This window comes from Micromonospora sp. NPDC023869 (assembly GCF_055559695.1).
On sequence record NZ_JBVHKD010000009.1, the window covers coordinates 241,637 to 291,306 of the forward strand.

The 49,670-nt window shown below is 71.4% G+C and carries 47 protein-coding genes, 3 tRNA genes and 1 pseudogene; 32 read left to right on the forward strand and 19 right to left on the reverse strand.

Translation table 11 applies throughout. The annotated features are described in order from the left end of the window. Positions 1-14 precede the first annotated feature (14 nt). The 9 genes from clpS to rdgB all read left to right on the forward strand — a co-directional run bounded on the left by clpS (position 15) and on the right by rdgB (position 5,992). Positions 15-305, forward strand: a complete 291-nt coding sequence (gene clpS, locus ACZ31C_RS24030) for an ATP-dependent Clp protease adapter ClpS (protein ID WP_131052082.1) — start codon at positions 15-17, stop codon at positions 303-305. A gap of 2 nt (positions 306-307) precedes the next feature. Continuing rightward, entirely contained in the window at positions 308-808 is a 501-nt protein-coding gene (locus ACZ31C_RS24035) for a DUF2017 domain-containing protein (RefSeq protein ID WP_396741438.1), read from the forward strand. A gap of 54 nt (positions 809-862) precedes the next feature. Continuing rightward, complete coding sequence (locus ACZ31C_RS24040) at positions 863-1,351, forward strand: M67 family metallopeptidase (RefSeq protein ID WP_093401918.1); 489 nt, start codon at positions 863-865, stop codon at positions 1,349-1,351. 63 nt (positions 1,352-1,414) lie between these two features. Continuing rightward, on the forward strand, positions 1,415-1,768 hold the full coding sequence (locus ACZ31C_RS24045) for a MoaD family protein (RefSeq protein ID WP_465797174.1): 354 nt from the start codon (positions 1,415-1,417) through the stop codon (positions 1,766-1,768). Between the two features lie 10 nt (positions 1,769-1,778). Then, positions 1,779-2,744: a PLP-dependent cysteine synthase family protein gene (locus ACZ31C_RS24050; protein WP_350693373.1), complete on the forward strand. Its 966-nt coding sequence runs from the start codon at positions 1,779-1,781 to the stop codon at positions 2,742-2,744. A 260-nt stretch (positions 2,745-3,004) separates the two neighbouring features. Beyond that, positions 3,005-3,751, forward strand: a complete 747-nt coding sequence (locus tag ACZ31C_RS24055; protein WP_350693374.1) for an MBL fold metallo-hydrolase — start codon at positions 3,005-3,007, stop codon at positions 3,749-3,751. Positions 3,752-4,024: 273 nt separating this feature from the next. Beyond that, complete coding sequence (locus ACZ31C_RS24060) at positions 4,025-4,474, forward strand: hypothetical protein (RefSeq protein ID WP_465797175.1); 450 nt, start codon at positions 4,025-4,027, stop codon at positions 4,472-4,474. A 56-nt stretch (positions 4,475-4,530) separates the two neighbouring features. Then, positions 4,531-5,256: a ribonuclease PH gene (gene rph, locus ACZ31C_RS24065; RefSeq protein WP_449947514.1), complete on the forward strand. Its 726-nt coding sequence runs from the start codon at positions 4,531-4,533 to the stop codon at positions 5,254-5,256. A 118-nt stretch (positions 5,257-5,374) separates the two neighbouring features. After that, the gene (gene rdgB, locus ACZ31C_RS24070) at positions 5,375-5,992 is read left to right on the forward strand and encodes an RdgB/HAM1 family non-canonical purine NTP pyrophosphatase (RefSeq protein WP_396740180.1); all 618 of its coding nucleotides are present in this window, start codon (positions 5,375-5,377) and stop codon (positions 5,990-5,992) included. A gap of 83 nt (positions 5,993-6,075) precedes the next feature. On the opposite strand, the gene hutH is transcribed toward rdgB, so the two are convergent. The 6 genes from hutH to ACZ31C_RS24100 are packed head-to-tail and all read right to left on the reverse strand — an operon-like array spanning position 6,076 to position 13,952. Beyond that, entirely contained in the window at positions 6,076-7,611 is a 1,536-nt protein-coding gene (hutH, locus tag ACZ31C_RS24075) for a histidine ammonia-lyase (RefSeq protein ID WP_465797176.1), read from the reverse strand. Continuing rightward, positions 7,608-8,789, reverse strand: coding sequence for an imidazolonepropionase (hutI, locus tag ACZ31C_RS24080; RefSeq protein ID WP_465797217.1), 1,182 nt, complete (start codon positions 8,787-8,789; stop codon positions 7,608-7,610). The genes hutH and hutI overlap by 4 nt, the downstream gene beginning before the upstream one ends. Positions 8,790-8,796: 7 nt before the next feature. Further along, complete coding sequence (locus tag ACZ31C_RS24085; RefSeq protein WP_465797177.1) at positions 8,797-10,161, reverse strand: formimidoylglutamate deiminase; 1,365 nt, start codon at positions 10,159-10,161, stop codon at positions 8,797-8,799. Continuing rightward, entirely contained in the window at positions 10,158-11,405 is a 1,248-nt protein-coding gene (locus tag ACZ31C_RS24090) for an allantoate amidohydrolase (protein ID WP_465797178.1), read from the reverse strand. The genes ACZ31C_RS24085 and ACZ31C_RS24090 overlap by 4 nt, the downstream gene beginning before the upstream one ends. 11 nt (positions 11,406-11,416) lie before the next feature. Further along, a complete protein-coding gene (hutU, locus tag ACZ31C_RS24095) occupies positions 11,417-13,090 on the reverse strand; it encodes a urocanate hydratase (protein ID WP_465797179.1) in 1,674 nt (557 codons plus the stop codon). A gap of 13 nt (positions 13,091-13,103) precedes the next feature. Next, positions 13,104-13,952: a MurR/RpiR family transcriptional regulator gene (locus ACZ31C_RS24100; RefSeq protein ID WP_465797180.1), complete on the reverse strand. Its 849-nt coding sequence runs from the start codon at positions 13,950-13,952 to the stop codon at positions 13,104-13,106. Positions 13,953-14,116: 164 nt separating this feature from the next. Between ACZ31C_RS24100 and ACZ31C_RS24105 the strand changes: the two genes are divergently transcribed. Continuing rightward, positions 14,117-16,060 carry a trypsin-like peptidase domain-containing protein gene (locus ACZ31C_RS24105; RefSeq protein ID WP_465797181.1) on the forward strand — a complete coding sequence of 648 codons (1,944 nt, stop codon included), beginning with the start codon at positions 14,117-14,119 and terminating at the stop codon, positions 16,058-16,060. A 25-nt stretch (positions 16,061-16,085) separates the two neighbouring features. Here the strand turns inward: ACZ31C_RS24105 and ACZ31C_RS24110 are convergent, their stop codons facing one another. After that, on the reverse strand, positions 16,086-16,928 hold the full coding sequence (locus tag ACZ31C_RS24110; protein WP_465797182.1) for a glycosyltransferase family 2 protein: 843 nt from the start codon (positions 16,926-16,928) through the stop codon (positions 16,086-16,088). Between the two features lie 384 nt (positions 16,929-17,312). Here ACZ31C_RS24110 and ACZ31C_RS24115 point away from each other — a divergent pair, with 384 nt between their 5' ends. From ACZ31C_RS24115 to ACZ31C_RS24140, 6 genes are all read left to right on the forward strand, one after another. Beyond that, positions 17,313-18,680: a hypothetical protein gene (locus ACZ31C_RS24115; protein ID WP_465797183.1), complete on the forward strand. Its 1,368-nt coding sequence runs from the start codon at positions 17,313-17,315 to the stop codon at positions 18,678-18,680. A gap of 95 nt (positions 18,681-18,775) precedes the next feature. Further along, positions 18,776-19,573, forward strand: a complete 798-nt coding sequence (locus ACZ31C_RS24120; RefSeq protein WP_396740164.1) for a glycosyltransferase — start codon at positions 18,776-18,778, stop codon at positions 19,571-19,573. Then, the gene (locus ACZ31C_RS24125; protein ID WP_465797184.1) at positions 19,563-20,939 is read left to right on the forward strand and encodes a lipopolysaccharide biosynthesis protein; all 1,377 of its coding nucleotides are present in this window, start codon (positions 19,563-19,565) and stop codon (positions 20,937-20,939) included. The genes ACZ31C_RS24120 and ACZ31C_RS24125 overlap by 11 nt, the downstream gene beginning before the upstream one ends. Continuing rightward, complete coding sequence (locus ACZ31C_RS24130; protein ID WP_465797185.1) at positions 20,929-22,095, forward strand: polysaccharide pyruvyl transferase family protein; 1,167 nt, start codon at positions 20,929-20,931, stop codon at positions 22,093-22,095. Before ACZ31C_RS24125 ends, ACZ31C_RS24130 begins: the two co-directional genes overlap by 11 nt. Next, on the forward strand, positions 22,092-23,300 hold the full coding sequence (locus ACZ31C_RS24135; protein ID WP_465797186.1) for an endo-1,4-beta-xylanase: 1,209 nt from the start codon (positions 22,092-22,094) through the stop codon (positions 23,298-23,300). The genes ACZ31C_RS24130 and ACZ31C_RS24135 overlap by 4 nt, the downstream gene beginning before the upstream one ends. Positions 23,301-23,480: 180 nt before the next feature. Next, positions 23,481-24,938 carry a sugar transferase gene (locus ACZ31C_RS24140; RefSeq protein ID WP_465797218.1) on the forward strand — a complete coding sequence of 486 codons (1,458 nt, stop codon included), beginning with the start codon at positions 23,481-23,483 and terminating at the stop codon, positions 24,936-24,938. 52 nt (positions 24,939-24,990) lie between these two features. Here ACZ31C_RS24140 and ACZ31C_RS24145 read toward each other — a convergent pair whose 3' ends face one another. After that, a complete protein-coding gene (locus tag ACZ31C_RS24145; protein WP_465797187.1) occupies positions 24,991-26,058 on the reverse strand; it encodes an LCP family protein in 1,068 nt (355 codons plus the stop codon). A 114-nt stretch (positions 26,059-26,172) separates the two neighbouring features. Between ACZ31C_RS24145 and ACZ31C_RS24150 the strand changes: the two genes are divergently transcribed. From ACZ31C_RS24150 to ACZ31C_RS24160, 3 genes are all read left to right on the forward strand, one after another. Next, on the forward strand, positions 26,173-27,006 hold the full coding sequence (locus ACZ31C_RS24150; protein ID WP_396740155.1) for an O-methyltransferase: 834 nt from the start codon (positions 26,173-26,175) through the stop codon (positions 27,004-27,006). A 4-nt stretch (positions 27,007-27,010) separates the two neighbouring features. Then, positions 27,011-27,829 carry an MOSC domain-containing protein gene (locus ACZ31C_RS24155; protein WP_465797188.1) on the forward strand — a complete coding sequence of 273 codons (819 nt, stop codon included), beginning with the start codon at positions 27,011-27,013 and terminating at the stop codon, positions 27,827-27,829. Between the two features lie 89 nt (positions 27,830-27,918). Further along, positions 27,919-28,926 (forward strand): expansin EXLX1 family cellulose-binding protein, encoded by a 1,008-nt coding sequence (locus tag ACZ31C_RS24160; protein ID WP_465797189.1) that lies wholly within the window; start codon positions 27,919-27,921, stop codon positions 28,924-28,926. 15 nt (positions 28,927-28,941) lie between these two features. On the opposite strand, the gene ACZ31C_RS24165 is transcribed toward ACZ31C_RS24160, so the two are convergent. The 4 genes from ACZ31C_RS24165 to bcp form a co-directional block, all read right to left on the reverse strand. Continuing rightward, positions 28,942-29,478, reverse strand: a complete 537-nt coding sequence (locus ACZ31C_RS24165) for a GNAT family N-acetyltransferase (protein WP_465797190.1) — start codon at positions 29,476-29,478, stop codon at positions 28,942-28,944. Positions 29,479-29,546: 68 nt separating this feature from the next. Next, positions 29,547-29,629, reverse strand: a tRNA-Leu gene (locus ACZ31C_RS24170). Positions 29,630-29,633: 4 nt separating this feature from the next. Further along, on the reverse strand, positions 29,634-30,509 hold the full coding sequence (locus ACZ31C_RS24175) for a hypothetical protein (protein WP_465797191.1): 876 nt from the start codon (positions 30,507-30,509) through the stop codon (positions 29,634-29,636). A gap of 31 nt (positions 30,510-30,540) precedes the next feature. Then, positions 30,541-31,017 (reverse strand): thioredoxin-dependent thiol peroxidase, encoded by a 477-nt coding sequence (bcp, locus tag ACZ31C_RS24180; RefSeq protein WP_131056084.1) that lies wholly within the window; start codon positions 31,015-31,017, stop codon positions 30,541-30,543. Positions 31,018-31,162: 145 nt separating this feature from the next. Here bcp and ACZ31C_RS24185 point away from each other — a divergent pair, with 145 nt between their 5' ends. Genes ACZ31C_RS24185 through ACZ31C_RS24200 form a run of 4 tightly spaced genes read left to right on the forward strand, consistent with a single transcriptional unit; the run spans position 31,163 to position 33,802 of the window. Beyond that, positions 31,163-31,879 (forward strand): energy-coupling factor ABC transporter permease, encoded by a 717-nt coding sequence (locus tag ACZ31C_RS24185; RefSeq protein WP_465797192.1) that lies wholly within the window; start codon positions 31,163-31,165, stop codon positions 31,877-31,879. Next, positions 31,876-32,262 (forward strand): PDGLE domain-containing protein, encoded by a 387-nt coding sequence (locus ACZ31C_RS24190; protein WP_465797193.1) that lies wholly within the window; start codon positions 31,876-31,878, stop codon positions 32,260-32,262. The genes ACZ31C_RS24185 and ACZ31C_RS24190 overlap by 4 nt, the downstream gene beginning before the upstream one ends. A gap of 8 nt (positions 32,263-32,270) precedes the next feature. Continuing rightward, complete coding sequence (cbiQ, locus tag ACZ31C_RS24195; RefSeq protein WP_465797194.1) at positions 32,271-33,035, forward strand: cobalt ECF transporter T component CbiQ; 765 nt, start codon at positions 32,271-32,273, stop codon at positions 33,033-33,035. Beyond that, positions 33,032-33,802 (forward strand): energy-coupling factor ABC transporter ATP-binding protein, encoded by a 771-nt coding sequence (locus ACZ31C_RS24200; RefSeq protein WP_465797195.1) that lies wholly within the window; start codon positions 33,032-33,034, stop codon positions 33,800-33,802. Before cbiQ ends, ACZ31C_RS24200 begins: the two co-directional genes overlap by 4 nt. Here ACZ31C_RS24200 and ACZ31C_RS24205 read toward each other — a convergent pair. From ACZ31C_RS24205 to ACZ31C_RS24220, 4 genes are read right to left on the reverse strand one after another with little or no spacing between them, the layout of a single operon-like run. Then, the gene (locus tag ACZ31C_RS24205; protein ID WP_465797196.1) at positions 33,792-34,937 is read right to left on the reverse strand and encodes a hypothetical protein; all 1,146 of its coding nucleotides are present in this window, start codon (positions 34,935-34,937) and stop codon (positions 33,792-33,794) included. The two genes, ACZ31C_RS24200 and ACZ31C_RS24205, sit on opposite strands and share 11 nt — an antisense overlap. Continuing rightward, on the reverse strand, positions 34,934-35,650 hold the full coding sequence (locus tag ACZ31C_RS24210) for a DsbA family protein (RefSeq protein ID WP_465797197.1): 717 nt from the start codon (positions 35,648-35,650) through the stop codon (positions 34,934-34,936). Before ACZ31C_RS24210 ends, ACZ31C_RS24205 begins: the two co-directional genes overlap by 4 nt. Then, the gene (locus tag ACZ31C_RS24215) at positions 35,643-36,155 is read right to left on the reverse strand and encodes a MauE/DoxX family redox-associated membrane protein (RefSeq protein WP_465797198.1); all 513 of its coding nucleotides are present in this window, start codon (positions 36,153-36,155) and stop codon (positions 35,643-35,645) included. The genes ACZ31C_RS24210 and ACZ31C_RS24215 overlap by 8 nt, the downstream gene beginning before the upstream one ends. Further along, positions 36,152-36,745 (reverse strand): sigma-70 family RNA polymerase sigma factor, encoded by a 594-nt coding sequence (locus ACZ31C_RS24220; RefSeq protein ID WP_465797199.1) that lies wholly within the window; start codon positions 36,743-36,745, stop codon positions 36,152-36,154. Before ACZ31C_RS24220 ends, ACZ31C_RS24215 begins: the two co-directional genes overlap by 4 nt. 213 nt (positions 36,746-36,958) lie before the next feature. Here ACZ31C_RS24220 and ACZ31C_RS24225 point away from each other — a divergent pair, with 213 nt between their 5' ends. The 3 genes and pseudogenes from ACZ31C_RS24225 to ACZ31C_RS24235 all read left to right on the forward strand — a co-directional run. Further along, on the forward strand, positions 36,959-38,614 hold the full coding sequence (locus ACZ31C_RS24225; RefSeq protein WP_465797200.1) for a copper resistance CopC/CopD family protein: 1,656 nt from the start codon (positions 36,959-36,961) through the stop codon (positions 38,612-38,614). A 15-nt stretch (positions 38,615-38,629) separates the two neighbouring features. Continuing rightward, positions 38,630-39,385, forward strand: a complete 756-nt coding sequence (locus tag ACZ31C_RS24230; protein ID WP_465797201.1) for a YcnI family copper-binding membrane protein — start codon at positions 38,630-38,632, stop codon at positions 39,383-39,385. 668 nt (positions 39,386-40,053) lie between these two features. Next, positions 40,054-40,422 (forward strand): annotated as a pseudogene (locus tag ACZ31C_RS24235) (hypothetical protein); the annotation flags it as partial. A gap of 154 nt (positions 40,423-40,576) precedes the next feature. Here ACZ31C_RS24235 and ACZ31C_RS24240 read toward each other — a convergent pair. After that, on the reverse strand, positions 40,577-41,872 hold the full coding sequence (locus ACZ31C_RS24240; RefSeq protein WP_465797202.1) for a glycosyltransferase family 87 protein: 1,296 nt from the start codon (positions 41,870-41,872) through the stop codon (positions 40,577-40,579). A 67-nt stretch (positions 41,873-41,939) separates the two neighbouring features. Between ACZ31C_RS24240 and orn the strand changes: the two genes are divergently transcribed. From orn to ACZ31C_RS24260, 4 genes are all read left to right on the forward strand, one after another. Next, a complete protein-coding gene (gene orn / locus ACZ31C_RS24245; RefSeq protein ID WP_465797203.1) occupies positions 41,940-42,536 on the forward strand; it encodes an oligoribonuclease in 597 nt (198 codons plus the stop codon). A 93-nt stretch (positions 42,537-42,629) separates the two neighbouring features. After that, positions 42,630-42,705 (forward strand) — tRNA-His (locus ACZ31C_RS24250). Positions 42,706-42,865: 160 nt separating this feature from the next. Continuing rightward, positions 42,866-44,389: an MFS transporter gene (locus ACZ31C_RS24255; RefSeq protein ID WP_465797204.1), complete on the forward strand. Its 1,524-nt coding sequence runs from the start codon at positions 42,866-42,868 to the stop codon at positions 44,387-44,389. Positions 44,390-44,423: 34 nt separating this feature from the next. After that, positions 44,424-44,984 (forward strand): TetR/AcrR family transcriptional regulator, encoded by a 561-nt coding sequence (locus tag ACZ31C_RS24260; RefSeq protein ID WP_465797205.1) that lies wholly within the window; start codon positions 44,424-44,426, stop codon positions 44,982-44,984. 16 nt (positions 44,985-45,000) lie between these two features. Here ACZ31C_RS24260 and ACZ31C_RS24265 read toward each other — a convergent pair whose 3' ends face one another. Next, entirely contained in the window at positions 45,001-46,254 is a 1,254-nt protein-coding gene (locus tag ACZ31C_RS24265; protein WP_465797206.1) for a L,D-transpeptidase, read from the reverse strand. A gap of 125 nt (positions 46,255-46,379) precedes the next feature. Further along, complete coding sequence (locus ACZ31C_RS24270; RefSeq protein ID WP_465797207.1) at positions 46,380-47,624, reverse strand: L,D-transpeptidase; 1,245 nt, start codon at positions 47,622-47,624, stop codon at positions 46,380-46,382. Positions 47,625-47,810: 186 nt separating this feature from the next. On the opposite strand from ACZ31C_RS24270, the gene ACZ31C_RS24275 reads away from it, so the two are divergent. Next, positions 47,811-47,886: transfer RNA gene (locus ACZ31C_RS24275), tRNA-Lys, on the forward strand. A gap of 375 nt (positions 47,887-48,261) precedes the next feature. Then, positions 48,262-49,578, forward strand: coding sequence for a hypothetical protein (locus ACZ31C_RS24280; RefSeq protein WP_465797208.1), 1,317 nt, complete (start codon positions 48,262-48,264; stop codon positions 49,576-49,578). The last annotated feature ends 92 nt before the right edge of the window (positions 49,579-49,670 follow it).

Consider the following 49,670-nt stretch of genomic DNA (forward strand, 5'->3'; position numbering starts at 1 on the left):
GCACGATGGGGGGCATGGCGGCTCCGCAGGTTGCACCGGCGCAGACCCCGGACACCGATGAGGTGCCGGCCTCCGATCGGCCGTGGGTGACGATCGTGTGGGACGACCCGGTCAACCTCATGACGTACGTGACCTGGGTCTTCCAGAAGCTCTTCGGCTACAGCCGGGAGAAGGCCGAGCAGTTGATGCTGGACGTGCACCACAAGGGCAAGGCGGTGGTCTCCAGCGGGGCCCGCGAGCGCATGGAGCACGACGCCTCACAGCTGCACGCCTACGGGCTGTGGGCGACGGTGGACCGCTCGTGAGCATGTTCCGCCGCCGGGGTGACCGGTACGTCGCCACGTTCGCCGTCGACGAGGTACGCGTCCTGCGCAAGGTCGCCTCCGAGGTGGTCGGGCTGCTGACCGACGGGTTCGACCACTCCGACCCGGTCGTGTGCCGGCTCTTCCCCGAGGTCTATCCGGAGGACGCGGCGGGGACGGCGGAGTTCCGCCGCTACACCGAGGGCGACCTGAAGACCGCCAAGATCGATCAGGCCGGGGCGATCCTGGCCGCGCTGCCCGACGACGCCGACGGCGGCGGAGAGGTGCGCCTGGACGCCGAGGCGGCCGAGGCGTGGCTGCGGGCGCTGAACGACGCCCGGTTGGCGATGGGCGTCCGGCTGGAGATTAAGGACGGCACCGATCTGGGGGCGGAACTGGACGATGCGGTCGCCGAGGACCCGTCCTCCAGCCGGGTGTTCCAGCTTTCGGTCTACGCGTATCTCGGTTATCTCCAGGAGTCCCTGCTCAACGCCTTGATCGAGTGACTGTGACCGGCGCGACCTCGCGGTCCTGGGCCGCCGGGCGCTAGTCTTGGCGGCGTGCTGAGCATCGACCGGTCGATCGTCGACGCGATCGTCGCCCACGCTCGTCGGGACCACCCCGACGAGGCCTGCGGCGTGGTCGCCGGCCCGGTCGGCAGTGACACTCCGACCCGGCACATCCCCATGGAGAACGCCGCCCGCTCGATGACGTTCTACGAGTTCGACTCGATGGAGCACCTGCGCGTGTGGCGCGAGATGGACGACCGCGACGAGGAACCGGTCGTGATCTACCACTCGCACACCGCCACCGAGGCGTACCCCTCGCGGACGGACATCTCCTTCGCCGGTGAGCCCGGCGCCCACTATCTGCTCGTCTCCACCCGCGAACCCGACACGGAGGAAATCCGTTCCTTCCGCATCGTGGACGGGGTGGTCACCGAGGAGCCGGTGCGGATCCTCGACGCCGGGGTGGATCCGCACGCCGTGCAGTCGTACATGTTCGGGCAGAGCCCGGCGACGGTCGACTACGAGTGTTCGGGCCGCTGATCCCCGTCAGCACCCGCACACCCTTTCCCGTCACCGAGCACACCCGATCGAGGAGTACGACACATGGCCATCGAGGTTCGCATCCCCACCATCCTGCGCAGCTACACCGGCGGCGCGAAGGTCGTCGAGGGCAGCGGTGACACGCTGGATGACCTGCTCAACGACCTGGACTCCCGGCACGCCGGGCTGCGGGGCCGGCTGGTCACCGAGGCCGGCGCGCTGCACCGCTTCGTCAACGTCTATGTCAACGACGAGGACGTGCGCTTCCTGGGCGCGCTGGACGCCAAGCTGAACGACGGCGACAGCGTCACCATCCTGCCCGCCGTGGCCGGTGGCGCGTTCGGCTTCGCCGCCGCCGCGGCGATCAGCGAGCACCGCGCCGCCGCCGGGCGTCGCGTGCCCGTCGCCGCGAGCTGAGGCGGCCGCGATGACGCGGTACGACAGCCTGCTGGACGCCTGTGGCGGCACGCCCCTGGTGGGGCTGCCCCGACTGTCGCCGACGGTGCCCGACGGGGCGCCGCCGGTGCGGCTGTGGGCCAAGCTTGAGGACCGCAACCCGACCGGCAGCGTCAAGGACCGGGCCGCGCTGTTCATGGTGCGGGCCGCCGAGGAGTCCGGCAAGCTCCGGCCCGGCGACACGATCCTTGAGCCGACCAGCGGCAACACCGGCATCTCGCTGGCCATGGTGGCCAAGCTGCGCGGCTACCGGTTGGTCTGCGTGATGCCGGAGAACGTCTCGACCGAGCGGGTGCAGCTCCTCCGGATGTATGGCGCGGAGATCATCTTCTCGCCGGCGGCGGGCGGCTCCAACCAGGCGGTGGCCACCGCGAAGCAGATCGCCGCCGAGCACCCGGACTGGGTCATGCTGTTCCAGTACGGCAACGAGGCGAACGCCCGGGCGCACTACGAGACGACCGGCCCCGAGCTGCTGCACGACCTGCCCACGATCACCCACTTCGTGGCCGGGCTGGGCACCACCGGCACCTTGATGGGGACCGGACGCTACCTGCGCGAGAAGGTCGAGGGCATCCAGATCGTCGCGGCCGAGCCGCGCTACGGCGAGCTGGTCTACGGCCTGCGCAACATCGACGAGGGGTACGTCCCGGAGCTCTACGACGCGACCGTGCTCAACCGACGGTTCTCCGTCGGCACCCGCGACGCGGTGCTGCGTACCCGGCAGTTGGTGGAGGTGGAAGGTCTGTTCGTCGGCTTCTCCACCGGGGCGGTGCTGCACGCCGCCCTGGCCATGGCACACGAGGCGGTGCGGGACGGCCGCCGTGCCGACGTGGCGTTCGTGGTCAGCGACGGCGGCTGGAAGTACCTCAGCACCGGGGCGTACGGCGGCACACTCGCCGACGCGGAGGACGCCCTGGAGGGGCAGCTCTGGGCCTGAGCCCAGCGACATCGACGAGGGTCATCGGCGTGATGCCGGTGGCCCTCGTCGCGTCGGACGGTCCGGATCGGCCGGTCCGGTAGTCCGGCCTCGATCGGATGGGCGGAACGGGTGTCACGTTGGTGACAACTTCCAGCGGATCATTCTTGCGTTCAGGTGGGCGGGCGTAGGCTGCGCAGCGTGGCGTACGCGTCGGTATTGATCATCTCCGGAGCGGCGACCGGCTCGATCGCTACCTATCGTGACAGCGAGACAACTCGATGCGACTGACCGTCCTGGGCTGCGCGGGCAGCTTCCCCGGACCCGAGTCCCCCTGCTCGGCCTATCTGGTCGAGGCCGAGGACTTCCGGCTTCTGGTGGACTTCGGCCCGGGCTCGTTGTCCACCCTCCAGCGCTACGCCGGGCTGCACGCCCCGGACGCCATCCTCCTGACCCACCTGCACTGCGACCACATCCTCGACGCCGCGTCGTACGTGGTGGTCCGGCGGTACGCCCCGGACGGCCCGTACCCGCCGCTGCCGGTGTACGCCCCGGCCGGTGCGCCGGACCGGCTCGCCGCCGCGTACGGGCAGGAGGACAGCACGGTCGAGGACGTGTACCAGTTCTATGCGTTGCAACCGGGCACCTTCCCGATCGGCCCGTTCACCGTCACCGTCGACCGGGTGCTGCATCCGGTGGAAACGTACGGCGTGCGGTTGGAGCACGGTGGCCGGACGCTCTGCTACTCGTCTGACACCGCCCCCTGTGAGGCGTTGCTGCGGCTGGCCCAGAACGCGGACGCCTTCCTCTGTGAGGCCAGTTACCTGGACGGCGTGGACAATCCGCCCGACCTGCACCTCACCGGCCGCGAGGCGGGCGAGGCGGCGGCCAAGGCCAACGTGGGCCGCCTGCTGCTGACCCACCTGGTGGCTGCCTGGGGCAGCGAGGCGCACACCGTGACGTCGGCGGCGGCGGCGTACAGCGGCCCGCTGGACGTGGTCCGGCCGGGCGCCAGCTACGACATCTGACCCGCCGTCGGGAGCGGACAGCGGCGTTCTCGCCCAGACCCTAGGATCGCGCGGGTGAGCGACCCCTCCGCCGGCCCCGACCCACGCCCTGCCGACCGGCCGGCATCTCCCGCGCCGGGCCGGCCACCGGTCGGGCCGTACCCTCCGACGTTCGCGCCGCATCCGTCAGGAGCCTGGCCACCCCCGCCGGCCCCCGGGCCGTACGGTCCTGCGCCGCGTCCGGGACCGTTCCCGCCGGTACCCGCACCGCGCAGGCGGTCCCACACCGGTCTGGTGGTGGGTCTCCTGGTCGGTGTCGGCGCGTTGCTGCTCCTGCTCTGCTGCTGCGGCGTGTTCACCTACAACGGCTGGTACAAGCCACGCCAACTCCAGGAGCAGCGCGAGGAGATGGTCGAGACGGCCGGCGTTCCCGCCGGGTTCCACCGTGTCGACCTCTCGGCGGGCGACCAGCGGTTCGGCGCGAGCTACCGGCTCGACTGCCGACGCGACAGGTGCCCGGTCGACGTGGCCCAGAGCGTGCAGGCGTTCCTGAGCGACGCCGGCCTGCGCATCACCGTGGACCGGATGCGGGAGTGCCTCGCCGATCCGAACGCCCCCTCCTGCCTGGTGCACACCTGGATCCGGGACGGCTTCGAGATGACCGCGACCATCCTCAACGCGCCGGGCAACCGCTCCGTGGACGGGCACGTGACGGTGACCCTGGTCGTCGGTGGGCACGACTGAGCCGGGTGGACGGCACCCGGGGACGCTCCGATCGGGGCACCGCATAGGGTGCAGGCATGGCGCGACCTGACGGGCGGGAGCCCGACCGACTCCGACCGGTGACCCTGACCCGTGGCTGGAGCAGCCACCCGGAAGGCTCCGTCCTGGTGGAGTTCGGTGCGACCCGGGTGCTCTGCACGGCGAGCGTCACCGAGGGCGTGCCCCGCTGGCGTCGGGGCTCCGGGCTCGGCTGGGTCACCGCCGAGTACGCGATGCTGCCCCGGGCCACCAACACCCGTTCCGACCGGGAGAGCGTCAAGGGGCGGGTCGGTGGGCGTACCCACGAGATCTCCCGGCTGATCGGTCGGAGCCTGCGCGCGGCCATCGACCTCAAGGCCCTCGGCGAGAACTCGATCGTGCTCGACTGCGACGTTCTGCAGGCCGACGGTGGTACCCGGACCGCCGCGATCACCGGCGCGTACGTGGCGCTGCACGACGCGGTGAGCTGGCTCGCCGACCGTAAGGCGCTGGCGGGCAAGCCGGAGAAGGTGATGCACCGGTCGGTGGCGGCGGTCAGCGTCGGCGTGGTGTCCGGCGAGCCGCGCCTGGACCTGTGCTATGACGAGGACGTGGCCGCCGAGGTGGACATGAACGTGGTCTGCACCGGCACCGGGGACTTCGTCGAGGTGCAGGGCACCGGTGAGGCCGGCGTCTTCGCCCGCGAGCAACTGGACGCACTGCTCGACCTGGCCGTCGCCGGCTGTCGGGACCTGGCCGAAGCCCAGCGCGCGGCTCTCCTGTAAGGGCCGTCGCGAACGAGCGTGAGCTTGTGAGCCCCGCAGTCGCGAGGATGAAAGGTGACTCCCGTGAGCGCGAGGAGTGAGCTTGCGAGCCCCGCAGTCGCGAACGAAAGGTGACACCGTGAACAAAGTTCTGCTCGCCACCCGGAACCGCAAGAAGCTCGTCGAGCTACAGCGGATCCTGGACGGTGCACTCGGCGCGCATCGGGTCGCCCTGGTCGGGCTCGACGACGTCGAGGCGTACCCGGAGTTGCCGGAGACCGGGCTGACCTTCGGTGAGAACGCGCTGATCAAGGCGCGGGAAGGCTGTCGGCGTACCGGCCTGCCCACCGTCGCCGACGACTCCGGGCTGGCCGTGGACGCGCTCAACGGCATGCCGGGCGTGTTCAGCGCCCGTTGGGCCGGGCGGCACGGCGAGGACCAGGCGAACCTCCAGCTCGTGCTGGACCAGATCGCCGACGTGCCGGACGAGCATCGGGGCGGTTCCTTCGTCTGCACGATCGCGTTGGTGCTGCCCGGCGGCAAGGAGCACCTCGTGGACGGCCGTCAGGCGGGCCGGGTGCTGCGTGCCCCGCGTGGCGAGGGCGGTTTCGGCTACGACCCGATCTTCCTTGGCGACGGTCAGGACCGCACCAACGCCGAGCTGACCCCGCAGGAGAAGGACGCGGTGAGCCACCGGGGCAAGGCCCTGCGCGAGCTGGCCACCCTGATGGCGAAGGTGCTCCCCGCCGCCGGCTGACCCGCCCCGAGATCGTGATGCGAATCCTTGCTCGGCGCTGACGCACCAAGACCTTGAGGTCGTGGCGCGGGCCAGCCGCGCGGTCAGGGGAGGGGGCCGATCTCGGCCTCGATGGCGGTGCGCAGGTCGGGGCCGGACACCACGGACCGGGCCGCCTCCATCAGCGGGGCGAGGAAGACGTCCGGGCCGGGCGGGCCGACGACTCCGCCGAGGGCGGCGATCGCCGCCCGTCCGGCCGGGGACGGCGTCAGCGGGGCCCGGAGCTGGAGTCCGCGTACCGCGGCGAGCAACTCCACCGCGAGCAGGCTGGTCAGGTTGTCCAGGACGGTCCGCAGTTTCTTGGTCGCGGCCCAGCCCATCGAGACGTGGTCCTCCTGCATGCCGCTGGTGGGCAGCGAGTCCACCGAGGCGGGCGCGGCCAGCCGTCGGTTCTCCGCCACGATCCCGGCCGCCGTGTACTGGGCGATCATCAGCCCCGAGTTGACGCCTGCGTCGGGGGAGAGGAACGCGGGCAGCTCCCGCGACCGGGTCACGTCGAGCAGCCGGTCCACCCGACGTTCGGAGATCGCGCCCACCTCGGACGCGGCGATGGCCAGGTAGTCCGCCGCGAAGCCCAGCGGGGCGCCGTGGAAGTTCCCGGTCGACTCGACCCGTCCGTCCGGCAGCACCACCGGGTTGTCCACCACGGAGACCAGTTCCCGGTCGGCGACCGTCCGGACGAAGTCCAGGGTGTCCCGGGCCGCTCCGGCGACCTGGGGTGCGCAGCGCATCGAGTAGGCGTCCTGGACCGCGTGAGCCAGGTCGTCGCGGTGCGAGTCCATCACCGCCGAGTCCTGCAACAGCCGGTGGATGTTCGCCGCCGAGACGCCCTGCCCGGGATGCGGGCGGATGGCGTGCAGCTCCGGCCGGAACGGCCGCTCCGAGCCGAGCATCGCCTCGATCGCCAGGGCGGCGGTCACGTCGGCCATGGTGAACAGGTGCGCCGCGTCGCGGATGGCCAGCAGCAGCATGCCGAGCATGCCGTCGGTGCCGTTGATCAGCGCCAGGCCCTCCTTGGCGGCCAGCTCCACCGGAGCGAGACCGGCCTGCCGCAACGCGTCGGCGGCGGGCCGCCGCTCACCGGCCGGGCCGAGCACCCACCCCTCGCCGAGCAGCACCAGCGCGCAGTGCGCCAGCGGTGCCAGGTCGCCGGAGGCACCCAGCGAGCCGTGCTCCGGCACCCACGGTGTCACGTCGTGGTTGAGCAGGTCGACCAGGGCCTCGGCGACCAGCGGCCGTACCCCGGAGTGGCCCAGCGCCAGCGAACGGACCCGCAGCAGCATCATCGCCCGCACCACCTCGCGGGGCATCGCCGCGCCCACCCCCGCCGCGTGCGAGCGGATCAGCGCGTGCTGGAGTTCGGCACGCCGCTCGGGAGCGACGAACGTGTTGGCGAGCGCGCCGAAACCGGTGGAGACGCCGTACACGGGGCGGCCGGCGGCCTCGATGCCGTCCACGATGGACCTGCTGGTGGCCATCGCGGCGAGCGTTGCCGGGGCGAGCACGACGGTGGCGGCACCGCGCGCCACGGCGAGCACGTCGGCGGGGGTGACCCCGGTGGGTTCGATGGTGACGGTCATCGTGGCACTCCGTTGCGCAGGACCTGGCGGATGAGGGGTACACCCGGCCGGTAGGCCAGGTGCAGGTGGGACGGGGCGTCGAGGATCATCAGGTCGGCTCGGGCGCCAGGCCGCAGCACGCCGACGTCGGTGCGGCGCAACGCCCGCGCGCCGCCCGCGGTGGCGGCCCACACCGCCTCCGCCGGGGTCATCCGCATCTCGCGGACGGCCAACGCGACACAGAACGGCATCGACGACGTGTACGACGAACCGGGGTTGCAGTCGGTGGCGAGGGCGACGGTGACCCCGGCGTCGAGCAGCCGACGCGCGTCCGGATACGGCGACCGGGTGGAGAACTCGGCACCCGGCAGCAGCGTGGCGACCGTGCCGCCCTCGCTGGCCGCCAGCGCGTCCACGTCGGCGTCGTCCAGGTGCGTGCAGTGGTCCACACTGGCCGCGCCGAGTTCCACCCCGAGGCGTACGCCCGGGCCGGGGCCGAGTTGGTTGGCGTGCACCCGGACGCCCAGACCGGCCGCCTGCCCGCAGGTCAGGATCGCCCGCGCGTGGTCGGCGTCGAACGCGCCCCGCTCGCAGAACACGTCGATCCAGCGGGCGTACGGCGCGGCGGCGGCCAGCATCGGCCCGCAGACCAACCCCACGTACTCGTCGGGCCGGTCGGCGTACTCGGTCGGCACCACGTGCGCGCCGAGGAACGTGGTCTCCTCGGTCACCTCGGCGGCGATCCGCACCGAGCGGGCCTCGTCGGCGACGGTGAGGCCGTACCCACTCTTGATCTCGATCGTGGTGGTGCCCTGCCGCAACGCCTCGTCGTGCAGTCGGCGCACGGTGGCGCGGAGCTGCCCGTCGGTGGCTGACCGGGTGGCGCCCACCGTGGTCCGGATGCCGCCACCGGTGTACGGCTGCCCGGCCATCCGGGCCGCGAACTCCGTCGCCCGGTCCCCGGCGAAGACCAGGTGCGCGTGACTGTCCACGAACCCGGGCAGCACCGCCGCGCCGTCGGCGTCGATCCGCCGGTCCGCGGCCGGGGCGTCGGCGGCCGGACCGACCCAGACCACCTCGCCCGCCTCGACCAGCAGGGCGGCCCGTCGACGGATGCCCAACGGCCCGCCCTCGCCCGCGCCGGGCACGTTGGTGACCAGCTCGCCGATGTTGTCCACCAGCAGGCTGCCCGCGCGCACGTCCGGCTTACTCCGCACCGGTCACCTCCGCGATGGCCGAGGCCAGCTCGCGGGGGACGTCGACGCGGACGTGCCGCCCGTCGCGGACCAGCACCCGGCCGTCGACCACCACCTGGGTCACGTCGGCGGCGCTCGCCGCGAACCAGACGCCCGCCGGGACCACCCCGGCCGTGCGTACGCTGTCCAGCCGCACCGTGACCAGGTCGGCCCGGTCACCCACCGCGAGCCGACCGGCGTCGGTCCAGCCCAGCGCCGCGTGCCCGGCCTCGGTGGCGGCGGTGAGCAGCTCGGCCGGGGCGAAGTGGCCGCGCCGACGGGTCCGCAGCCGCTCGTCGAGTTCCATCGCGCGGGCCTCCTCGAACGGGTCGATCACGGCGTGACTGTCGCTGCCCAGGCTCAGCGGGATCCCCGCGTCGGCCATCCGGCGGGCCGGTCCGAGGCCGTCGGCGAGGTCGCGTTCGGTGGTCGGGCAGAGACACACCCCGGTCCGGCTCTCCCCGAGCAGGGCCACGTCGGCGCTGGTCGGATGGGTGGCGTGCACCGCCGTGACGGCCGCTCCCAGCACACCGTGCTCGGCCAGCAACCCGGTCGGGGTCAGCCCGTGCACGGCTCGGCAGGCGTCGTTCTCGGCGGGCTGCTCCGACAGGTGCACGTGCAGTGGCGCGTCCCGCTGTCGTGCCCAGTCGGCCACCGTGGCGAGTTGGTCGGCCGGGACGGCCCGGACCGAGTGCACGGCCGCGCCGACGCGGGCGCGGTCCCGGTCGGTGGTGAGCGCGGCGGCCCGTTCCGCCCACCGCCGCGCGTCACCGTCGCCGAAGCGCTGCTGCGGCCCGACCAGCGGCGCACCGTCCACACCGGCGGTCAGGTAGCAGGTGTCCAGCAGCGTCAGCCGGATCCCGGCCTGCGCCGCCGCCTCGACCAGCGCCGTGCCCATCGCGTTCGGGTCGGCGTACGGGGTGCCGCCCGGACCGTGGTGCAGGTAGTGGAACTCGCCGACGCAGGTGATCCCGGCCAGCGCCATCTCGGCGTACACCGCGCGGGCCAGCGCCAGGTACGTGTCCGGGTCCAGGCGACCGGTCACCGCGTACATCTGGTCGCGCCAGCTCCAGAAGTCGCCGCGCCCGCCGTGGGTCCGGCCGCGCAGCGCCCGGTGGAACGCGTGCGAGTGGGCGTTCGCCAACCCGGGCAGCGTCAACCCGGGCAGCCGCACCGCGTCGGCCAGCACGTCCACGCCCGCGTCCGGGTCGCCGCCGGGCGTCAACGGCGTCACGCCGGTGATCCGGTCGTTGACCGTCTCGATCAGCACGTCCGGGGTCGGCTCGGCGTGTGCGGGCAGCCACGCGTACTCGGCGAGCCAGCGGGTGGCGGTCATCCGGCATCCTCCGCGTCGCGCCGGACCGCCTGCGTCAGTTCCGCCAGCACCGTGGCCAGGGCGGTCACCCCGGCCGCGCAGTCGGCGTCGGTGGCCGACTCGGCGGGGGAGTGCGACACCCCGGTCGGGTTGCGGACGAAGAGCATCGCGGTCGGTACGTGCGCCGCCAGCACCCCCGCGTCGTGTCCGGCCCCGGTCGGCAGCACCGGCGCGGCCAGCAGCCCGGCCAGCCGGTCGGCCAGCCCGCCGTCGAAGGCCACCAGTGGCGTCGCCGACTCCTCGGTCAGGGTCACCTCGGTGCCGTCCCGTCGGGCCCGTTCGGTGGCCTTGGCGCGTACCGCCTCGACCAGCCCGGCGAGCGTCTCCGGCTCGGCGGCCCGGGCGTCCAGCCACCCGGTCACCCGGGACGGGATCGCGTTGGTGGCGTTGGGCTCCACGGTCACCCGACCCACGGTGGCGTGCGCGTCGCGCAGCCGGGCCTCCTTGTTCGCCGCGAGCACGGTGAACGCGTACGTCAACATGGGGTCGCGGCGGTCGGCCATCCGGGTCGTACCGGCGTGGTTTCCCTCGCCGGTGACGTCGAAGCGCCAACGGCCGTGCGGCCAGATGGCGCTGGCCACCGCGACCGGCGCGCCCCGGTCGACGAGCGCGCGGCCCTGCTCGACGTGCAGCTCCACGAAGGCCGCGAACCGGCCCAGCAACGCCGGATCGGCGCCCGCCGGACGGTGTCCCAGCGCCTCGGCGAAGCTCACCCCGGACGCGTCCCGCAACGCGCCCGCCCGCTCGGCGCTGATCTGCCCGGTGAGCAGCCGCGAGCCCAGGCAGGGTACGCCGAAGCGGGCACCCTCCTCCTCGACGAAGGCGGCGACGACCAGGGGACGGGCCGGGGTGACCCCGGCCGCCCGCAACTCGTCCACGGCGAGCCAGGCGCTGACGATGCCCAGCGGCCCGTCGTACGCCCCGCCGTGCGGCACCGAGTCGAAGTGGCTGCCGGTCAGCACCGCGCCACCGGCGTCCGGGTCACCCCACCAGGCGAAGAGGTTGCCGTTGCCGTCCTGGGCCACCGGCATGCCCCGGGCGTCGGCCTGCTCCCGGAACCACGCCCGCAGGCGCAGTTCCGGCGCGGTGAGCGCGTAGCGCAGGTAGCCGCCGCTGTCCGCGTCCCGCCCGACCGGCGCGATCTCGTCCCACAGTTCCCGGAACCTGAAAGGAAGGGACCCTTCCTCTACCGTATGCGTTAGCAAGGGACCCCTCCTCACTCGGAACCGGACATCGGAACGCGGACGCCGGTACGTTCGGCGACCTCGCGGGCCGCGTCGTAGCCGGCGTCGACGTGCCGGATCACCCCCATCGCCGGGTCGTTGGTGAGCACCCGCTCGATCTTCTGCCCGGCCAGCGCGGTGCCGTCGGCCACGCAGACCTGACCGGCGTGGATGGACCGCCCGATGCCCACGCCGCCGCCGTGGTGGATGGAGACCCAGGACGCCCCGCTGGCGGTGTTGACCAGCGCGTTCAGCAGCGGCCAGTCGGCGATCGCGTCGGAGCCGTCGGCCATCGCCTCGGTCTCCCGGTACGGGCTGGCCACGCTGCCGCAGTCCAGGTGGTCCCGCCCGATCACCACCGGGGCGCTTAGCTCACCGGCGGCGACCATCTCGTTGAACCGTACGCCCGCGACGTCCCGTTCGCCGTAGCCGAGCCAGCAGATCCGTGCCGGCAGGCCCTGGAAGGCGACCCGCTCACCGGCCATCCGGATCCACCGGGCCAGCGGCTCGTTCTCCGGGAACAGCTCCAGGATCGCCCGGTCGGTGGCGGCGATGTCGGCCGGGTCGCCGGAGAGCGCCGCCCACCGGAACGGCCCCTTGCCCTCACAGAACAACGGCCGGATGTACGCGGGCACGAAGCCCGGGAAGTCGAAGGCACGCTGGTACCCGCCGAGCTGAGCCTCGCCCCGGATCGAGTTGCCGTAGTCGAAGACCTCCGCACCGGCGTCCAGGAAGCCCACCATCGCCTCGACGTGCTTCGCCATCGACGCCCGGGCCCGGTCGGTGAACTCGGCCGGCGTGGCCGCCGCGTAGTCCCGGGCGTCGTCCGGCTCCACCCCCTCCGGCAGGTACGACAGCGGATCGTGGGCGCTGGTCTGGTCGGTGACCACGTCGACCGGTACGCCCCGGCGCAACAGCGCGGGGAAGACCGTTGCGGCGTTGCCGACCACGCCGACGCTGAGCGCACGACGGTCCCGCTTCGCCGCCAGCACCCGCTCGACCGCGTCGTCCAGGTCGTCGGCGATCTCGTCCAGGTACCGGTCGTGCACCCGCCGTTCCAGCCGGGTGCGGTCCACGTCAACGATCAGGCAGGCGCCGCCGTTCATGGTGACCGCCAGGGGCTGGGCCCCGCCCATCCCGCCGCACCCGCCGGTCAGCGTCAGGGTGCCCGCGAGGGTGCCGCCGAACCGTTTCTCGGCCACTGCCGCGAAGGTCTCGTACGTGCCCTGGAGGATGCCCTGGGTGCCGATGTAGATCCACGAACCGGCGGTCATCTGCCCGTACATGGTCAGGCCGAGCTGCTCCAGCCGACGGAACTCCGGCCAGGTGGCCCAGTCGCCGACCAGGTTGGAGTTGGCCAGCAGCACCCGGGGCGCCCACTCGTGGGTCCGCAGCACCCCGACCGGCCGGCCCGACTGCACCAGCATCGTCTCGTCGTCGCGCAGGTCGGTCAGCGTACGCACGAGGGCGTGGTATGACGGCCAGTCCCGGGCGGCCTTGCCGGTGCCGCCGTAGACGACCAGGTCGTCGGGGCGCTCGGCCACCTCCGGGTCGAGATTGTTCATCAGCATCCGCAGCGCGGCCTCCTGCGGCCAGCCACGGGCGGTGCGCTCGGTGCCGCGCGCGGCCCGGATGTGTCCGGGCGTGGTCGACGTGGATCGCGTCATTGCGGAACTCCTCCTAACCGAGGAACAACTGACGACGGGTGGCCGAGGCTTCGAACGCCTCCAGCCGCCGCTGGGTCTCGGCCGGCGCGGCGTCGCAGATCGCCTGGAGCAGCACCATGGCCAGGGTCATCGGAGCGGTGTGCAGGTCGAACACGAGCTGCGCGCCGACCGCCGCGGCCAGCACCACGTCGGCGTGCTCGGTCGCCGGGCTGACCGGCGAGTCGGTGATCGCGACCACGGTCAGCCCGGCGGCCCGGGCCTCGCCCAGCGCGTCCAGGGTCTCCCGGGGATAACGAGGCAGCACGAACGCCAGCAGCGCGCCGGCACCGGCCTCGGCCGCCTGTTCCAGCCGGTCGGTGAGGAGGCTGCCCCCGTCGTCGAGGACCCGCACGTCCGGGTGCACCTTGGCGGCGAAGTACGCGAAGTACGCGGCCAGCGGCGCGGCGGCGCGCAGGCCGAGCACGGGCAGCGGACGGCTGGCGGCGAGCAACCGCCCGGTCTCGGCGACGCGCTCCCGGTCGGCGAGCTGCTCGGCCAGCCGGTCGAGGTTGCCGATCTCGGCGCGTACCGCCTGCTGGAGCTCGTTGCCGGCGGTGGTCGGACCGGGCGCGGCGGCGGTCAGCTCGCGCAGCCGGCGACGCAGCGCCGGATAACCGTCGTGGCCGAGCGCCACCGCGAACCGGGTGACCGACGGCTGGCTGACCCCGGCCAACTCGGCGACCTCGGCGGCGGAGAGGTAGCCGACGGAGGGCGCGTGCTGCACCAGGCAGTGCGCGATGCGCCGCTGCGTCGGGGTCAGCCGCACCCCGTCGAAGAGGCCGACCACCCGCTCGGTCGACCCGACGGTGGCTCCGTCATTCATTTGCTGACTCTATGCATGAAAACTTTCACGAAGCAACCCTGCCGTTTCCGCAACCGGTCGTGACCTGCGGGTTCGAGTCGGGCGAGGCGAGCTCACGACCGGCGGGCAGGGCGAGGTGCGGCGGGTCGATAGGATCCGCACGGCGGTCGACTAGAGGAGTTGTCATGCAGCCGGACGGCCCCTACCGGTACACCCATCTGCTCGGCGGGTCACCGGTCGGCAAAGCGTGGGCGGCCGTGGACGGGCAGGGACGCTTCGTGACGGTGGCGGTGCTGGACACCGCGGTGGCAGCCAGCCCGGGTTGGCGCGAGGCGTTCGCCGGGATCGCGAACAACCTCGCGCAGACCCCAGGCGGTCAGCCCTTCACCTACGCGGACTTCTCGGCCGCCGCTCCCTGGGTCGCCTACTCGGCCGAGGCGGGCCCGGCTGCGGAGAAGCTGTTCCGGGCACTCGGCGTCGACTATCAACCCGTGCCCACCCCAGCCGCACCCGTCTCCGGTCCTCCCCAGCCGGTCTCCGGCGGGCCTCAGCAGGTCTCCGGCCCGCCTCAGCCCGTCTCGGGTATACCGCAATCGGTCTCCGGTCCGCCGCAACCGACCTCCGGTGCTCCCCACCCTGTTTCGGGTGCTTCCCAACCGACCTCCGGTGCGCCGCAGCCGCCGATCAGCCCGATCCCGAGCCAGCCGGTCTACGCGGACCCGGTCTCGGGCGCGCCGACGTCGCCCGGCTTCGGATCGTCCTTCGAGGAGCCGGCGCGCGACCCGTTCACCGCCCCGGCCCGTCGCATCCAGCCCTCCGCGCCGCCGAAGCGGCGAACCGGGCTCTGGGTGTCGCTGGCCGCGCTCGTGGTGGTGGCGGCGCTCGGCTCCGGTGTGACCGTCTGGGCGCTCACCGGCGACGATCCGGAAGGTCCGCAGGCCCCGCCCACTCTTGGGGCGCCTTCCGGATCCGTCGCCACCGCTGCTCCGGTGAACCCGGGGATGCGGCCGTGGGCGCAGGTCGCGCCGTACAGCGCCGAGGAACGCGCGCTGGCGATCGCCGCACCCTCTCTCGTCTTCGTCGAGACGGTCGTCACGGGCGTGCTGCGGGAGACGAAGTCCAACACCCCGCTCAGCGCCACGCCGGTGACCTTCAAGCGCCGATGCAGCGGATTCGTGGTGAATCCTGACGGGCACGTGGTGACCAACGGACAGTGCGTGCAACCGGCGGCCGATGCGGCGCGGGAACGCGCGCTCTACACATTGGGGCGCATCCTCGTCGAGCAGAAGCAACTGGCCGGCGGCGAGCTCGACCAGTACGTCCGCACCCGGATGGCGACCACCGTCTTCACGGGCGACGAGCCGGGCAGCGAGCCCACCACCCAGCTCTACGGGCAGCTCAACGTGGCACGCGGCGATCTGACCGCGAGCCCTGCGGTGCCAGGACAGGTGGTACGCGTACTCCCGGCGGACGACGGCAACCTTGCCCTCGTCAAGCTCGCGGAGGGCGGCCTGCCCGCCGTGCAACTGAGCGAGGCGGCGGTACCCGAGCAGGGAGCCACCCTGCTGGTGCTGGGCTACCGCACCACCGACACCGACTTCCGAGCCGCGACGTACACGGCCGAGGCTCGGGCCGTCCAGGTATCCGGCACCGCCAGGCAGGGCGGCGTCACGGCCGCCCGGATCAACGACGACCTCGGCATCTACTCGCATGGCGGCATCGGGGTAGACACCAACGGGCACGTCGTGGGTGTGCTGGACAACGATCGGGCGGCCAACGGTGGTGCGAACCGCGCGTTGTTGCCGGTGTCCGTGGTGACCGACCTGCTCAGCGCGGCAGGGACCTCGAACGAACTCGCTTCGGCCGACCGAACGTACCGGAGCGGGCTCGACGCCTTCTTCGGTGGTCGCAACAGCGAGGCGATCGCCCGGTTCGACGAGGTCGCGCAGTCGTCGCCGAGCAACCTGGTGGCACAGGCGTACCGGCAGAACGCCATCGACCGGAGCCGGCTGGAAGGCGGTTCGTCGGAGTCGTCTAACTGGTCGACCATCCTGCTCGCGGGGCTGGCCGGAGCGGTGCTGGTCGGGCTGGCGGTCGGGGCGGTCGTGCTGCTGCGCCGACGACGCTGACCGGCGCAGTGATCTCCGGGGGCTGTCAGCGGGTGGAGTTGTCGCGTCCCCACCCGTCGGCGGGGTGGCGACGGGCCCGTGCCGCAGCGGTCAGAGTGATCGTGACGTAGGCGACGGCGGCCGGGGCGAGCCATGGCCGGGGCAGCACCACGTCCCGCAGCCACGAGGACGGCACCGATGCCCGGACACCTCCATGGCTCGCGCGTAGCAGGTTGTTGCCGGCGCGTACCCGGGCCAGCGTCCGGACCAGGTCCCGAGTACGCCGAGGTGCCTGCACGAAGCTGGTCGCCGTCGTCACCTCGCGCTTCTCCGCCGACGTGAAGTGCGAGTCAAGATACAGGTCGTCGGCGATCTGTGACGGGAATCGGTCGAAGCGTCGACGGCCCGCCTCCGACAGTGCGATCGCGCCACGACCGAACAGGGCGTCGGAGAAGATCGGCAGCCGGGTGTTGATCGCGTAATAGGCGCGTACCGCGAGCGGCCGGCTGGTGGTGACCATCGCGCGCCGAGGCATCACCGCGAGCGGGGGTCGTTCGCCGGTGGTGAGCACGGCGGCCATCTCGCGGAGCGCGCCCGGGGTCAGCACGACGTCCGCGTCGAGATATACCCGGGGGAAGCAGCGGGCCAGACCGTCGCCCACGTTCAGGGCGTTGGCCTTGCTGGCCTCGGCGACCTCAATTACCCGGGTACCGGGGCGCTCGCCCGCCACGCGGGCGGTGTCGTCGGTGCAGCCGTTGGCGACCACCACGATGTCGAGATCGCCGGCGGTGTCGTCGGCGAGCAGCGCATCCAGGCATCCGCCGATGACACGGGCCTCGTTGTGGGCGGCGATGACCACGCTGATGGTCGGCGCTTCACGGGCTGTCACACCAGTTCCGTCCTTGCTGGCTGGCCGGGCAGGGGACCGGTGGCGAGCCTGCCCTGGCCGGGCGGGTCGGTGCCGACGATCGACGATCTGGCCACCCGGCGCTACAGCTTGCCGCAGGCGGGAGGCCGGACGCAAGGCCGTGATCGCCGTTCCGGGCCCCCGTCCAGTTGGTGGCGTTCGGGACACCGCCCGGGACGTCTGCGCTGATATCGTCCTCGTGTTTTCCGGGGCCGGGGGCGGCGACTGACCAGAATGGGACGTCGACGGGGCAGCTTTCCGTCTCACTGCCGCGGGCGGGAACTGATGGGAGACGCACCCGCGATGGAAACAGTGACCACCTCGGCCCGTAGGCCGTGGTTCGGGCAGCCCGGGCAGGATTCGGCGATGCGCGGCCCGCAGCGGATCGCACGTCATCTGGTGACCGCCGCTCTGGTGCTGCTCGCGGTGAAGCCGCTGCTCGACATCGGTGAGGGCGGCGGTGACGGGCTGGACGTCGGTGTCCTGCTGTCCGCTCTTGGCGCCGGGTTGATGATCGGCGCACTCTGCCTCTTCCTGCTCGGCGTCCGACGGCTGCCGCCGCGTCCGTTACTGCTGATGGCGGCGGGTCTGGTCGTGCTGCTGATCCTCTCGGCGATCAGCTACCTGGCGGTGCCGGCCCGATCGGATCTCCTGGAGTTGTTCGACGTCCGGCGTCATGCCATCTACGGGCCGGGCCAGGTTCCGGCCTCGGCCATCCCGGCCGAAGCGATGCGGATGGTGGTCGGCTTCGCCCCGCTTGCCCTTATCGCCCTGATGGTGTTGCGGAGGGACTGGTTTCCGGTCCGCCGCCTCGGCCTCGTCGCGGGCGTCGTGGTCCTCGGTGCGGTCGTCCACTCCGTACTCGCCTGGCTCCAGGTCGCCGGTGTGATGCCGTACTCCTTTTTCTTCGAGCTGGCGGACTACCAGAAGATCGGCCGGGCCTCCGGTGGCTACTTCCACCCGATGTCCCTCGGCCGGCTGCTGATGTTCGCGGTCTTCCTCGTCTACGTCCTCGGCCGGCGGATGCGGGTGCCGACCGCCGTGCAGTACGCCTTGATCGTGCTGTTCGTCGCGACCGGGGTCGTCTCGCTGCACCGTTTCACGATCCTCTGCCTGGGGCTGATCGTCGCCGCGTTCGAGCTCCAGCGGCTCCGTGGGCTGTTGGCCGCGCGCAGGCGCGGGCATCGGGTCGACCGGCGTGCGGTGGCGGGAGTCGGTGGTGCGGCGATCGCCGCTGCGGCGGTGGTCGCGGTGTTGTGGGGGGAGACCGTCTGGCACCGGGCCGAGGTCGTGCTCACCGAGGTCGGCTCGCTCGACGTACGGTCCGACACCTTCATGCACGGCCGGGGCGCGATCTGGAACGACACGATGGGGATCCTCGGACGCGCCGGGTGGGACGTCTGGCTCGCCGGATTCGGCTACGAGCCCTGGGACATGCACAACGACGTCCTGCGACTCCTCGTGGTCTGGGGCGTCGTCGGGGTGGTGGTGACCGCCGCGCTGCTGGTGGGGCTCTACCGTTTCGTCGGGGCGCGCGTCCAGCGGTCGCACCGAGTGGCGTTGGCGGTGCTGTTCGGTGCTCTCGTCGTCTTCGGGCTCACCCAGAAGCCCCTGGCCTATCCGTACTTCCTCTGGCTGTTCCTCTTCGGGCAGATGGTCCTGCTCGCCGCCGCCGACGAGCCGACGGAGCCAGCCGATCGGCACGACGAGACATCCGAGGTGGGTCTGCGGTGACCTCGTCGTCCCCGGCGCCGATACGCCGCACGGATGCCAGCGACTCCCGCCAGATGGCCGTGCCACGGCAAGGGAGGCAGGAGACGCTCGATCGGGTGGACGAATCGACGGTGCGTCCCACCTTCACCGTCTGCATCGTGGTGCGCGACCGGGCGGACCTGCTGGTCAAGGCGGTACGCAGTGTCCTGGCGAATACCTACCGAGAGTTCGAGCTGATCGTCGTCGACGACGGTTCGCAGGTGCCGGTCACCGAGGTGCTGGCCGAGGCAGACCTGACCATGGACGAGCGGGTACGCGTGGTGACCCAGCCGCCTTCAGGTATCGCCGAGGCCCGCAACCACGGCCTGCGCATCGCCACCGGCCGGTATCTCACCGTGCTCGACTCCGACGACGAGTTGACCGAGGACGCGCTCGACCGGTTGTACCACCTGCTCTCCGACACCGACAGCAGGTGGGTGTACGCCGACTACACCGAGTTCGACCGCGGCTCGTCCCGACTGATCCGACTACCCGAGTACGCCTCGTCCCGGCGGATGCTGCTCGGCGTGCTCACCCGTCCACGACTGCCGTTCAAGCACTCCGGCACCACCATCGACCGGCGACTTCTGGAGCAGATCGGTGGCTACGACGAGAGCTTCCGCCTCTTCGAGGACATCGAGCTGGTGCTGCGTGCCCTCAAGTCCGGGGTACATCCCCGTCACCTGAGTCACCCCATCGTGCGATTCCACCGACACGACGGCAACGTGACCCGGGGCCGGTTGAGCGGCCTGGTCTTCTGGTTCCGGCTGATCGACATGTACCGTCCGGTGCGGTGGCCCGGCGTGGCGCTGTCGATCAAGACGCTGCGGACCATGAGCGAGACGGGCAAGTGGCTTGTCACCCGTGGCCGCTGAGCAGCGTACCGGCGGTCCGGAGCGCCCGGCGGGCGGAGGTAACCGGCTGACCCGGATGCTCCTCCAACTCGGCATGCTGGGACTGAGCCAGGTCGGTGTCACACTGGCCGCGTTCAGCACCCAGGTACTCCTGGCCCGGAGCCTGCCGCAGGCCGACTTCGGCACGTTCAGCGCGGCGTTGGCGACGATGTCCCTGGCCGCACCGCTGGTGGTGTTCGGCGTCTCCGAGCTGTGGTTGCAGCGATTCGGTCGGGAAGGGCTGCGCGCCCGGCGTTGGCTGCGTCCGTCGCTGCGTCTGGTAGGCGCCGGCACGGCCGTAGCCGTTGCCGTCACCGGGGTGTGGAGCGTCGCCGAATGGCCTGACATCACGGCGGCCTCGGTGCGCGCCCTGCTGGTGAGCGTGCTGGTCGCGCAGGCCGGCCTGATGCTGGTCGCCTCCGTTCAACAGTTGGGCGGTGACTACCGAGGTCTCTCCCTACTCCAGGTCGCGCCGCACCTCGGTCGGCTCGGCGTGGTGCTCGCCGTCGGTATGGCGGGACTGTCCGTGGTCGTGGTGGCCCTCGGCTACGCAGTCGTGGCGGTACTCACCGTCGCGGCCTGTGTCGTCGTGATACGTCCCTTCCTGAGCGGCGCCATGCCGCTCGAAGGTCACGCGGCCACCGACGACCGGACTTTCGCCGAGGTGCCGACGAAACGGGTGGCCGCCGCCGCCACCCCCTTCGTCCTCGGCAATGTCTTCTACCTGATGGGCATCTACCTCGGAACGATCGTCGCCGCCGAGGCGCTGGGACCGGAGGCGGCTGCCGTGCTGAGCGTGCCGATGGCGGTGCTGACGGCCGCCTATCTGGTGCCGAGGGTCGTCTACCAGCAGTACTTTCTGGCGAAACTGCACCGCTGGTCGCACGGGGACCGCGACGCGATGCTGCTGGCGTACCGTTTCGGCGTGCCCGGCATGGTCGCGCTCGGCCTGCTGGTGGCCGGGGTGGTCGGTCTCGGTGGGCAGGCGCTGCCACGCCTGCTCGGGCCCGGGTACGGCGAGGCAGCGGTGGTGCTCGCACTGCTCGCCGTGGCCATTCCCTTCCGATTTGGCGGGGCTGCCGCCGCAGCCCTGCTCACCAGCGGCGGCCTGCTCCGACGCAAGGTCATTCTTCAGGGCATGGGGGCGCTCGTGCTGGTGGCCGGTCTCGCCGTCGCCACCCCCCTGTGGGGGGTACGCGGTACCGCCCTCGCCACGGTTGTGGCCGAAGTCGTCCTGGCCATGCTGTTCTGGGTGGCGGTCCGCCGCACAGTGGTTGCCGGGGCGGCCTTGCCGTCGTGGCACGATCTGAGGCAGCGGCTGACGAGGGGAGGCCCGCGTGAGTCCTGAGCCGAACGCCGTCGCCGGACGCCCGTTGGTGGTGGGCTACTACGGCATGGAGAACGTCGGTGACAACGCCTTCTGCGTGGTGACGGAGTGGGCCACCCGGACTTACTGGGGCAGTAGAAGCCCGGTCTTCGCCGCGCCACCCATGGTCGACCTACCGGCCACGAGCACCGGCATGAACCCCCGCTGGTACCGGTCGCGCAGTGTGCCGGACCGGGTGGGCTGGGTAGCGAACAAGGCGGTGCTGCTGCGTCGCTCGTCGATGGTGGTCTTCGGTGGTGGATCGGTCTTCCGGGACATGGGTCCGTTGAGCGAGAAGCGACTCTTCTCGCTATTCTCTCGACTCTCGGGGCATCCGATGGCGGCGGTCGGAGTGTCCGTCGGGCCGTTCCTCTCCTCGGCAGCCGAACGCCGGCTGATCGAGGTTCTCCGGCAGGTCGACTTCATCGGAGTGCGGGACCGCGCCTCCGCGCAGATTCTTGAACGCGCCGGCTATCCGGGCGTGCTGGTGACCGCGGGCGATCTCGCCGGACTTCTACCCGAGGCACTCGGCGAGACGATGCCGTCCCGCTCGCCCGGTTGGTCGGGTGCCCGCGCCCGGCTCGGTGTCACGCTGCTCGGCGTCGACTACGAGGCCGCTGCCACGGAGGTACGCCGCAGGGAGGACGCCCTCGTCGGCGGCGTCGTCGACCTGGTACGCAAGGAGCCGGTGGACGTCACCGTCTTCGCCTTCAACACCCATCCCGAGCACGGTGACGAGCGAGTCAGCGAGCGGCTGCGAGCCGCCCTCGACGGGCTGTGTGACGTCCGTGTGGTGACTGCCCGCGACGGGGTACGGGCCTGCTGGGACGAGATGAAGCGCTGCGACCTCGGCCTGCACATGCGGCTACACGGTGCGGTCTTCGCGTACCTCGCCGGAGTCCCGTTCACGCTGGTGCCGTACCAACAGAAGTGTGACGACTTCCTGGACGAGATCGGTCAACCGGCGTCTTTCCGGCTCGACCGGGTGCCACAGGACCCGATCGAGGTGACCCGGATGCTGGCCAGGCTGCTGCACGACGACGCGGTGCCGCGACTGTCCCAGGAGGAGTTCGCGGAGCGGGCCCGGCAGAACTTCACACGGGCACCCTGGGCACTCCCCGGACCGGATCGTCCATGACCGACCTACTCTCTGGCAGACGACACGTCGTCGCGGCGGACCGGACGGCAGTGCCGTCCGGCGTCCGTGGTGACGCGCGCCGTCGACGACGTCTCGGCCTGATAGTCGCCGCCGTCCTGGTGCTCGTGCTCGTGGTGACCGGCTTGGCGGTCGTCGCCGGCGACGGTGTCGAGGACGAGCCGAGGGCCGGGGCACCCCCGCCGTCGGCCCCGGCCGCGCCCGATCGCCCGACACTTCGTGAACTGATGCCGTCCGGAGTACGAATCGGTTCGGCGGTCGACGGTCGGCCGCTGAGCCTCGATCCGGCCTACCGGGCCCTGCTCGGCACCGAGTTCAACGCGGTTACCACCGAGAACGCGATGAAGTGGCGCAGCTTGGAGCCGTCCGAGGGGGTGTACGTCTGGGCCGGCGCCGACCAACTCGTCGAGTTCGCCGAGCAGCACGATCAGGAGGTGTACGGCCACACCCTCGTCTGGCACAGCGATGTGCCGACGTGGGTGTCGCCGCAATGGCCGGCCGAACGCGTCCGGTCCGCCCTCAAGGACCACGTGACCGAGGTCGTGTCGCGGTATCGGGGGCGGGTCTGGGCGTGGGACGTGGTCAACGAGGTACTGGACGAGGACGGTTCCCTGCGCGACACGCTGTGGCTGCGCAAGCTCGGGCCCGGTTACATCGCGGACGCCTTCCGGTGGGCGCACGCGGCGGATCCCGGTGCCCGCCTGTTCATCAACGACTACGGTGTCGAGGGCCGATCCCGGAAGGCCGACGCGTTGCTGAAGCTGGTCGGGGAGCTGCGGCGGGACGGCGTACCGGTGGACGGCGTGGGGTTCCAGAGTCATCTGCCGTGGGACGCACCGCCGCCGGATCTCACCGCGAACCTGCGACGCTTCGCTGACCTGGGCGTGTCGGTGGCGATCACGGAACTCGACGTGCGGATCGAACTGCCGGTCACCCCGGCCAAGTTGAAGCGGCAGGCCGAGGTCTATCGGGACGTGTTGCGGTCCTGTCTGGCCCTCTCCGCCTGCGTCTCCTTCACCGTGTGGGGCTTCACCGACGCGCGGAGCTGGATTCCCGGCTACCACCGGGGCTACGGGGCGGCCTGCCTGTTCGACGAGGACCTGCGACCCAAACCGGCGTACTCGGCGTTGGCCGACGAGCTCGGTCGGCTGACCAGGCCGACAGCGGCCCCTGCCGAGACACCGTGAACCTTCGTCCACCGTGCACCGTACGGTGGGGCACTCGTGGCATTCGTTATCGTCACGGCTGACGAGGCTGGTGAAAGGAAAGTCGTGTCCGCGCACACCCAGTTCCTCAAGACGGTGGGACCGTTACCGACCCCGCGCTTCGACCCCGACCTCGGCGTGATCACACCTCCGTCCAACGGCATGCCCCGGTCGGTCTTCGGCCGTCCGGTCGCGCCCCGGGCGAAGTGGCGGCGGCGCTACATGGCCTGGCTGATCGCGCTCGACTTCCTCGCCGCGTGGGCGGCCAGCCAGACGGTCGTCACAGTGTTCGAGGAGGCGGACGCCGGCTTCTGGGACGAGCGGCTGCTCGGTGTCAGCACGTTCGCGCTGGTGGCCCACGTGATCGTGCCGCTGATGTGGTTGACCATCCTCGCCGGTGCCGGCGCGTACGACCGGCGGGCGCTCGGCCGGGGCACCGAGGAACTCAAGCGGGTGGTCCGGGCCAACGTGGCGATGGCCGCCGCCGTCTCCTTCCTGGCCCTGGGCTTCAAGAAGGACCTGTCCCGGGCCACCGTCGCCGCGATCATCATCGGCCTGTTGGTGTACACCGTCTTCGTCCGCTTCGTGGCCCGGGTGGTGCTTCGCCGGATCCGCCGCAGCAGTCAGCGGGCCTCGCAGAAGGTGCTGCTGGTGGGGCGGCTCTCCGACGCTCTGGCGGTGCACGAGGTGGTGACCCGCAACGCCGGTGCCGGCCTGCGTCCGGTCGCCATCCACCTGCCCCAGTTCCCTCGGGCCGGTGAGCGGGTGGAGGCGCCGGTGCCGGTCTATGTGGGCTGGGACCTGGTGCCGCTGGTCCAGCAGTTGGGGGCGGACACCATCGCGGTCTGCGGCCCGGCCAGCCTGGAGTCGTACGAGCTGCGCAAGCTGGCGTGGCAGTTGGAGGGCACCGGCCTCGATCTGGTCGTGGTGCCGCAGGTCACGGACATCACCGGGCCCCGGATCCACGTCCGCCCGATCGAGGGTCTGCCGCTGCTGAACGTCGAGGAACCGACGATCTCCGGCCTGTCCCTGCTGGCCAAGAGCGTGATGGACCGGCTTTCGGCGCTCGCCGGGCTGATCGTGCTGAGCCCGCTGCTGATCGGGATCGCGGTGGCGATCAGGCTGACCGACCCCGGTCCGGTGATGTTCCGGCAGAGCCGGATCGGTCATCAGGGCAAGGCGTTCAAGGTGTGGAAGTTCCGGACCATGTACACCGACGCCGAACAGCGGTTGGAGGCCCTGCGGGACCGCAACGAGAGCGATGGCCTGCTCTTCAAAATCAAGAACGATCCCCGGGTCACGCCGATCGGTCGGCACCTGCGTGCCCTGTCGCTCGACGAGCTGCCACAGTTGATCAACGTGTTGGTGGGGCAGATGTCCCTGGTGGGCCCGCGCCCGTTGCCGACCGAGGACGACGACTACCGGGGCGATGTCCGGCGTCGGCTCCTGGTCCGTCCGGGCATCACCGGCCTCTGGCAGATCTCCGGCCGGTCCGACCTGACCTGGGAGGACGCCGTACGACTGGACCTGCACTACGTCGACAACTGGTCGCTGGTCTACGACCTCGGCATCCTCTGGCGTACGGTCCGGGTGGTGCTGGCCCGGCGCGGGGCGTACTGAGCACGGACACCGGTGGTGCGGCGCCCCGACCGGAGCGCCGCACCACCGCCGGTCACTTCTTGTCGGCCCCGTCGATGATGTCCCGGACGGCGTCCCGGCGGACCGCCGCATAGAACGTGTCGACCCGCTTGTCGTCGGCGAAGACCACGCTCTCCGAGCCCACCCGTCCGGTGCCCCTGGTCGGGCTGGTCACGAACGTGAGGTTCCGGCCGCGCAGGTTGCGGTTCTCGGTGGCCATGTCGACCAGGGACAGTTCCTTGTCCATCGAGAGCGAACCGGAGGTGGCCTGGAGGAAGGAGTTCAGCCGCGCCGGGTTGGTGAGCAACCCGCCGGAGGTGGCCTTGTCCAGGATCGCCTTGATCACCTGCTGCTGGTGCCGGATCCGGGCGAAGTCGCCGTCGGCGAACTGCTTGCGCTGACGGGAGTAGTCGAGGGCCGCCTCGCCGTCCATCTTCTGCGGACCGGCCTGAAACGTGCGGAACGGCGGATGGATGGAGGTGAACTGCTTCTCCGAGTTCACCTCGATGCCGCCGAGCGCGTCGATGATCTCCTTGAAGCCGGCGAAGTCGACCATCACCACGTGGTCGATGCGGACCTTGGTGAACTGCTCCACGGTCTGCACCATGAGCGGCACACCACCCCAGGCGTACGCGGCGTTGATCTTCGCGTCGCGACCACCGCGCCCTTCCTTGCTCCGCGGCACGGCGACCCAGGTGTCGCGGGGGATGGAGATGAGTTGGGCGCTGGACCGGTCCTTCGGCAGGTGCGCCAGGATGATGGTGTCCGTCCGCGAACCGCCGGTGCTCTCCGGATCGCGCGAGTCGCTGCCCAGCACGAGGATGTTGAGCGCGTCCCCGGCGACCACCTCGGGCCGGGTCTCCGCGGGTACGCCCTCGAAGGCGTCGACCCGCTCGATGTCCGACTCGACCGACTTCAGATAGAAGCCCGCGGCCACCACACCGCCGACACCGACCAACGCCAGCACCAACACGCTGATCAGCGTGATCCGCAGCCATCGGCGGCGCGGCCGGCCTGCGGCCGTCGGCTCGGCTCCGTCGGTGCCCCCCGCCGGCAGGTTCTCCCCCAGGGAGGTGGTCCCGGCCTGCTCTCCACTCGACATGGCGGAGATGGTACTGATTTCACGTTCTCGGGGAATCCCCGCCCGGTGCCGACTTTCGCCTGACCGTCCCGTCGTATCCCCCACGAGTTTCCGTCAGTCTGGTACAACCCTGCCGTGGACGCCGTAAAGCTGCGTCGGGCCATCGCCCGGACCCGCCTCGCCCCCGTTGCCGCCTTTCCGAAACGACTGGTCGCGGTCGCCCGCCACGACGCGCGGGTGTTCCGTAAGTCCGCCCGCTGGTTGGTGGCCTCGCGGGAGCACCACAACTACACGTACGAGCTGACCAAGCTCAGCCGTAGCCATCTCGCCTGGTTCGTCAGCGTGGTCTGCGACCTGCCGGTCAAGCAGGTGCGTGGCTACCTGAAGGAGATCGAGTCGGACGACGCGCTGCGCCGGCACATCGCCTCGGCCACCGCCGGTGCGGCTCGACGCGGGCTGGCCGACAAGCAGGTCCGGTACGCCCGCCGGGTCGGCTGGTACGCCATCGTCCGGGCCCGCAGGCCGAAACACATCGTGGAGACCGGTGTGGACAAGGGCCTGGGCAGTTGTGTGCTGGCCGCCGCCCTGCTGCGCAACGCCGCCGAGGGGCACCCCGGCCGGCTCAGCTCGATCGACATCAACCCGGAGGCCGGCTACCTGGCCCGGGTCGCGCCCTGGTCGGAGGTGATCGACCTGGTCGTCGGCGACTCGGTCGAGTCGATCCGTGCCCTGGACCGGCCGGTCGACCTGTTCCTGCACGACAGCGACCACAGCCGCGTCTACGAGAAGCGCGAGTTCGACGCCGTCGAGCCGAAGTTGGCGCCGGGGGCGATGCTGCTCACCGACAACGTCACGCACACCAACGTGCTGGCCGACCACGCCGAGCGGACCGGCCGCCGGTTCCTCGCCTACCGGGAGACGCCGGCCGACCACTGGTACCCCGGCGACGGCATCGGGGTGGCATGGTGACCGGGTGCGGTTGACCGAGATCAGCACCTATCCGATCAAGGGCTGCCACCGGATCGGCCACACCGAGGTCGGGGTGGCGCCGTGGGGTCTCGACGGGGACCGGCGCTGGATGGTCGTGGACGCCGAGGGCGTCGGCGTCACCCAGCGCGAGGTCACCGCGCTGGTCCGGGTGCACGCCCGGCCCGGCCCCGGCGGGCTGCTGCTGCGCGCCGACGGGCAGCCCGACCTGCCGGTGCCCGAGCCGGTCGACGTCGACCCGGTGCCGGTACGCACCTTCCGCCGACGGCTGTTGCGGGTCGACGCACTGCCCGCCGGCCCGGCCGCCGACGCCTGGCTCAGCACGGTGCTAGACCGGCCGGTCCGGCTGGTCTGGCTCGCCGCGCCGGCCCGACACGTCGAACCGGGCCGCAAGAAGCACGACCCGGGCGACCGGGTGAGCTTCGCCGACGCGTACCCGGTGCTGCTGACCAGCACCGCGTCGCTGGCCGCGCTCGGCGACTGGCTCACCGCGGCGGGCGCGGAGCCGGTGCCGATGACCCGGTTCCGCCCCAACCTGGTCGTCGACGGGGCCCCGGCCTGGGCGGAGGACGGCTGGGAGGGACGGCCGCTGCGGATCGGCGGCGTGGCGTTCCGCGCCGCCGGCCCGTCGGCCCGCTGCCTGGTCACCACCACCGACCAGGAGACCGGGGTACGCGGCCGCGAACCGTTACGCACCCTCGCCCGGCACCGCAACATCGGGCGTCAGTTGCTGTTCGGGCTGAACGTCGTGCCGCTGGAGTCCGGCCGCCTCACCGTCGGTGACCGGGTGGAACCGGCTGGTTGAGGAGGGTCGACCGGCCGCGCTGATCTTCGTCTTAGCTTTCGCTTAGGTGGCTTGTCCGATCCGTTGGCCGTCCGGCAGCATCGGTCCACGTGACCGACGGAACCGACGGCCCCGCCGACCGAGCCCGTACCCGGCGTCCGAAGCTGGGCCGCTGGCTGGCCGGTGGGGCCGTGGCGACACTCGCCACGGTCCTCGGCCTCACCCTCGCGCTGCGCTCGGGCGCCGCACCCGCCTGCGCCGCACCGCCCCGGGCTGCCGCACCGGTCGCCGCCGCGCTGCTCGCCCCGCCCGCCGCCGGCACCCTGAACAAGGGAAAGTCGACCTTCTACGACTCCAAGGGCGAGGGCGGCAACTGCTCCTACCCGTCCGCCCCCGCCGACCGTCTCTACGTCGCCCTCGGCCCCAGCGAGTACGCCGACGGCGCGGCCTGCGGTGGTTACCTCGACGTGACCGGGCCCAAGGGCAAGGTACGCGTCATGATCATGGACCAGTGCCCGGAGTGCGCGCCCGGCCACATCGACCTGTCCCGGGAGGCGTTCGCCCGGATCGCCGACCCGGTGCAGGGCATCGTGAACGTCAGCTACCGCCTCGTGGTCGACCCGCCGCTGGCCGGTCCGCTCACCTTCCGGATCAAGGAAGGCGCGTCGCAGTACTGGTTCGCCGTGCTGGTCGCCGGACACGGCAACCCGCTGCGAGCGGTCGAGGTACGCCAGGGCAGCTCGGGTAACTGGCGGGCGGCCGCCCGGGAGAGCTACAACTACTGGCTGATCGACTCCGGCGCCGGCCCCGGGCCGTACCAGATCCGGGTGACCGACACGCGCGGACACCGGGTGACCGCCACCGGCATCCGGATGGCTCCCAGCCAGGTCCAGCGCTCCACGGTCCGGATGTACGGCGGCACGAGCGGCGGTACGACCACCACCTCCCGGTCACCGTCGGCCAGCCCGACGCCACGCGCCAGCGCGACCCCTCGCCCGACCCCGTCCGCCTCGACCACCCCACTGGCCGAGACAGCGACCCCGGCCGCGTCGGCCAGCGATCCCGCCGCCCTGCCGCCCGTGCCGGTGGCCGCCACGACGCCGGGCTGCGGCACCTGACGTCCGGCTCGCCCGTCAGCGATCCGCCGCGCCGCCGGTCAACCCCAGCCACATCAGGATCTCGTCGCGGTCGTCGCCGGGGCCGATCCGCAGCGCGCCGGGCCAGCGGCCCACCTCGCGGTACCCGAGCCGCCGATAGAACCGGTCCAGTCCCAGCCCGTCCCGCACCGTCACGTGCAGGGCCGCCAGCCCCAGGCCACGGGCCACCCGCTCGGCCTCGCGCATCAGCTCGTCGCCGAGCCCGCGCCCCTGCGTGTCCGGGTGCACCATCACGCGGGTGAGCACCCGCAGGTGCGTCTTGAGGTGGAACCGCGGGTCGGTGAAGATCGCCATGGCGACCAGCCGGTCACCGTCGTACCCCACCAGCAGGCGGTCCGGCCCGTCCGCGATGCCGGCCAGCGTCGGGTCGGCGATGGTGCGGACATGGTCGGCGGTGACCGGGGCGACGAAACCGACCGCCCCGCCCGCGTTGGTGACGTCGACCCAGAGCGCGACGATCCGGGTACGCAGATCGGGGGTCAGCTCGGGGTCCAGGACGAAGCGCAGACTCACGGTGCCCATCGTCATCGAACCGCGTCCCGATCACCTGCGATCGTGACCAAGGCGACGGACCGGGTCGGTGCGGGAGGGGGGATTCGAACCCCCACGTCCTTTCGGACACAGGTTCCTAAGACCTGCGCGGCTGCCCTTACGCCACTCCCGCGAGCCTAGGAGAGTCTAGAACGTCGCGCTGCGGCAGTGTTAAGCCCGGCGGCACGAAGTATGGCCGAGACCTTGCCGTAGTCGAGGTCAACCTTTGTGTCCGTCGCCGCGCGCACCGAGGCGGCTAGCCGCCGTGCTCCCATCTCCGGATTCGCCAAGGCGTGTCGGATGACCAGGTCCGCCTCCGGGCGAGGGGACGTTCGCCGAGAGCCAGGTACGGCTGTACCGAATTCCTTGAGGCGGCGGACCAGACGGTAGAGGCTGTTTCGGTGACAACCGATCCGGCTGGCTGCTTGCGCCGGGCTCAGCGCGCCGGTGACGAAGAGACGGACCACCTCGTTTGTCTCTCGCTCGGTCAGCTCGTGTGGCCGGACCGGGGGATCATTCGTGGTGTCTGACTCGACGCTGGCGATGCGGCGGTTGCGCCCAGCAAAGGTCGCCGTTTGGCTGTGACAGTTTGGGCAGAGAAGACGCAGGTTGGGCGGGCGGTTGTCGAGGATGTCACCGCTGATGTGATCAACGTGCAGGATCAGGGGCCGACCTTGCCAGATCGGCCCTACGCCACACTCCTCACATTCTTCGGGCACTCCGATCGTGCCTAGGGCCCACTTGAGCCGCGTTCCAGGAGTGCGGCGTGATCCTTCAGGCAAGCGGACCAGGAGTTGTGTCGAGGTGACGCGTCGGGCGCCTCTCCGTCCGCGTGAATGTGCGCTACCGGTGAAGTGTGAGGTGTCGATGCCGAAGCGCTTGAGCTGCCGGCTGATGTGGGCGTGTGAACCGCCGGCCACCCGCACTCCGAGCAGCCGCATCACATCTGTGACGCTGAGCGCGACAGATGCCGCCTGCGCGAGCGCGTCGGGCGTGTACCGGTAGCGAACCATACGGCGACGCTACGAGCGGGGTACGACAGCGTCAGTCCAGGCCGAGATCGCGGCGGAGCTTGGCGACGTGGCCGGTGGCCTTCACGTTGTAGAGCGCCCGCTCGATCTTGCCGTTCTCGTCGATCACGAACGTCGAGCGGATCACCCCGGTCACCGTGCGCCCGTAGGACTGCTTCTCGCCGTACGCGCCGTACGCGGTCAGCACCGACTTGTCGGTGTCGGCGACCAGCGGGAAGGTGATCGCGTCGCGCTCACGGAACGTGGCCAGCTTCTCCGGCTTGTCCGGCGAGATGCCGATCACCTCGTAGCCGGCGGCCTGGAGCGAGGCGAGCGAGTCGCGGAAGTCGCAGGCCTGCTTGGTGCAGCCGGGGGTCATCGCGGCCGGGTAGGCGTACAGGATGACCTTGCGGCCGCGCAGGTCGGCCAGGGTGAGCTGCCCTCCGGTGTCGGTGGGGAGGGTGAACTCGGGTGCCGCGTCACCGGCGGCGAGACGAGCGGGTGCGGTCATGGCACGACCCTACCGCCGCCCCGGGCCGTCCCGTTCGGCACGCCGCACCCGTGATCACTCTTGCCAGGTATTGGCAACAGCCTATGTCGGGAAATACGCTCACTCCTGCCGGCGAGCGCGGGCCCGCCGGCACGTGGGAGGTCACGTGGAAACCCTGGCCATGCACATCTCCAACGGGATCATCAACGGTCCGGTTGCGGCGCTCTTCGGGGTGCTGGCGCTGGCGGCGACGGCGTTCTGCGTCCGGCGTGGACGACAGGACCTGGACGACCGGCTCGCGCCGATGGCCGGTCTGGTCGCGGCGTTCATCTTCGCCGTGCAGATGCTCAACTTCCCGATCTTCGTCGGGGGAGTCAGCGGTCACCTGCTCGGCGGTGCGCTCGCCGCCATGCTGGTCGGTCCCTGGGTCGGCGCGCTCTGCGTGGCGGTGGTGCTGGCGGTGCAGGCGCTGGTCTTCGGCGACGGCGGGGTGGCGATGCTCGGGCTCAACGTCACCAACATGGCGGTCATCGGCATCGCGGTGGCGTACCTGACGATCGCGCTGCTGCTGCGGGTTCTGCCGCGTACGCCGACCGGGCTGGCGGTGGCGGCCTTCGTCGCCTCGGTGGTCAGCGTGCTGGTCGCGGCGATGGGCTTCGTGCTGCAGTACCAGCTCGGCGGCACCACCGACCTCGGCGGCAACCTGGCCGGTCTGGCCGGCACGATGGCCGTCTCCCACCTGCTCATCGGCGTCGGCGAGGGGCTGATCACGGCGACCACCGTGGTCACCGTGGCGAAGGTACGACCCGACCTGGTGTACGCGCTACGGGTCCTGTCGCCGGCCGCGTCGAGGTCCGTCCCGGCTACCGGAGGTGTCCGATGAGTACCCGGTCCCGATCCTTCCTCGTCGGCGGTCTGCTCGTCGCGCTGCTGCTGGCCGGGCTGGTCAGCAATGTCGCCTCGGCGCACCCGGACGGGTTGGACTCGTCGTTGCGGGAGGGCTGCGTCTTCGACGCCGACGACGAGATCGTCGGTGGGGACTGCCCGGCGCGGCAGGAGAAGGAGCACGAGATCGGTGGGCCGCTGGCCGACTACGGCATCGCCGGGCTGGACAACGACCTCGTCTCCACCGGACTGGCCGGTGTGCTCGGCGTACTGCTCACCTTCGCCGTGGCCGGTGGCGCGTTCTGGCTGGTCCGCCGTCGTGGCCCCGGCCCGGACGGCGAGGCGGACCGGACCGGCGTCACCGCGTCGGGCCGGGGGTAGCGGCGGGGATGGCCGCTGCGCATGTGCTGTACCGGGAGTCCGACTCGCCGGTGCACCGTTTGCCGCCGGAGGTCAAGATCGCGGCGATGGTGGCGTTCACCGTCGCGGTCGTCGCCACGCCCCGCGTGGCGCTCTGGGCCTTCGGCGTGTACGCCCTGCTGGTCGCCGCCGTCGCCGCGCTCGCCCGGGTGCCCGCCGGTTGGCTGCTCCTGCGCTCGACGATCGAGCTGCCGTTCGTGCTGTTCGCGGTCGCGCTGCCGTTCCTCGGCACCGGGGAGCGGGTCGACGTGCTGGGGCTGGCCCTGTCGGTCGACGGGCTGTACGGCGCGGGGAACATCCTCGCCAAGGGGACCCTGGGCGTGTGGGCGTCGCTGCTGCTGGCCGCGACCACCACCACCCGCGACCTGATCGTCGGGTTGGACCGGTTGCGCTGCCCGCAGATCCTTACCCAGATCGCCACCTTCATGGTGCGGTACCTGGAGGTGCTGGTGGGTGAGGCCCGCCGGATGCGGATCGCCCGGATCTCCCGGGGTGACGACCCGCGTTTCCTCTGGCAGGTGCGGGGGTTCGCGGTCGGGGTGGGTGCGTTGTTCCTGCGCGCCTTCGAGCGGGGGGAGCGGGTGTACCTGGCGATGCGTTCGCGCGGGTACACGGGTCGGATGCCGGTGCTGTGGTCGGGTACGGGTGCGGCGACGACCGGTCAGTGGCTGCTCGCGGCCACGGTCCCGGTGCTGGCGGGCACCGTGGCGGCCACCGCCACCGTGTTGACGTGAGCGCCGACGGGCCTGCGCCCAGCCTGGACGTGCACGGCGTCCGGTACGCCTATCCGGATGGGCACGTCGCGTTGCGCGGCGTCGACCTGACCGTGGCCCGGGGCGAACGGGTGGCCCTGCTCGGCCCGAACGGCGCCGGCAAGACAACGTTGGTGCTGCACCTCAACGGAATCCTGGTGCCCACCGAGGGCGGTGTCACCGTGGGGGGCCTGGCGGTCGGCCCGGACCGGGCCACGCTGGCGGAGATCCGCCGCCGGGTCGGCATCGTCTTCCAGGACCCGGACGACCAACTCTTCCTGCCCACCGTCGCCGAGGACGTGGCCTTCGGGCCGGCGAACCTCGGGCTGCGCGGCGCGGAACTCTCCGTCCGGGTGGACGAGGCGCTGGCCGCCGTCGGCATGTCCGCGCACCGGGAGCGCGCCCCGCACCACCTCTCGTTCGGGCAGCGCCGTCGGGTGGCGGTGGCCACCGTGCTGGCCATGCGCCCGGAAATCCTGGTGCTCGACGAACCCTCGTCCAACCTGGATCCGGCGGCCCGGCGGGAACTGGCCGGGATCCTGCGATCCTTGCCGGTGACGGTGCTGATGGTCACCCACGACCTGCCGTACGCCTACGAGCTCTGCGACCGGTCGGTGATCCTGGACGACGGCCGGATCGTCGCCGACGGCCCGACCTCGGTGCTCCTGGCCGATCCGGACCTGCTGGCCCGGCACCGGCTCGAACTGCCCTACCCGTTCCGTCCCGTCCCGCACCCGGTCACCGAGTGACCGGCTCGGCGGGCTCGGCCGGCTCGGCGGGCTCGGCCGGCTCGGTCGGTGTGGCGGCTCGGCCGGTGGCGTGCAGGCGCAGCACGGCGGCGGCGAGTGCCCCGGCCCCGGCGACGAGGACCACCACGACCAGAATCCGGGTGGCGGTGGCCGACCACGGCACCGGTGGGACGGCACGGGACAGCACGGCGGCGTTGGACACCCCGGCGAACAGCGCCAGGCACGCCCCGGCGAGCGCCATCACGAAGTCCACACCGTCGCGCCGGGTCACCGCCCAGCCACCGGCGACGATCGCGCCGAGCCCGGTCACGAGGGTCCAGACCGGGCCGGCCAGCAGCCCGGTCAGCACCGCGCCGACTCCCTCGGCCCCGGCGTCGAGCACCCGGCCCACGGCGAGCACGACCGCCGCCACCCCGCCGACCGTCAGCAGCGCGCCGAGAGCGGTCCGCGCCCGCCTGCCGGGTGACGAGGCAGCCGGCAGCAGCCCGGCCGCGCCCACCGCGAGCGCGCCGAGCGTGATCGCCACCCACCACGGGTACGCGTCCGGCGGCGGCACCCAGTCCAGGGTGCCCCGGATCTCGGTGCGCCCGTCCGCGTCGCGTAGCGGGACGACCCAGTCGCGTACCCGGTGCTCGCGGTCGGGTGCGGCGCGGACCTGGACGGGCGGACCCGCCTCGCGCCACAGCGCCCGCTGGTCGTGCCAGCGGGCGGTGGTGCCGGTGTCGATCCGTCGCCACTGCGGGACGGCGGCCGGATCGACCTCGTCCGGCAGCGGGGTGTCGGCGAGGATGGTGCGGTTCAGGTAGGTCGCCGGTGAGCGGGTGTTCTCGAACACGCCGTCCGGCCCCACCCGCAGGTAGGGCTCGCCCGAGTAGCCGATCACCTCGACCGGCCGGTCACCGGTGTTGGTCAGTTCCAGGCGTGCGCCCGCCTCGACCACTCGGACCCGCAGGTCCGGTCGGCCCTCGACCGCGCCGACCGCCACCCGGTAGTCGGTGCCGTCGGGCGCGTCCGCGCCGTGCGCGGCGGCCGGGGCGGCCGTTGCCAGCAGCGCGACGACCACGCCGGTGAGCAGCAGCCCGGTACGGGCCGCCAGGGGCAGCAGCCCGGTACGGGCCGACAAGGCACGGATCACTGTCCGGCCGCCTCCACGGCGGCGGTGATGTTCTCCGGCGTCCACTGCTGCACCGGCTCGCCGTCGACCAGGACGGTCGGGGTGCCGGTGACGTCGGCGCGGCTCGCCTCCTCGGTGACGTGCGCGGTCCACGCTTTGTACCTGCCGTCGCGGACGCAGGTGCCGAAGGCGTCCCGGTCCAGACCGACCTCGACGCCGATGTCGACGAGCTGGTCGTCGCTGAGACCGGCGCCGCCCTCCGGCGGCTGGCGCTCGAACAACGCCGCGCCGAACTCGGTGAACCTGCCGCCCTCGGCGGCGCATCCGGAGGCGGCGGACGCCCGGGTCGAGTACTGGGTGCTGGAGAAGCGGTTCAGGTAGGCGACCGGGTGGTACACCACCCGTACCTTGCCCTCGTCGACGAGCTGCTTGAGGGTGGCGCCGCTGGTCTGCTCGAACTGCTTGCAGGCCGGGCAGATGTAGTCCTCGTACACGTCGACGGTGACCGGCCCGGAGCCGACCACCACGCCGGTGCCGGCGTCGTTGGCGCCCGGCGGCGGGGTGAAGTCGCCGGACCGCTGGCCCGACCAGACACTCCAGCCGACCAGGCCGGCGATCACCAGCACCACCACCGCGCCGAGCGAGATCCACAGGGTCTGTTTGCGGCGCCGCTCCCGGGCCAGCTGTTCCCGGACGACCCGGGCCGCGTCCTTGCGTCCCTTGCGACTACTCATCCTCGTCCTCCACCGGTACGCCCGTCAGGACGCCGTCGAGTGAGACGGCGGTCCGGGGCCAGATCAGCAGGAACCCGGCCATCGCCAGGAAGGCCACGTCCCGGACGATCTCCGGGAGGTAGCTGGGGCGCTGCCCGGCCGGAAGCTCGCCGCCGCTGCCGAAGCAGCCGCAGTCGATCGCCAGGCCACGGGCCCAGGCCGAGGCGATGCCCGCGACGAAGAGCAGCAGCAGGACCACCGAGACCCCGGCGGTCAGCCGGGTGGCCAACCCGAGCAGCAGCAGGACGCCCAACGCCAGCTCGACGAAGGGCAGCACCGCGCCGATCACCACCGCCAGGTCGTACGGCATCACCTGGTACGCGTGCACGCTGCGGCCCGAGGCGGCCAGGTCGCCGACCTTGGATGCGCCGGCGTAGAGCCAGACGGCGGCCAGCCCGAGCCGGACGGCGAGCCCGAGCCAGGGCCGCCACCGCGTCCACCTCGACGTCGCGCCCCGCCCGTTCACCCGGCCAGCGCCTCACCGACCGCGTCCACGAGTTCGGCGCGGGCCCGGGCGACCCGGGAGCGGATGGTGCCCACCGGCACGCCCTCCACCGTCGCCGCCTCGGCGTACGACAGGCCGAGCAACTGGGTGAGCACGAACGCGCCGCGCCGCTGCGCGGACAGTCGGCTGACCAGGTCGGCCGTGCCGAGCTGTCCGGCCGGGTCGGGGTGCGCCAGGTCGGTGTGCGCGTGGGCGGTGAGTCGCTGGTCGAGGCGTCGCCGCCGGACCACCGTACGGAGGTGGTCGGCGCAAGCCCGCCGGGCGATGCCGAGCAGCCAGGTGCGGGCGCTGGACCGGCCCTCGAAGGCGGGCAGCGCCCGGAACGCGCGCAGGTAGGTTTCCTGGGTGAGATCGTCCGCGCTGTCCGGGTCCAGCAGCGCCGCCGTGAACCGCCACACCTCGGCCTGGGTGGCCCGGACGAAGGCGGCCTGGGCGACCGGGTCGCCGTCGCGGGCGGCGAGCGCCCAGTCGGTGGCCGGGTCCGGCCCGGCGTGCGCGTCGACACCGCCGGTGTCGGCGGCGGCGCGGGTGTCGCGCGGGGCGGGGATCACGACAACCCAGGTTACGCGGCCCCGCCGGCAGCAGCAGGGTCCTTCGGCCCTTCATGGGCTGCGCCACGCCGGGAACTTTCTGCGGGTCCCCGCCGACTACCCGCTCATGACCTCGGTCCGGCGCCCGTGCGTTCGCGTGCGATCGCGGATGATCGCCGTCAATCGATGGTCGCGACTCGCCGGAAAGGGGTCCGGTCAGAGACGATGTGGGTCATGACTGCCGTCCCTCGCCGCCGATCCGTCCGATGGGCCGCCGCCGCCGGCCTGCTGGTCACCGTCGTCGCCCTGCTGCTGGTCCCCGCCGGACCGGCCGCCGCCCACGCCGTGCTGTCCAGCAGCAGCCCGGCCGCGTCGGCCGTGGTGCCCGCAGCGCCGGCCGAGGTGGTGCTCACCTTCAGCGAGCCGGTCCGCCGGGTGCCGGACCGGATCCGGGTCATCGCACCGGACGGGTCCCGCGTCGACCGGGGCGATCCGACCTTCACCGACAGCGTGGTCAACATCGCGGTCGACACCTCCGGCGGCAACGGCACCTATCTGGTGACCTACCGGGTGATCTCGGCGGACAGCCACCCGGTCTCCGGTGCGTTCACCTACTCCGTCGGCGCGCCCTCGGAGCCGCCGGTGGACAGCGGCGACGACGGTCGGGCCGATCCGCTGGTCACCAACGCGATCAAGGCCGCGAAGTTCGTCGGGTACGTCGGTCTGCTGCTGCTCGTCGGTCCCGCACTGGTGCTCGCGCTGCTCTGGCCGCGCCGACTGTCCCGGCAGGGACCGGCTCGCCTGGCCTGGACCGGCCTGGGACTGGTGGCGGTGGCCACCGTCGCGGTCGCGTTGCTGCAGGTGCCATACACCAGCGGAGGCGGGCCGTTCGACATCAGCGGCGAGGGGCTGGGCCTGGTGCTCGGCAGCACGTTCGGCGCCGCTCACCTGATCCGGCTGGGACTGCTCGCGGCGGCGGCGTTCCTGCTCCGGCCGCTGCTGGCCGGGCCGGTCGGCCGGGCCGACCTGATCATCCTCGGCCTGCTCGCCGGTGCGGCGCTGCTCACCTGGCCGCTGTCCGGGCACCCGGCGGCCTCGCCCGCCCCGGCCGTGTCGGTGATCGTCGACGCGGTCCACCTGGGCAGCATGGCGGTCTGGCTGGGCGGCCTGGTGATGCTCGCCGCCTTCCTGCTGCCCCGCGCGGACGAACGGGAGCTGGGCGCGATCCTGCCGATCTGGTCGCGCTGGGCCGCCCTGTCGGTCTCCGCGCTGCTGCTCGCCGGCATCGTCCAGGCGCTGATCGAGGTGGCCACCCCGGCAGCGCTGGTCAACACCACGTACGGCCGTCTGGTGCTCGCCAAGGTCGGGCTGTTCGCCGTGGTGATCGTGCTGGCCGCGTACTCGCGGAACCTGATCCGCAAACGGGTCGCCGCCAGTCGCCCCGCACCGGTACGCCGGGCGGTCTGGGCGGAGTTGGCGGTCACCGCGGTCGTGCTCGGTGTCACCGCCGTCCTGGTGCAGACCACTCCCGCGCGGACCGCCTCTTCGGACGTCGCCGCCGTCGACGCCGGTTACTTCACCACCCGGGTGGAGAGCTCGCTCTACTCGTTGCAGATCGAGATGTCCCCGGCCCGACGGGGCAACAACTCGGTGCACTTCTACGCGTACACGCCGGACAACCGGCCGCAGCCGGTCGTGGAGTGGAAGGCCACCATCGCGCTGCCGTCGGCCGGGATCGAGGCGATCGACATCCCGCTGCTGCCGCTGACCGACAACCACGCGACCGGCGAGATCACGCTGCCGGGTCCGGGTGAGTGGGAGCTGCGGGTCACCGCCCGGACCACCGAGATCGACCAGGCCACGGTGACCGCCACCGTGCCCGTTGCCTAGAGAGGTTCCATACCGATGATCCGTCACCGGCGTACCGTGGGTGCCGCCGCGGCCCTGGCGCTCGGCGCCGTCGCCACCGCCGTCTTCGGCTTCGCGGCGCCCGCGTCGGCCCACGTCTCGATCAGCCCGAGCGAGGCCGAGCAGGGCGACTACGGCCGGTTCGCGTTCCGGGTGCCGAACGAGAGCGACACGGCGTCGACCACCAAGCTGGAGATCTTCCTGCCGGAGAACGCCGCGATCGGCTCGGTGTCCACCGCGCCGGTGCCGGGTTGGACGGTGGAGGTGGAGAACCGCCGGGTCGACCCGCCGATTCTGGTGCACGGTGCGGAGATCTCGGACGTGGTCGCCAAGGTCACCTGGACGGCGAGCGGCGACGCCGGGATCGCCCCGGGCACGTTCCAGGAGTTCCCGGTCATGCTAGGCCCGCTGCCCGAGGTGGACCAGATGGTCTTCAAGGCGCTGCAGACCTACTCCGACGGCGGGGTGGTGCGCTGGATCGACGAGCCGCAGCCGGGCGGTGAGGAGCCGGCCGCCCCCGCGCCGGTGTTGACCCTCACCGCCGCCGGAACTGCGACCGAGGGACCGGCCGGGGCACCCGCGCCCGAGGCGGTGGCCGACGGCGACGGGGACGGCACCGGGCTGGCCGTCGGGCTGGGCGTCGCCGGGCTGGTCGCCGGGGTCGGTGGCCTGGTGCTGGGCGGACTCGCGTTCTCGCGTACCCGCCGGGACGCCGACCCGACCGACGGCGGCGAGGCGACCACGACCTCCTGACCGCTCCCGCGTCACGGGCCCGCCGGGTGTTCCCGGCGGGCCCGTCCGCTTTCGAACCCGGTGCCGTGGATATCCGCAGATCAGCCGTTCGGCGTAGGTAAGGTCTGCCGGGTATCTCGCTACGGAGGGGGACAAGGCGGATGCGTTTCGTGTGGGCGTTGGCCGGCATGGTGCTGCTGATCACCGGCACCACCGCGCTGCTCGGTGCCGCCGGGCTCGGCCTGTTGACCAGTCACGCGGACCCGGGCGGGGGGTTCACCGCCCGGGTCGAGACCGTGCGGACACCCGGGCACGCGGTGGTGGTGACCGACCTGGACGCGCTGCTGCGACAGGAGGTGCCGTTCAGTCGGTTCGGGCAGGCGCGGCTGCGGCTGGACGCCCGTACCCCGGACGGTCCGGCGTTCGTCGGCCTGGCCCCGGCCGACGAGGCGCGTCGCTGGCTGGCCGGCGCGCCGCACGCCGTGGTGCAGCGCACGGCGCTGGCCCGGGGGCCACTGCCGGTCCGGCTGGAGCACCGCACCCCGGAGGTCGGTACGCCGCCGACCGTGCCGGCCGCCCCGGCCGCACAGACCTTCTGGGTACGCGCGGGCGCCGGCGCCCTCGAATGGAGTCCCGGGGAACTGGCCGGCCAACGACTGAGTCTGGTGCTGATGCACCCCGACGGTCGGGCCGACCTGGCCCTGGACCTGCGTGCCGAACTGCGGGCCGGATGGGTCGCCCCGGCCACCTGGGGCTCGCTGACCGGCGGCATCCTGCTGGTGGTCCTCGCGGCGCTGGTGCTGCTGCGTCCGGTCCGCCCGCGCGAGGTGGTCTTCGTGGTCGAACCCGACCAGGTGCCGGTGCTCGCCGGCCGGCTGGGAGTGAGTTCGCTCAGCGGCCTGGGCACGCCGCCGTCGCCGCGTCCGACGCCCGAGCGGCAGCTGGTGTCGGTGGCCGCCGCGCCCCGGGCCGCGATCGCCCCGGTGCCGCGCCCGGAGACCCTGGCCGACCTGCCCGCCCCGCATCACCCGCTGCGTCCGCCCGCCCCGCCGTCCTGACCGCCCGTCCGCCAGCGGCTGTCCCCGACGGTTCGTTCGGCGGGAGTACCGGAGCCGGAACGGGTGGGGCGGCCCTCTGCGCTGCCGACGCGGAGGGCCGCCCATCACCGGGGGATATCGGTGCCCATCGGAGGTTGATGCCTCTAAAGGCAGATTACCGGTGAATGGTCGTCTCGGGAAGAGTGTCCGCTTCGCGCGACTTGGTCAGCGGTCGGTCCGTCCGGGGGCGCACCGGCAGCACGACCAGCAACAGCAGGCAGAGCAGCACGTACGCGTTGCGGAGCACGAACTCCCAGGGCGTCTGGGTGGGCGTCGGAGTGACGCCCCAGTCGTAGAACGACACCACGCCGTACACGATGATCATCGAGGTGCCGAGCGCGAGCCAACTCAGCCGGCGGCGCCGCCGTGCCCCCTCCGGCGTCCGGGGATCGGTCCGCAACGTGGCGTCGACCAGGATGATCACCGCCGGGACGAACCAGTAGATGTGGTGCGTCCAGGTGATCGGGCTGATCAGGGCGGCGACCAGGCCGGTCAGGGTCAGGGCGGTGAGTACGTCGCCGGCCTGGGTGGCGCGTACCGCCCGCCAGAGGCCGTACGCGACGACGGCCGCGACCAGGGGCAGCCAGATCAGCCGGCTCGGCTCCTCCGGCGCGGTCAGCCGACTCAGCAGCCCGAACAGCGACTGGTTGCCGGTGTAGTCGGTGCGCCCGACCCGGTCGGTGGCCCACAGCTCGTGCGTCCAGAAGCGCCACGAGTCGCCGGGTGCCACCGCCGCGGCGAGCAGGGTGGCTCCGGCGGCGGCGGCGCTCGCCACCACGGCCGCCCGCCAGCGTCGGGTGACCAGCAGATAGACGATGAAAATGCCCGGGAAGAGCTTGAGCGCGGTGGCCAGTCCGATGCCCACCCCGGCCCACCGGTTGCCCCGGGGTACGGCGAACAGCAGGTCGGCGAGGATCAGCACCACCAGCAGCATGTTGATCTGTCCGAAGGTGATCGTCTCCCGGGTGCTCTCCACGCCGAGGACCAGCAGCGCGCCCACGGCCAGGGTGAACGCGTACGGCAGACGGTGCCGGCGGATCACCGGGTCGAGCAGCCACTTCGTGGTGACCACCACGCCGAGCACGGTCAGCCCGGTGAAGATCGCCACCGTGGCGCCCAGCTTCAGTAGGGAGAACGGCAGCAGCAGCAACGCGGCGAACGGGGGATAGGTGAAGAACAGCTCGCCCTGCACCCGGTCCGGCTGGGCGTAGTCGTAGAGCGGATTGCCGGCGGCCCACCAGTCCATCGCCGCCATATAGATCTTGAGGTCGAAGAAGTCGTGCACGGTGCCCGGCAGGTAGAGCACCGGCAACACCGAGGCGAGCGCCAGCGCCCCGACGATCCGCCGTGCACTGCGGCCACCAGGGTCTTCGAGGTCGACGCTGGACGGTGTGGCGGGTTCGGCGGGCACGGGAAAGACCCTAGCGGTCGGTCGGGTCGGCGGCGCGCAGCCACGGTGCGTGGGCTGCGCGTAGGCTGTGCCGATGGCTGATCTTCTCGTCTGGATCGACTGTGAGATGACCGGGCTCGACCTCGGCGGCGACAAGCTGATCGAGGTGGCGGCGCTGGTCACCGACCCGGATCTGCGCGTGCTCGGCGACGGCGTGGACGTGGTGATCCACGCCGACGACGCGGCGCTCGACGCCATGCCGGAGATCGTCCGCACGATGCACGGCAAGTCGGGGCTGACCGAGGAGGTCCGCCGCTCCACGGTCAGCCTCGCCGAGGCTGAGGACCGGGTGCTCGACTACATCACCAGCCACGTCAAGGACGCCCGGACGGCGCCGCTCTGCGGCAACTCGATCGCCACCGACCGGGGCTTCATCGCCCGGGACATGCCCCGCCTCGACGCGCACCTGCACTACCGCATGATCGACGTCTCCTCGATCAAGGAACTGTGCCGCCGGTGGTACCCCCGGGTGTACTTCGGCCAGCCGCAGAAGGGCCTCGCCCACCGGGCGCTGGCGGACATCCGGGAGAGCATCCGCGAGCTGGAGTATTACCGCCGCACCGTCTTCGTACCCCTGCCCGGGCCGGACGTGGAGAGCGCGAAGGCCATCGCCGCCGACCTCTGAGCCACCCCGGCAACCCGCTGGACGCGGTCGGCCGTGGTGGGGGTATGATTTCCCCGCACCCGCACGGGCGATGAGTTCGGGCGCGGCGGCATGGTGGCTGTAGCTCAGTTGGCAGAGCACCGGGTTGTGGTCCCGGTTGTCGTGGGTTCAATTCCCATCAGTCACCCCACACCAACGAGGCCCGAACCTTTGGTTCGGGCCTCGTTCTCGTTCCGGCGGTTCCTCCCCTCGGCCCGCCACGCGACCTGACCTTCCCCTGCCTTGCCCTGCACAGATATTTGAACGATAGTTCTACTTGTACTGTCGTTCAAATATCTTCGGGAGTGGTCGTGTCGGAGGTCGCCATCCGCCGTGCGGGCGGGCGCGAGTGGGCGGGCCTGGGGCTGTTGGCGTTGCCGACGCTGCTGCTGGGCCTGGACGTCACCGTGCTGTACCTGGTGCTGCCGAGCATGGCCGAGGCGCTCGACCCGTCGGCGACGCAGACCCTGTGGATCATGGATGCCTACGGGTTCCTCATCGCCGGGTTCCTCATCACCATGGGCACCCTGGGGGATCGCATCGGCCGGCGACGCCTGCTCCGGATCGGGATGACCGCGTTCGCGCTCGTGTCGGTGCTCGCGGCCGTCGCGCCCAGCGCGGAACTGTTGATCGCGGCCCGTGCGCTGCTCGGGATCGCGGGCGCGACGTTGATGCCCTCGACGCTGTCGCTGATCTCCAATATGTTCGCCGACGTCCGACAGCGCGCGATGGCGATCGGGGCCTGGGCCACCATGTTCGCCCTGGGCATGGCGGCCGGTCCCGTCGTCGGCGGCGCCCTGGTCGACAGGTACTGGTGGGGCGCGGCCTTCCTGCTCGCCGTCCCCGTCGCGATCGTCGTCCTGATCGGGGCGAGGTCACTGCTGCCCGAGTGCGCCGACCCGCAGGCCGGGCCGCTGGACCTGGTCAGCGTCGCGCTGTCCCTGGCGGCGATCCTGCCTGTGGTCTACGCCGTCAAGCAGGCCGCCTCCCACGGTGCCGGTGCGCGCACGCTGGTCCTCCTCGTCGTCGTCGCGATCGCCGGGGTGGCGTTCGTCCGCCGGCAACGGCACCTGGCCGCGCCGCTGCTGGACGTCACCCTCTTCGCCGACCGGGCCTTCTCCGCGGCACTGGCCGTCCTGCTGATCGGGCTCGTCGGTGTCGGCGGCACCATGTACATGGTCACGCAGTACCTCCAACTCGTGGAAGGCTTCACCCCGTTCACCGCGGGACTGTGGATGGGGCCACCGGCGCTGGCGATGTTCGCCGCCGCCGTCGGCGCACCTCTGGTCGCCCGGCGGCTCCGGCCGGGCCTGGTCATGGCCGCCACGCTCGGGTCGTCGGTGCTCGGCTACGCGCTGCTGGCCACCGCCGGTCCCGGCGACACGGTGATGGTGGTGGCCGGTTTCGCCGCCGTCTACCTCGGTCTCGGGGCGATCGCCGCGCTCGGCACCGACATGGTCGTCGGCGCCGCACCGGCCACCAAGTCCGGATCGGCCGCCGCCATGTCCGAGACCGTCCAGGAGCTCGGCATCGCCGTCGGCGTCGCGCTGCTCGGCAGCCTCAGCACCGCCCTCTACACCGCGCGGATCGTCGCGCCGGTCGGCACCGCGCCGGAGGTCGCCGACCGGCTCACCGGCAGTCTCGCGGGCGCGCTCGCCGTCGCCGACCAGGTGCCGACCGAGGCCGTACGGGCCGCGCGGGACGCCTTCACCACCGGGGTGAACGTCGCCTCGGCCGTGGCCGGCGTCGCCATCGTGGCGGCCACCCTGCTGTGCCTGGTGGCCCTGCGGCACGTCCCTCCCCTCGGCGCGGATCAGGACGCCGACGGTCGCTGACCGCTCGACTACCCTGGGCGCCAGGGGAGGGAGCATGAGCGAGGAACCCGTCGACGGGCGACGCGCCAGGGGAGCGAAGCGCCGGGCCGAGATCATCGAGGCCACCCTCGCTGTCGTCCTCCGTGAGGGCGCAGCCGGTGTCACCCACCGTGCCGTCGCCACGCAGGCCGGCGTCGCCACCAGCCTGAGCATCTACTACTTCGCCACCCTGGACGACCTCCTCGTCGCCGCCCTGTCCAGCGTCGCCGACAGCTACACGGCCCGGATCCGCCAGATCATCGACGGCCCGGGGGACAAGCTACGCGGCCTCGCCGAGCTGATCGTCGAGTCCGCCGGACCGGGACGCGAGAAGGCGCTGGCCGAACGCGAACTGTCCACGCTCGCCGCCCGCAGACCTGCCCTCGCCCCGATCGCCCGGCACTGGCGCCAGAACGTCGCCGCGCTCGCCGCCACCCTCACCGACGACCCCCGGGCCGTGGACGCGCTGGTCGCCGCCTCCGACGGCCTCTGCACCGCCATCCTCATCGAGAACGTCCCCGTCGACACCGAGCACGTACACCGGGTCCTGGCACACGCGCTCGGCACCGACCGCTAGCGGACCGGCCGCCGACTCACTCGGTGGTGTCGGCGTCCGGCGCGGACTCGTCGCCCGCCGGCTCGTACGGCAGGGCGCTGCCCTTGACGTACTCGTCCCAGCTCACGTTCCAGTCCGTCCAGCCGTTGCCGTTCTGGAGCTTGCGCTCGGTGCCCTTGACCACGATCGGGTCGCCGACCTTCGTGTTCTCGAACAGCCAGGCGCCGTTGACCATCGACACGTTCACGCAGCCGTGGGAGACGTTGGTGGTGCCCTGCTGCCCCTCCGACCAGGGCGCGGCGTGGATGAACTCGCCGCCCCAGGTCAGGCGCTGGGCATAGTCGATCTTCGTCCGGTACCCGTCCTCGGGGCCCAACTCCTCGAACGTGTCGAAGACCGTCTTGCGCAGCTTCTCCATCACCACCATCGTGCCGCTGGAGGAGGGCGTGGTCTTCTTGCCGAGGCTCACCGGGATCGTCTTGATCGTCTCGCCGTCCCGGGTGACGACCATGCGTTTGTTGCTGTTGTCCACCGTCATGACCAGCTTCGGGCCCACGGTGATGTCCACGGTCAGGTCGGCCCGGCCGTACCAGCCGTCGCCCAGCGGCAGCCCGCCCGCCTGCACCCGGTAGGAGACCTTGCTGCCGGCCTTCCAGAACTCCTTCGGCCGGTAACGGACCTCGGTGGGGCTGACCCAGTGCCAGACGCCCTCCTGGGCGGGCGTGGACTTCACCGTCATCCGCCGCTGGAGGTCGGCGCGGTACTTCTCCGGGATCTCCCGGCCGAACTTCACGATCAGCGGCATGGCCACCCCGACGGTCTGGTCGTCGCCGAGGAAACTGGTGACCCGGACCTGGTTGCTCGGCTGCTTCATCACGGTGAACGCGCTGGTCGCGGTCACCGGGACACCGTCGTCGCCGGTCGCGGTGACGGTCGCGGTGTACGACTCGCCGTACCCCAACGCCTTAGCCGGCAGCCAGCTCTTACCGTCCGCGGCCAGCGTGCCCTTCACCGGCTCCCCGCCGGCGTCGGCCAGCTCGACGGTGGTTTCCTCGGACTGCTCGGCGGCGAACGTGATCGCCGTCGAGGCGGGAACGTCCTTCGCGTCGGCGGCCGGCTCGCTGATGCTCACCGACGCCTTCGGTGCCGGCTGGTCGGCACCGTCCTGCCAGCCCGGCCCGTTGTCGCCGCCCTTGCCGCCGGTGCAGGCGGAGGTCAGCACCATCGCCACGGCGAGCATCCCCGCGGCGAGCACCCCCCGCCGGCGGTTGCGCTGGTCCCGAACTCGCATGGTGTCCTCACAGTCGTGGTCCGCTGCCCGTCCACATCACAGACGCACCGGAACACGTACCCGTTGCGGAAGGTGAACCGAAACACGTGGAGCGGGATGTCCGGATGGTGACATATCTGGCACGGTCACAAGGCCGCGCCCGCACCACCGTCCGGAACCGGCAGCGCGCTGCCCTTGACGAACTCCGACCAGCTCAGATCCCACGCCGTCCAACCGTTGCCGGCGGCCAGCTTCCGCTCGGTGCCCTTGATGGTGATCGGATCACCGACCTTGGTCCGTTCGAAGAGCCAGCGGGCGTTCGCCAGGGACACGTTCACGCAACCGTGTGACACATTCTGCCGTCCCTGGACGTGTTCCGACCAGGGTGCCGCGTGGATGTACTCGCCACCCCAGGTGAGCCGCTGGGCGAACTGGATGTCGGTGACGTAGCGGTTCTCCGGATCGGGATCGTCCATCGTGTCGAAGACCGTGGCCTCCTTCTTCTCCATCACCACCAGCGTGCCGCTGGACGACGGGGTCTTCTTCTTGCCCAGGCTCACCGGCAGGGTCTTGATCAGGTTGCCGTCCTCATACACCCGCATCTGCTTGTCGGCGTTGTCCACCTTCATCTCGAAGGCCGAGCCGATCTTCGCGGTGGCGCTCCGGTCGACGTTGCCGAACCGGCCGTTGCTCAGCGGAATGCCGGCCAACGCGATCCGTACGGACAGCTTCGTGCCGGCCTTCCAGTACTCCGGCGCCCGGTAGAACGCCTGAGTGCCGTTGCTCACCCAGTGCCAGGCACCCGGCTGCGGCGGGTCGGTCTGCACGAACATTCGCTTCTGCACGGCGGCCCGGTCCTTCTTCGGGATGCCCGGGTGGAACTCCGCCACCACCGGCATGGCCACCCCGTACGTCCGGTCGTCGAACAGGTAGAGCCCCGAGGTGATCATCGAGCCGGGCTTGGCCATCGTGGTGAACGTGCTGGTCCCCTCGCTGACCGAGCCGTCCGGCCGGCTCGCGGTGACCGTGGCCGTGTACTCGGTGGACCACTTCAACGGCGCCGACGGCACCCAGGACGAGCCGTCCGTACGCAGCTTGCCCTTGACCTCCTTGCCGTTGGCCGTGGTCAGGCTGACCTTCGACACCGTCGAGCCGTCCGGCAGCTCGGCGCCGATCTCCGCGCTCACCGGCCGGTTCTTCGCCCCGTCGGCCGGGCTCACCGCCAACGGCGGCCCACTCGACGGCGGTGTGTCCGGTGCCACTGCTTCACTGGTCGACGGCCCGGGAACGAACTCGGCGGCCGAGCCCTCCTCGCGACAACCCGACAATGCCAGCGACGCCACCAGACCCAGGGTGCCCACCAACGCCCCGGCCCGCGCGAACCTGCCCATCCCCACCCCTGTCCTAGCGCACCTGGCGCACATCGTGCCCCATCCCACCCGCCCAACATGAACCCGTCCCACGCCTTGTGCGTGCTTGTTGCCAAATGTCCGGAAAGCTCGACCGAAGGGAGGACCCGGGTATCGGATTGGAACCCGCCTCAGGGTGCGTGCTAGGGTTTCCCCCGTTGCCACCGAGCGCCGCTAGCTCAACTGGCAGAGCAGCGGACTCTTAATCCGCGGGTTCGGGGTTCGAGTCCCTGGCGGCGCACCAAGCAGCAAGGCCCTGACCTGGTAGAACTCTGCCGGTCGGGGCCTTTTTCGTGTTTGTCGTGATGGATGGTCGCTCGCCGGGTGCTCGGGAGCCGTTGGGACCGGGGCGGCGTCGGTGGGACCGCGTGCAGCCATAGATCGAACGGGTCCTGCGGTGTGGAGAGCGAGGTCATCGGGCATGTTCGTCGCCTGATCGAGGTCTTTGCAGAGTCCCGCATCGGTTGGTGAGTAGTTGTCGGCGCTGATCCACGAATTGGTCGATTGCGGGAGTGATTGGGTAGCGGCGACAATCTGGGCAGGCTTGGTGGCTGCCACTCATGTCGTTGTTGGTTCGCTACCACCGCTAGGGTGTGCACCATCTAGGGGAGGAGCGGGCGTGACAGCGGATAACAAGGCACCCGTGCCGGTATGGACGCTCTCTACTGAGGACGTGTGTGTGCCGGATGTGCTAGGAGATCAGGGCATGACACCCGCTCGACTCGCGGAACTGAGAACAGTCCTAGCGGCCTTTGTGGATTCCCCTGTCGTTACGTTGGAAGCGCATCCGTTGTCGACCAAGCGCGACCGGAACGGCGGGATCGCGCTTCATGCGACCAGTCCGCTCGCTCAACAGTTATCGCATCTCGTCACGCAGACGGCGAAGTCGACACCTCCAACGCTTAATATCGCGTCCACCGGTGACGTGCTCTATCGAATGGTGGTGCCGGCAAAGGTCGCGGCGCGGGTTGGTAAGGGACTTGTTCGGCCCATGGCTTCGAAGGCTTCTGCAGGCGGTATTCGCAGCGCGCTGGTCAGCTCCACCGGTGGCATCGCGGCCCATGCCACGTTTGTGCCCGTTGCTGGAAAGGCTGCTGTTGCGGGCGCTGCAACCGGCTCAGCCACTACAGCTGGCGTGGCTGCGGCCAGCGCCGGCGCCCTGACAGTCGCCGCACCGCTTGTGCTGATGGCGGTCGCGGTCGGCGTCAGTGCCTACGCTGATCACCAACGCCAGAAGACGATCGAGCGAATCACCGACCTCCTGGAGCAGTTGCACGAGGATAGCCTTGAGAACGAGCGTAGCGAGCTGGACGGTTGTCGTGACGCAATTGACAAGGCGACGTCAATTCTCCTTGACCAGGGTCGAATCGGCCTGTCGCTAGGTCTGGATTCATCGTCGTATGCAATCAGTAGGTCAATTGAACGAACCAAGCGCCGGCTCGCAAAATGGCAAGATGCGCTAGCTGAACTGCCCGAAGGGCCGGTGGAAGTCGCCGCATTGACGAAATCCTTCCCGGGAGTTAACGAGGAGGGCGGCGCATTTCGCGCACATGTAGAGTTGGCGCGACTCGCCATTTCACTCAAGCGCCGAGTGCTCGTCCTTCAAGCAGTCGAACATGCTCAAGTGGCAGGAGCGGACAATCCGTTCAAAAGCTTCCTCGGTGCCTTGCATGACGACGAACGTCGTGTGGATGAGTTGGAATCGGGTATCAACGCGGTCCTACTTCGGCTGTCGACCCTTGAGTTAAGGCGTTACGGCGGCTTCCGCAGCGTTATGTTCACGCCCGGTGAGGTCGACGACCTACTCAGAGCCGCATATCGCCTTCGCGCCCTGGGTGACGGCCTCAACGTGGGAAGCCATCAAACTGACGTGGTGATCGAGATCGAACGAGACAGCGGCGGCTCGCTCGTAGTGTTCCCTGCAATCACTGCCTAATACTCCAACGTCACTTGGCTTCGGCGTTGGGCGTGGCGTGGGCATGAGGACGGCCACCGCGTTGATCATCGATGGTTTGTGAGGACAACCGA

What these genes read in the sequence shown, in the direction of transcription:
- clpS (WP_131052082.1), top strand. Translation starts at nt 15, where the DNA reads ATGGCGGCTCCGCAGGTTGCACCGGCGCAGACCCCGGACACCGATGAG.
- ACZ31C_RS24035 (WP_396741438.1), top strand. Translation starts at nt 308, where the DNA reads ATGTTCCGCCGCCGGGGTGACCGGTACGTCGCCACGTTCGCCGTCGAC.
- ACZ31C_RS24045 (WP_465797174.1), top strand. Translation starts at nt 1,415, where the DNA reads ATGGCCATCGAGGTTCGCATCCCCACCATCCTGCGCAGCTACACCGGC.
- ACZ31C_RS24050 (WP_350693373.1), top strand. Translation starts at nt 1,779, where the DNA reads ATGACGCGGTACGACAGCCTGCTGGACGCCTGTGGCGGCACGCCCCTG.
- ACZ31C_RS24055 (WP_350693374.1), top strand. Translation starts at nt 3,005, where the DNA reads ATGCGACTGACCGTCCTGGGCTGCGCGGGCAGCTTCCCCGGACCCGAG.
- rph (WP_449947514.1), top strand. Translation starts at nt 4,531, where the DNA reads ATGGCGCGACCTGACGGGCGGGAGCCCGACCGACTCCGACCGGTGACC.
- hutH (WP_465797176.1), bottom strand. Translation starts at nt 7,611, where the DNA reads ATGACCGTCACCATCGAACCCACCGGGGTCACCCCCGCCGACGTGCTC.
- ACZ31C_RS24085 (WP_465797177.1), bottom strand. Translation starts at nt 10,161, where the DNA reads ATGACCGCCACCCGCTGGCTCGCCGAGTACGCGTGGCTGCCCGCACAC.
- hutU (WP_465797179.1), bottom strand. Translation starts at nt 13,090, where the DNA reads ATGACGCGATCCACGTCGACCACGCCCGGACACATCCGGGCCGCGCGC.
- ACZ31C_RS24100 (WP_465797180.1), bottom strand. Translation starts at nt 13,952, where the DNA reads ATGAATGACGGAGCCACCGTCGGGTCGACCGAGCGGGTGGTCGGCCTC.
- ACZ31C_RS24105 (WP_465797181.1), top strand. Translation starts at nt 14,117, where the DNA reads ATGCAGCCGGACGGCCCCTACCGGTACACCCATCTGCTCGGCGGGTCA.
- ACZ31C_RS24115 (WP_465797183.1), top strand. Translation starts at nt 17,313, where the DNA reads ATGCGCGGCCCGCAGCGGATCGCACGTCATCTGGTGACCGCCGCTCTG.
- ACZ31C_RS24135 (WP_465797186.1), top strand. Translation starts at nt 22,092, where the DNA reads ATGACCGACCTACTCTCTGGCAGACGACACGTCGTCGCGGCGGACCGG.
- ACZ31C_RS24140 (WP_465797218.1), top strand. Translation starts at nt 23,481, where the DNA reads ATGCCCCGGTCGGTCTTCGGCCGTCCGGTCGCGCCCCGGGCGAAGTGG.
- ACZ31C_RS24145 (WP_465797187.1), bottom strand. Translation starts at nt 26,058, where the DNA reads ATGTCGAGTGGAGAGCAGGCCGGGACCACCTCCCTGGGGGAGAACCTG.
- ACZ31C_RS24175 (WP_465797191.1), bottom strand. Translation starts at nt 30,509, where the DNA reads ATGGTTCGCTACCGGTACACGCCCGACGCGCTCGCGCAGGCGGCATCT.
- bcp (WP_131056084.1), bottom strand. Translation starts at nt 31,017, where the DNA reads ATGACCGCACCCGCTCGTCTCGCCGCCGGTGACGCGGCACCCGAGTTC.
- ACZ31C_RS24190 (WP_465797193.1), top strand. Translation starts at nt 31,876, where the DNA reads ATGAGTACCCGGTCCCGATCCTTCCTCGTCGGCGGTCTGCTCGTCGCG.
- cbiQ (WP_465797194.1), top strand. Translation starts at nt 32,271, where the DNA reads ATGGCCGCTGCGCATGTGCTGTACCGGGAGTCCGACTCGCCGGTGCAC.
- ACZ31C_RS24210 (WP_465797197.1), bottom strand. Translation starts at nt 35,650, where the DNA reads ATGAGTAGTCGCAAGGGACGCAAGGACGCGGCCCGGGTCGTCCGGGAA.
- ACZ31C_RS24225 (WP_465797200.1), top strand. Translation starts at nt 36,959, where the DNA reads ATGACTGCCGTCCCTCGCCGCCGATCCGTCCGATGGGCCGCCGCCGCC.
- ACZ31C_RS24230 (WP_465797201.1), top strand. Translation starts at nt 38,630, where the DNA reads ATGATCCGTCACCGGCGTACCGTGGGTGCCGCCGCGGCCCTGGCGCTC.
- ACZ31C_RS24260 (WP_465797205.1), top strand. Translation starts at nt 44,424, where the DNA reads ATGAGCGAGGAACCCGTCGACGGGCGACGCGCCAGGGGAGCGAAGCGC.
- ACZ31C_RS24265 (WP_465797206.1), bottom strand. Translation starts at nt 46,254, where the DNA reads ATGCGAGTTCGGGACCAGCGCAACCGCCGGCGGGGGGTGCTCGCCGCG.
- ACZ31C_RS24270 (WP_465797207.1), bottom strand. Translation starts at nt 47,624, where the DNA reads ATGGGCAGGTTCGCGCGGGCCGGGGCGTTGGTGGGCACCCTGGGTCTG.